Source organism: Pseudomonas sp. BB438 (assembly GCF_057180225.1).
In genome coordinates this window covers 4824250-4878517 of the sequence record NZ_CM170001.1, presented here as the reverse complement: position 1 = coordinate 4878517, position 54268 = coordinate 4824250, and the positions used below count along the sequence as shown (strand labels likewise).

General features: G+C 65.6%; 50 protein-coding genes, 3 tRNA genes and 1 pseudogene (1 of these 54 cut by a window edge). 26 read left to right on the top strand and 28 right to left on the bottom strand.

Features of this window, described 5'->3' with window-relative positions; all coding sequences use genetic code 11:
- Window positions 1–31: 31 nt before the first annotated feature.
- Complete coding sequence (locus AC1ZV1_RS22345; RefSeq protein WP_484293675.1) at window positions 32–1156, top strand: GNAT family N-acetyltransferase; 1125 nt, start codon at window positions 32–34, stop codon at window positions 1154–1156.
- 131 nt (window positions 1157–1287) lie between these two features.
- On the opposite strand, the gene AC1ZV1_RS22340 is transcribed toward AC1ZV1_RS22345, so the two are convergent.
- The 6 genes from AC1ZV1_RS22340 to AC1ZV1_RS22315 all read right to left on the bottom strand — a co-directional run bounded on the left by AC1ZV1_RS22340 (window position 1288) and on the right by AC1ZV1_RS22315 (window position 6523).
- A complete protein-coding gene (locus tag AC1ZV1_RS22340; protein WP_484293674.1) occupies window positions 1288–1851 on the bottom strand; it encodes a cytochrome b in 564 nt (187 codons plus the stop codon).
- Window positions 1852–1991: 140 nt separating this feature from the next.
- Window positions 1992–3266: a virulence factor family protein gene (locus AC1ZV1_RS22335; RefSeq protein WP_484293673.1), complete on the bottom strand. Its 1275-nt coding sequence runs from the start codon at window positions 3264–3266 to the stop codon at window positions 1992–1994.
- Window position 3267: 1 nt separating this feature from the next.
- Window positions 3268–5901, bottom strand: coding sequence for a bifunctional lysylphosphatidylglycerol flippase/synthetase MprF (mprF, locus tag AC1ZV1_RS22330; RefSeq protein WP_484293672.1), 2634 nt, complete (start codon window positions 5899–5901; stop codon window positions 3268–3270).
- 161 nt (window positions 5902–6062) lie between these two features.
- Window positions 6063–6139: transfer RNA gene (locus AC1ZV1_RS22325), tRNA-Met, on the bottom strand.
- A gap of 115 nt (window positions 6140–6254) precedes the next feature.
- Window positions 6255–6331: transfer RNA gene (locus AC1ZV1_RS22320), tRNA-Met, on the bottom strand.
- Window positions 6332–6446: 115 nt separating this feature from the next.
- Window positions 6447–6523, bottom strand: a tRNA-Met gene (locus AC1ZV1_RS22315).
- 279 nt (window positions 6524–6802) lie between these two features.
- On the opposite strand from AC1ZV1_RS22315, the gene dinB reads away from it, so the two are divergent.
- The gene (dinB, locus tag AC1ZV1_RS22310; protein ID WP_484297606.1) at window positions 6803–7801 is read left to right on the top strand and encodes a DNA polymerase IV; all 999 of its coding nucleotides are present in this window, start codon (window positions 6803–6805) and stop codon (window positions 7799–7801) included.
- Window positions 7802–7816: 15 nt separating this feature from the next.
- On the opposite strand, the gene AC1ZV1_RS22305 is transcribed toward dinB, so the two are convergent.
- The 4 genes from AC1ZV1_RS22305 to AC1ZV1_RS22290 form a co-directional block, all read right to left on the bottom strand.
- Window positions 7817–8215, bottom strand: a complete 399-nt coding sequence (locus AC1ZV1_RS22305) for an META domain-containing protein (RefSeq protein ID WP_484293671.1) — start codon at window positions 8213–8215, stop codon at window positions 7817–7819.
- Window positions 8212–8652 (bottom strand): hypothetical protein, encoded by a 441-nt coding sequence (locus AC1ZV1_RS22300; protein ID WP_484293670.1) that lies wholly within the window; start codon window positions 8650–8652, stop codon window positions 8212–8214. Before AC1ZV1_RS22300 ends, AC1ZV1_RS22305 begins: the two co-directional genes overlap by 4 nt.
- Before the next feature lie 62 nt (window positions 8653–8714).
- Entirely contained in the window at window positions 8715–9704 is a 990-nt protein-coding gene (locus tag AC1ZV1_RS22295) for a 2-hydroxyacid dehydrogenase (protein WP_484293669.1), read from the bottom strand.
- A 16-nt stretch (window positions 9705–9720) separates the two neighbouring features.
- Complete coding sequence (locus AC1ZV1_RS22290; protein WP_484293668.1) at window positions 9721–12492, bottom strand: response regulator; 2772 nt, start codon at window positions 12490–12492, stop codon at window positions 9721–9723.
- Between the two features lie 127 nt (window positions 12493–12619).
- Here AC1ZV1_RS22290 and AC1ZV1_RS22285 point away from each other — a divergent pair, with 127 nt between their 5' ends.
- The 6 genes from AC1ZV1_RS22285 to mazG all read left to right on the top strand — a co-directional run bounded on the left by AC1ZV1_RS22285 (window position 12620) and on the right by mazG (window position 20240).
- Entirely contained in the window at window positions 12620–13336 is a 717-nt protein-coding gene (locus AC1ZV1_RS22285) for a response regulator transcription factor (protein WP_484293667.1), read from the top strand.
- A 1-nt stretch (window position 13337) separates the two neighbouring features.
- Window positions 13338–14684 (top strand): HAMP domain-containing sensor histidine kinase, encoded by a 1347-nt coding sequence (locus AC1ZV1_RS22280; RefSeq protein WP_484293666.1) that lies wholly within the window; start codon window positions 13338–13340, stop codon window positions 14682–14684.
- 110 nt (window positions 14685–14794) lie between these two features.
- Window positions 14795–15694: a cysteine synthase CysM gene (cysM, locus tag AC1ZV1_RS22275; RefSeq protein ID WP_484293665.1), complete on the top strand. Its 900-nt coding sequence runs from the start codon at window positions 14795–14797 to the stop codon at window positions 15692–15694.
- 1 nt (window position 15695) lies between these two features.
- Entirely contained in the window at window positions 15696–17066 is a 1371-nt protein-coding gene (gene rlmD, locus AC1ZV1_RS22270) for a 23S rRNA (uracil(1939)-C(5))-methyltransferase RlmD (RefSeq protein ID WP_484293664.1), read from the top strand.
- Window positions 17067–17155: 89 nt separating this feature from the next.
- Window positions 17156–19414, top strand: coding sequence for a GTP diphosphokinase (relA, locus tag AC1ZV1_RS22265; RefSeq protein WP_484293663.1), 2259 nt, complete (start codon window positions 17156–17158; stop codon window positions 19412–19414).
- Window positions 19407–20240, top strand: a complete 834-nt coding sequence (gene mazG, locus AC1ZV1_RS22260; RefSeq protein ID WP_484293662.1) for a nucleoside triphosphate pyrophosphohydrolase — start codon at window positions 19407–19409, stop codon at window positions 20238–20240. Before relA ends, mazG begins: the two co-directional genes overlap by 8 nt.
- A 64-nt stretch (window positions 20241–20304) precedes the next feature.
- Here mazG and AC1ZV1_RS22255 read toward each other — a convergent pair whose 3' ends face one another.
- Complete coding sequence (locus AC1ZV1_RS22255; RefSeq protein ID WP_484293661.1) at window positions 20305–21237, bottom strand: aspartyl/asparaginyl beta-hydroxylase domain-containing protein; 933 nt, start codon at window positions 21235–21237, stop codon at window positions 20305–20307.
- A gap of 161 nt (window positions 21238–21398) precedes the next feature.
- Between AC1ZV1_RS22255 and AC1ZV1_RS22250 the strand changes: the two genes are divergently transcribed.
- Window positions 21399–21938: a DUF2058 domain-containing protein gene (locus AC1ZV1_RS22250; protein WP_484293660.1), complete on the top strand. Its 540-nt coding sequence runs from the start codon at window positions 21399–21401 to the stop codon at window positions 21936–21938.
- Between the two features lie 15 nt (window positions 21939–21953).
- On the opposite strand, the gene AC1ZV1_RS22245 is transcribed toward AC1ZV1_RS22250, so the two are convergent.
- Together AC1ZV1_RS22245 and AC1ZV1_RS22240 are read right to left on the bottom strand one after the other, a co-directional pair.
- Window positions 21954–22235, bottom strand: coding sequence for a Rho-binding antiterminator (locus AC1ZV1_RS22245; RefSeq protein ID WP_484293659.1), 282 nt, complete (start codon window positions 22233–22235; stop codon window positions 21954–21956).
- Window positions 22236–22246: 11 nt separating this feature from the next.
- Window positions 22247–22471, bottom strand: coding sequence for a thioredoxin family protein (locus AC1ZV1_RS22240; RefSeq protein WP_484293658.1), 225 nt, complete (start codon window positions 22469–22471; stop codon window positions 22247–22249).
- Window positions 22472–22584: 113 nt separating this feature from the next.
- Here AC1ZV1_RS22240 and AC1ZV1_RS22235 point away from each other — a divergent pair, with 113 nt between their 5' ends.
- A complete protein-coding gene (locus tag AC1ZV1_RS22235; RefSeq protein ID WP_484293657.1) occupies window positions 22585–23169 on the top strand; it encodes a MarR family winged helix-turn-helix transcriptional regulator in 585 nt (194 codons plus the stop codon).
- Window positions 23170–23229: 60 nt separating this feature from the next.
- Here the strand turns inward: AC1ZV1_RS22235 and AC1ZV1_RS22230 are convergent, their stop codons facing one another.
- The 4 genes from AC1ZV1_RS22230 to AC1ZV1_RS22215 form a co-directional block, all read right to left on the bottom strand.
- Window positions 23230–24519: an outer membrane protein transport protein gene (locus AC1ZV1_RS22230; protein ID WP_484293656.1), complete on the bottom strand. Its 1290-nt coding sequence runs from the start codon at window positions 24517–24519 to the stop codon at window positions 23230–23232.
- Between the two features lie 185 nt (window positions 24520–24704).
- On the bottom strand, window positions 24705–25184 hold the full coding sequence (locus AC1ZV1_RS22225) for a hypothetical protein (RefSeq protein WP_484293655.1): 480 nt from the start codon (window positions 25182–25184) through the stop codon (window positions 24705–24707).
- Window positions 25185–25367: 183 nt separating this feature from the next.
- On the bottom strand, window positions 25368–26021 hold the full coding sequence (locus AC1ZV1_RS22220) for a tetratricopeptide repeat protein (protein WP_484293654.1): 654 nt from the start codon (window positions 26019–26021) through the stop codon (window positions 25368–25370).
- A gap of 115 nt (window positions 26022–26136) precedes the next feature.
- Window positions 26137–26991: a sulfurtransferase gene (locus tag AC1ZV1_RS22215; protein ID WP_484293653.1), complete on the bottom strand. Its 855-nt coding sequence runs from the start codon at window positions 26989–26991 to the stop codon at window positions 26137–26139.
- A 79-nt stretch (window positions 26992–27070) separates the two neighbouring features.
- On the opposite strand from AC1ZV1_RS22215, the gene AC1ZV1_RS22210 reads away from it, so the two are divergent.
- Entirely contained in the window at window positions 27071–27865 is a 795-nt protein-coding gene (locus tag AC1ZV1_RS22210; RefSeq protein WP_484293652.1) for a lysophospholipid acyltransferase family protein, read from the top strand.
- Window positions 27866–27869: 4 nt separating this feature from the next.
- Here the strand turns inward: AC1ZV1_RS22210 and AC1ZV1_RS22205 are convergent, their stop codons facing one another.
- A complete protein-coding gene (locus tag AC1ZV1_RS22205) occupies window positions 27870–28931 on the bottom strand; it encodes an SMP-30/gluconolactonase/LRE family protein (RefSeq protein WP_484293651.1) in 1062 nt (353 codons plus the stop codon).
- Window positions 28932–29056: 125 nt separating this feature from the next.
- Here AC1ZV1_RS22205 and rnd point away from each other — a divergent pair, with 125 nt between their 5' ends.
- The 3 genes from rnd (at window position 29057) to AC1ZV1_RS22190 (ending at window position 31714) form a co-directional block, all read left to right on the top strand.
- A complete protein-coding gene (gene rnd / locus AC1ZV1_RS22200) occupies window positions 29057–30205 on the top strand; it encodes a ribonuclease D (RefSeq protein ID WP_484293650.1) in 1149 nt (382 codons plus the stop codon).
- 33 nt (window positions 30206–30238) lie between these two features.
- Window positions 30239–30532 carry a YcgL domain-containing protein gene (locus tag AC1ZV1_RS22195; RefSeq protein ID WP_484293649.1) on the top strand — a complete coding sequence of 98 codons (294 nt, stop codon included), beginning with the start codon at window positions 30239–30241 and terminating at the stop codon, window positions 30530–30532.
- Between the two features lie 249 nt (window positions 30533–30781).
- Entirely contained in the window at window positions 30782–31714 is a 933-nt protein-coding gene (locus AC1ZV1_RS22190; RefSeq protein ID WP_484293648.1) for a D-2-hydroxyacid dehydrogenase, read from the top strand.
- 148 nt (window positions 31715–31862) lie between these two features.
- Here the strand turns inward: AC1ZV1_RS22190 and AC1ZV1_RS22185 are convergent, their stop codons facing one another.
- A complete protein-coding gene (locus AC1ZV1_RS22185) occupies window positions 31863–32456 on the bottom strand; it encodes a nitroreductase family protein (RefSeq protein ID WP_484293647.1) in 594 nt (197 codons plus the stop codon).
- A gap of 257 nt (window positions 32457–32713) precedes the next feature.
- Here AC1ZV1_RS22185 and AC1ZV1_RS22180 point away from each other — a divergent pair, with 257 nt between their 5' ends.
- Both AC1ZV1_RS22180 and AC1ZV1_RS22175 read left to right on the top strand, forming a co-directional pair.
- Complete coding sequence (locus tag AC1ZV1_RS22180) at window positions 32714–33163, top strand: YcgN family cysteine cluster protein (protein ID WP_484293646.1); 450 nt, start codon at window positions 32714–32716, stop codon at window positions 33161–33163.
- Between the two features lie 60 nt (window positions 33164–33223).
- Window positions 33224–33853 carry a LysE family translocator gene (locus tag AC1ZV1_RS22175; RefSeq protein WP_484293645.1) on the top strand — a complete coding sequence of 210 codons (630 nt, stop codon included), beginning with the start codon at window positions 33224–33226 and terminating at the stop codon, window positions 33851–33853.
- 7 nt (window positions 33854–33860) lie between these two features.
- On the opposite strand, the gene AC1ZV1_RS22170 is transcribed toward AC1ZV1_RS22175, so the two are convergent.
- Window positions 33861–34202 carry a CPCC family cysteine-rich protein gene (locus AC1ZV1_RS22170; protein ID WP_484293644.1) on the bottom strand — a complete coding sequence of 114 codons (342 nt, stop codon included), beginning with the start codon at window positions 34200–34202 and terminating at the stop codon, window positions 33861–33863.
- Window positions 34202–36262 (bottom strand): S9 family peptidase, encoded by a 2061-nt coding sequence (locus AC1ZV1_RS22165; RefSeq protein ID WP_484293643.1) that lies wholly within the window; start codon window positions 36260–36262, stop codon window positions 34202–34204. Before AC1ZV1_RS22165 ends, AC1ZV1_RS22170 begins: the two co-directional genes overlap by 1 nt.
- Window positions 36263–36366: 104 nt before the next feature.
- Between AC1ZV1_RS22165 and AC1ZV1_RS22160 the strand changes: the two genes are divergently transcribed.
- The 4 genes from AC1ZV1_RS22160 (at window position 36367) to AC1ZV1_RS22145 (ending at window position 38741) form a co-directional block, all read left to right on the top strand.
- Complete coding sequence (locus AC1ZV1_RS22160; protein ID WP_484293642.1) at window positions 36367–36837, top strand: MFS transporter; 471 nt, start codon at window positions 36367–36369, stop codon at window positions 36835–36837.
- Between the two features lie 65 nt (window positions 36838–36902).
- Window positions 36903–37349 (top strand): HIT family protein, encoded by a 447-nt coding sequence (locus tag AC1ZV1_RS22155; protein ID WP_484293641.1) that lies wholly within the window; start codon window positions 36903–36905, stop codon window positions 37347–37349.
- Window positions 37350–37352: 3 nt separating this feature from the next.
- Window positions 37353–38126, top strand: a complete 774-nt coding sequence (locus AC1ZV1_RS22150; RefSeq protein WP_484293640.1) for a class II glutamine amidotransferase — start codon at window positions 37353–37355, stop codon at window positions 38124–38126.
- Window positions 38127–38216: 90 nt separating this feature from the next.
- Window positions 38217–38741 (top strand): DUF2937 family protein, encoded by a 525-nt coding sequence (locus AC1ZV1_RS22145; RefSeq protein WP_484293639.1) that lies wholly within the window; start codon window positions 38217–38219, stop codon window positions 38739–38741.
- A gap of 121 nt (window positions 38742–38862) precedes the next feature.
- Here AC1ZV1_RS22145 and aceK read toward each other — a convergent pair whose 3' ends face one another.
- Window positions 38863–40599: a bifunctional isocitrate dehydrogenase kinase/phosphatase gene (gene aceK / locus AC1ZV1_RS22140; RefSeq protein WP_484293638.1), complete on the bottom strand. Its 1737-nt coding sequence runs from the start codon at window positions 40597–40599 to the stop codon at window positions 38863–38865.
- Between the two features lie 178 nt (window positions 40600–40777).
- On the opposite strand from aceK, the gene AC1ZV1_RS22135 reads away from it, so the two are divergent.
- Both AC1ZV1_RS22135 and AC1ZV1_RS22130 read left to right on the top strand, forming a co-directional pair.
- Window positions 40778–41275 carry a GNAT family N-acetyltransferase gene (locus tag AC1ZV1_RS22135; protein ID WP_484293637.1) on the top strand — a complete coding sequence of 166 codons (498 nt, stop codon included), beginning with the start codon at window positions 40778–40780 and terminating at the stop codon, window positions 41273–41275.
- Window positions 41276–41360: 85 nt separating this feature from the next.
- A complete protein-coding gene (locus tag AC1ZV1_RS22130) occupies window positions 41361–42266 on the top strand; it encodes a DMT family transporter (RefSeq protein WP_484293636.1) in 906 nt (301 codons plus the stop codon).
- A 48-nt stretch (window positions 42267–42314) separates the two neighbouring features.
- Here the strand turns inward: AC1ZV1_RS22130 and AC1ZV1_RS22125 are convergent, their stop codons facing one another.
- From AC1ZV1_RS22125 to cysK, 3 genes are all read right to left on the bottom strand, one after another.
- Window positions 42315–43220, bottom strand: coding sequence for a DMT family transporter (locus AC1ZV1_RS22125; protein WP_484293635.1), 906 nt, complete (start codon window positions 43218–43220; stop codon window positions 42315–42317).
- A 429-nt stretch (window positions 43221–43649) separates the two neighbouring features.
- Window positions 43650–44696: a polyamine ABC transporter substrate-binding protein gene (locus AC1ZV1_RS22120; protein WP_484297605.1), complete on the bottom strand. Its 1047-nt coding sequence runs from the start codon at window positions 44694–44696 to the stop codon at window positions 43650–43652.
- A gap of 258 nt (window positions 44697–44954) precedes the next feature.
- Window positions 44955–45929, bottom strand: a complete 975-nt coding sequence (gene cysK, locus AC1ZV1_RS22115; protein WP_484293634.1) for a cysteine synthase A — start codon at window positions 45927–45929, stop codon at window positions 44955–44957.
- A 295-nt stretch (window positions 45930–46224) separates the two neighbouring features.
- On the opposite strand from cysK, the gene AC1ZV1_RS22110 reads away from it, so the two are divergent.
- The 4 genes from AC1ZV1_RS22110 (at window position 46225) to AC1ZV1_RS22095 (ending at window position 50009) form a co-directional block, all read left to right on the top strand.
- Entirely contained in the window at window positions 46225–47070 is an 846-nt protein-coding gene (locus AC1ZV1_RS22110; protein ID WP_015476360.1) for an AAA family ATPase, read from the top strand.
- 179 nt (window positions 47071–47249) lie between these two features.
- Window positions 47250–48431, top strand: a complete 1182-nt coding sequence (locus AC1ZV1_RS22105; RefSeq protein WP_017518512.1) for a vWA domain-containing protein — start codon at window positions 47250–47252, stop codon at window positions 48429–48431.
- Window positions 48432–48655: 224 nt separating this feature from the next.
- Window positions 48656–49675 carry an AraC family transcriptional regulator gene (locus AC1ZV1_RS22100; protein WP_484293633.1) on the top strand — a complete coding sequence of 340 codons (1020 nt, stop codon included), beginning with the start codon at window positions 48656–48658 and terminating at the stop codon, window positions 49673–49675.
- A 118-nt stretch (window positions 49676–49793) separates the two neighbouring features.
- Window positions 49794–50009: a DUF3079 domain-containing protein gene (locus AC1ZV1_RS22095; RefSeq protein WP_484293632.1), complete on the top strand. Its 216-nt coding sequence runs from the start codon at window positions 49794–49796 to the stop codon at window positions 50007–50009.
- 75 nt (window positions 50010–50084) lie between these two features.
- Here the strand turns inward: AC1ZV1_RS22095 and AC1ZV1_RS22090 are convergent, their stop codons facing one another.
- From AC1ZV1_RS22090 to AC1ZV1_RS22080, 3 genes and pseudogenes are all read right to left on the bottom strand, one after another.
- The gene (locus AC1ZV1_RS22090) at window positions 50085–50654 is read right to left on the bottom strand and encodes a hypothetical protein (RefSeq protein ID WP_484293631.1); all 570 of its coding nucleotides are present in this window, start codon (window positions 50652–50654) and stop codon (window positions 50085–50087) included.
- 132 nt (window positions 50655–50786) lie between these two features.
- A pseudogene (locus AC1ZV1_RS22085) lies at window positions 50787–51829 on the bottom strand (class I SAM-dependent methyltransferase).
- Window positions 51830–52028: 199 nt separating this feature from the next.
- Window positions 52029–54268: the 3' portion of a DUF3772 domain-containing protein gene (locus AC1ZV1_RS22080; protein ID WP_484293630.1), read on the bottom strand. It continues 220 nt past the right edge of the window; only the last 2240 of its 2460 coding nucleotides appear in the window; its start codon lies beyond the right edge, outside the window — the gene reads right to left on this strand; it ends in the stop codon at window positions 52029–52031.

The window sequence follows — 54268 nt, the reverse complement described above, 5'->3', positions numbered from 1 at the left end:
AACCTCGGCGCAGCGCGCCAGACTGTCGGCCATGCCAATCCAGACCCTTTTCCGCCTCGCCGAAGTCGACGCCCGCCAGTGGGACGCCCTGCTGCCGGACGACCAGCCGTTCCTGCGTCATGCCTTTCTTTCCGCGTTGGAGGACAGCGGCAGCGTCGGCGGCCGGACCGGCTGGAAGCCGTCCCACCGCGTACTGCTGGACGACGAGGGTCGCCTGCTCGCTGCCGCGCCGGCCTATCTGAAGAGCCATTCGTACGGCGAGTATGTGTTCGACTGGAGCTGGGCGGATGCCTGCCTGCGTGCCGGCATTCCCTACTATCCCAAGCTGCTGGTGGGCATTCCCTTTACCCCGGTCGGCGGCGCCCGCCTGCTGGGCACTGCGGACGCGGCACTGAGTCTGGTCGGCGCACTGGCGGGGGACGTGGACGAGGGGCACTGCTCCGGCGTGCACGTCAACTTCACCGATGCGGCCGCCGATGCTCTGCTGCGCGATGCCGACGGTTGGCTGGAGCGCCTGGGTTGCCAGTATCACTGGAGCAATCGCGGCTACCGTGACTTCCAGGACTTTCTCGACGCGCTCAGTTCGCGCAAGCGCAAGCAACTGCGCAAGGAGCGCGAGCAGGTCGCCGGGCTGGGGCTGGACTTCGTCTGGATGGAAGGACGCGAGCTATCGGAGGCGCACTGGGACTTCGTCTACGCCTGCTACAGCAGCACCTATGAGGTGCGCGGACAGGCGCCTTACCTGAGCCGGGTGTTCTTCAGCCTGATCGGTGAGCGCATGCCCGAGGCGATTCGCGTGGTCTTCGCCCATCAGAACGGTCGGCCCGTGGCCATGGCGTTCAGTCTGCTGGGCGGCGATACGCTATACGGCCGCTACTGGGGCTGCCTGGCGGAGTTCGATCGGTTGCATTTCGAGACTTGTTTCTACCAGGGGCTGGACTTCGCCATCGAGCATGGCCTGAAGCGCTTCGACGCCGGCGCGCAGGGCGAGCACAAGCTGATCCGTGGCTTCGAGCCGGTGATCACGCGCTCCTGGCATCGCCTGGGGCATCCGGGGCTGCGCGATGCCGTGGAGGAATTTCTGGCGGGGGAGCGGGCGGGCATCCTGGCCTATGCCGAAGAGGCCCGCACTGCCTTGCCCTATCGGCAGGATTGACGCCTGTTGGTCGACTTCGGGATTGCCCTGTAGGCGCGGGTCATGCCCGCGATCGCGCGCACGGCACGCTCCTACAGGTCAGCTTCGGTGTTTGCCGGCAACGGTGGATAACGTTCGCGGGATCGCAAACTCTACTCCGGCTTCGCCTCACCCTTGCCGGGCAGCATGCGCACCAGGGTGTTGTCGCGGCTGATGTAGTGGTGGAACAGCGCGGCCAGGGCGTGGAGGCCGATCAGCCAGTAGCCGAGCACCGCAATGGTCTCGTGCCAGTACTTCACCTGCTTGGCCAGGTCCGGGTTCTTGCCGACCAGGTGCGGCAGCTCCAGGCCCCAGAACGGCACCGGCTTGTCGGCGGCGCTGAGGATGACCCAGCCTGCCAGCGGCAGTCCGATCATCAGGCCGTAGAGCGCCAGGTGCGCCAGCTTCGCCAGTGCCATCTGCCAGGCAGGCGGCGCCGGGACGATCGGCGGGGTGGGGTAGATGAAGCGGCCGATCAGTCGCAGCCAGACCAGCACGAACACCGAGAGGCCAAGCATGAAGTGCCACTGGGAGAACAGCGCACGGGTGTCGCTGCCTTTGGGGAAGTTGGTGCGGTACTCCATGCAGAAGTACGTGGCAGCGATCAGCACTAGCATGATCCAGTGCATGGCAATGGACAGGCTGCCATAGCGGGATGGGGTCTTGGACAGGCTCATGACGGTTCCTTGTGTGGCTCTTCTTCGTACGCCGCGTTCTGACGACGGGGCTGTCAGTCTGAGCATAGAGCCTTAAGCGTGTCTGAAAAACCGTTAAACCAACGTGAAAGGGCCGCAATGTGCGGCCCTTTTGATGTCGATCAGCCTTCGTCGTCGGCTGACAGGCGGGATCGGATGGCATTCACCAATCGCTTGGCCAGGGCCGGGTAGTCCTCGTCGAAGTGGTGGCCGCCCGGCAGCTGCAGGTTTTCACCCACCGCCTGCGGTTGGGTGCAGCCGCTTTCGTTCTTTTCCTCTATGCCGTACACGCAGAGCACCTTCGGTCCCGGCAGGCGGGCCATTTCCGGGCCGGTGGCGGCTTCCTGGCCGGCTTTGCCGAGCCAGCCCTGCACCTCGATCTCGAAGCTGCCGCTGCGGGCAAAGGCGAGCAGAATCACCGAGCTGACGTCCTTCTTGGCGTCCGCCGGCAGGCGATTGTAGATCGCCGGCAGTACGTCGGCACCGAAGGAATAGCCGGCCAGCACGAAGTGCTTGGCGCCCCATTTCTCCCGGTAGTGCTGCATCAGCACCGCGAGGTCGGCGGCGCTCTGTTCCGGTGTCTTGTGCTCCCAGAAGTAGCGCAGGGCGTCGACGCCGACCACCGGATAGCCCAGCTCGGCCATCTGTGCGGCGACGTCGCGGTCCAGGTCGCGCCAGCCGCCATCGCCCGAATAGAACAGGGTGACGGTTTCCGAAGGCTTGGCGGCCGGGACTTCGACCACCGGCACGTTGTCACCGCCGCCTTGCAGCAGCTGGCGCAACTGGTCGGCAAGGACCTTGGGCAGCGGAGTGTCGTAGTCGGTGATCACCGTCTCGGCATTCTGCAGGCTACGGGCGAAGCGCGCGCTGGCGTCGTCCGGGTTGTCGTTCCAGGCAGCCAGCCAGTGGCCGTGAGGCGCGGCCTTCGGCAGCGGAGTGGCGTCGCAGTCCGGCTTCTCCAGGGAGAAGCCGACCGACAGGGCCTTGGCCTTGTCGTCGGTCTGCCCGGCGAGCCAGCGGAAGGCCCAGGCACTGCCCGGACCAATGCCGGCGACCAGGGTTGGCTTGCCGTCGAGCAACTCACTGGCTGCCTGGATGCGCGCCTGCTGGGTGGCGCAGTCCTTCTCCGGGAAGACGAATTGCACCACGCGGGCACCGCTGTCGTGGGCCAGGGCGAGCAGTTGACCGTCGTCGAGCTTCTGGTCGGCCTGTACCGCGAGCAGCACGCGGGCGTTGGGCTGCTTGCTGGGGATGGCCAGGGCAACAGCGCTGCCGTCGGCGAGCTGGTGGTGTTCGAGGGAGGCCTGGGAGGCCGGTCGGCTCCACAGCAGCAGGCCGACGGCGATGATGACCAGCAGGAGCAGGGCGAGCAGGTGTCGCCAGCGTCGTTTCAACATATCAGCGTTTTACCAATCCACTCAGGCCGCCCGCGATGAGGGCGGCCGTATCGGCCAGGGCCACCAGCGGATCCAGTCCGGCAGGCACGGCCAGGTAACGGGGTTCCCAGTCGGGCTGGAACTTGTCCTTGAAGCGCCGCAACCCCTGGAAATTGTAGAACTGCTCACCCCGGCGAAATACCAGCGCGCCGAGACGTTGGGTCAGCGGGGCGCCACGACGCGGCTGCAAGCCGGCCAGGGGCACCATGCCGAGGCTGAAGCGGGTGTGCCCGCTCTCCTTGTAATGCAGGATCAGGCCGAGCATGAGGAACTCCATGGTCAGCTTGGGGGCGTCAGGGGCGACGCGCATCAGGTCGATGCTCGCCAGTTCCTTGCCGGAGGTTTCCAGCAGGTTGGCGAAGGCCACGGCGCGGCCCTGGAAACGGACCACGACGACGCGGAAATAGCCCAGGTATTCGGGCGTGAAGCGACCGAGGGAGAAGCCCTTCTCACGGACGTTCTTGCCACCCAGCCAGGCGTCGGAGATGGCGCGCAGCTCGTCCATCGGCGCCTGGCCCGCGTCGTGGAACTCCAGGCTCAGGCCGTCGCGCTGGCCGCGGTTCCAGGTGTAGCGCAGGTCCTTCATCTCCTTGCCCTTGCTCTCCAGGTCGAAGCGGCGCAGGTCGACCCGTGCTTCCTCGCCGAGCTTGAGCGCGGTCAGGCCGATGTCCATGTACAGCGGCAGGTTCTCCGCGCGTACCTGGTAGAACACCGGGCGGGCGTGGTGCAGGTCACACAGGTCGCGGAACTGCCAGATCAACTCGGCGCGGGCCTGGGCCGGGCCGATGGGGTCGAACAGTGCCACCAGGCTGCGGCCGCGGCGGGCATACATGAGGAAGGCATCTTTGCCTTCGTGGAACAGCAGCGCCTTGTCGCCGGACAGGGCCAGGCCGCCGTCGGGCTGTGCGGAATTGGCCAGGATGCCGGCGGCTGTGTCCAGTTCCTCGCGGGTTGGTGCGTGGATCGCCGGTGGAGCGGTGCGCAGCAGCCAGTACAGCGCCAGGGCAGCCAGCAGCAGGCAACTGCCGAGGGCGGCGCGCAGGCCCCGCGGGGCGTCGCCGTCGAGGGCGAACTGCCACCAGAGTTCCTGGCTGTAGGGCACGTCCTGGTAGGCGAACAGCAGCAGCCAGATGGAGGCGGCGATGACGCAGGCGGCGGCACCCAGGTACAGCGGCGAGAAGGGCAGGTCCATCAGGCGGCTGCGGCGATAGAAGGCGCTGCGGAAGATCACCAGCAGGGCGGCGGTGAAACTCAGGATCAGCGCTTCTTCCCAGTCGAAGCCCTTGAGCAGCGACAGTGCGGCACCGGCGATCAGCAGGCCGAGGGTCAGCGCCCAGGCGGCCGACAGGCGGCGGCGCAGGCCGTAGGCAAGCAGCAGACAGAGCACGCCGATCAGGCTGGCGGCCAGGTGCGAGGCGTCGATCAGGCGGTGCGGCACGAGGAAGCCGACTTCGTCCAGGCGGGTATCGATGGACGGTGTGGCGCCGGAGAACAGGAGCACGATGCCGGACATGAACACCAGCAGTGACAGGATCTGTGCGGCGAAACCCGAGGTGATGCGTACCGCCTGCCTGGCCACCAGGATGCGGCGCGCCTCGAGGAACAGCAGCAACAGGCAGGCGACGATCAGCGGCAGCACGACATAGATCAGGCGGTACAGCAGCAGCGCGGCAGCCAGCGGAGCGGCGCCCAGCTGGCCGGCGAAGGCGGCCAGCAGCACGGCCTCGAAGACGCCGACGCCGCCCGGCACATGGCTGAGCACGCCGGCAGCCAGGGCAATCAGGTAGACCAGCAGGAAGGCGCCGAAGGGCGGCGCTTCAGGCAGCAGCAGGTAGAGGACGGTGGCGGCGGCGGCCACGTCCAGCGCGGTGATCAGCAACTGCAGCAACGACAGGCGCAGACCCGGCAGGCGCAGGGTACGGCGGCCGACACGGACCAGATGACTGTCGGGCGAGGGTTGCTCCGGCAGTCGGCGGCGTTCGACCGAGACCACCAGCAGCAGGCAGAGCGCGATGATGGCGAGCGCCAGCACGGCCACCAGCCATTCCGGCAGGTGCAGGGCGAGGGCGGCATCGGACAGGTCGCTCAGTGCGGCCAGTGCGGCCAGTACCGGCAATGCGCAGCCCAGCGAGAGACTGGCGAACAGCGTCATCAACGCGACATCACCGGCGCCCAACCCCTGGCGAGCGTAGAGGCGATAACGCACCGAGCCGCCGGAGAGCATCGACAGGCCGACCGCATTGCCGATGGCAAATGCCGAGAAGCCGCCGGTCAGCAGTGCCGGGACGGGGAGTTTCACGCCGGCGAAGCGGCTGGCCGACCACTCGTAGCCGAGCAGGAAGATGAAGCCGACCACGGTGGCGGCGAAGGCGCCGAGCAACGAACCAGTGGGCACGTCGAGCAATGCGTCGTGCAGGGAGTAGGCGTCGATGTCGCGCAGCAAGTGATAGCAGGCGATCAACGCCAGGCTGAACAGCACCAGAGTCACGCCCAGGCCGAGTGCCTGGCGATTGGCGTTGATCCAATTGAGCCAGGTCGCTCGGGGCGCGGCTTCTTCGGTGGCAGGTGTATCAGGTGTGACGGGGTTGGCGCTCATCGGGCACCTCTAACGATCCTGCGCGACAGAGTAGGGGCACTGTCGCGAATTCCCAAGTCCTTGGAGAGTATTTTCGTCATTCGGCTGGCGCCACCCGTACATGGTTTTTTCTGCGCACAACGAAAAAAGCCACTCCTAAGAGTGGCTTTCTTCTTGATGTCTGGTTGCGGGAGCAGGATTTGAACCTACGACCTTCGGGTTATGAGCCCGACGAGCTACCAGACTGCTCCATCCCGCGGCGGCCATTCTACGGATATGAAGCCTCGTGTCAAACGATATTTCGTTTTCGATCAATCATTTAAATCGCGCGCAAACGAAAAAGGCCACTCCGAAGAGTGACCTTTTTCTGTGTCTGGTTGCGGGAGCAGGATTTGAACCTACGACCTTCGGGTTATGAGCCCGACGAGCTACCAGACTGCTCCATCCCGCGCCGGCTATTCTACGCAGGTGAAAGCTCTTGTCAATCGATATTTCGCTTTCGATCAATAATTTAAATCGAGGGCAAATAAAAAAGGCCACTCCGAAGAGTGGCCTTTTTCTGTGTCTGGTTGCGGGAGCAGGATTTGAACCTACGACCTTCGGGTTATGAGCCCGACGAGCTACCAGACTGCTCCATCCCGCGCCGAGCATTCTACGCAGATCGCCCTGGCTGTCAATGAAAATAGGGAAAAAGTGATTTTCTATCAGATATTTAGCGGGGGAGGCCGGTGGTGGCGCTGCGCCGGGACGATGGGATTTTCCTGCCTGTGGATAACCGGAGCGGCGGTTTTTTGCATTAACATGGACGGGATTTCCGCTGCCTTTCCGGGCGGCTTCCGACGGTGATGCAGGCGCCTTCTTCGTGACTCGGCAGAGAAAGATCATCCACATCGATTGCGACTGCTTCTATGCCGCCATCGAGATGCGAGACGACCCGACACTGGCGGGAAAGCCGCTGGCCGTGGGCGGCTCGCCGGACAAGCGTGGGGTGGTCGCGACCTGCAACTACGAGGCGCGCGCCTACGGGCTGCACTCGGCCATGGCCATGCGCACCGCGGTGAAACTGTGCCCGGACCTCACCATTGTCCGCCCGCGCATGGACGTCTATCGCGAGGCGTCGCGGGATATCCACGCGATCTTCCGTGACTACACCGACCAGATCGAGCCGCTGTCCCTGGACGAGGCCTACCTCGATGTCAGCGACAGCGAGCGTTGCGGTGGCAGCGCCACGCGCATCGCCCGGGAGATTCGCCAGCGCGTCTGGGAAACCCTGCACATCACGGTGTCCGCCGGGGTGGCGCCGAACAAGTTCATCGCCAAGATCGCCAGCGATTGGCGCAAGCCCAATGGCCTGTTCGTGGTCACGCCGGACGAAGTGGACGGTTTCGTCGCCGAACTGCCGGTAAAGAAACTGCATGGCGTGGGCAAGGTCACCGCCGAGAAGCTGGCGCGCCTGGGGATCCGCACCTGTGCGGACCTGCGCGACTGGTCGCGTGTTCAGTTGGCCAAGGAGTTCGGCAGTTTTGGCGAGCGGCTCTGGGGCCTGTCGCGTGGCATCGACGAGCGCCCGGTGCAGGTGGACAGCCGGCGCCAGTCGATCAGCGTGGAGAACACCTTCGACCAGGATTTGCCGGACCTGGCGGCCTGCCAGGACGAGTTACCGTCATTGCTGAGTGAGCTGGAGCGGCGCATGACGCGCCTGGACACCAGCTACCGGCCGGGCAAGCCGTTCATCAAACTGAAGTTTCATGACTTCACCCAGACCACCCTCGAGCAGGCGGGCGCCGCGCGGGACCTGGAAAGCTACCGGTTGCTGCTGGGGCAGGCCTTCCAGCGCGGCAACAAGGCCGTGCGGCTGATTGGCGTGGGCGTGCGCCTGGTCGATCTGCGCGGTGCCCACGAACAGCTCAGCCTGTTCTAGCGCTGGTAGAGAGGCTCAGCCTTCCGGCCACAGGCGCATGGCGCGACCGCTGACAGGCCACAGGCGCAGCTCGCCTTCGTCGGTGATATCCCAGCGCTGCACGTCGCCGAGCATCTTGAGGAACTGCTGTTCCTGCTCCATCACCAGGTCGGCGCACAGCTTGCGGGTGGAGCCGGGCTGGCCGAAGGTCAACTGGTCGCCATCGAGCTTGTAGCTGGCGAACCAGTGATTACAGCCGGCACTGCCATAGGCGCGGCCACTGCCGTCCAGGGTCAGGCTGATGTGGGTGTAGTCGATCAGCGGGCGCTCGCCGATCCATTCCACGCGGTAGGTCTGCTCGGCCTCGGGAACCGGCTTGCTGGCGCAACCGGCGAGGGCCAGCGCGGTGCAGGCGCTGGCGATCAGGGCTTTCATGCGGTCTCCTTGCTCTGGCATTCCGGGCAGAGGTGGCGGTTGCCCACCTTCGCCCAACCGAGTTCGGCAATGCGCGCTTCTGCGGCAGGCTGCTGGGCAGCCTTGCCGAGGGTGGCATCGACGGCGAATTCGAAGTCCAGTGTAGTCCCGCAGCCGTCACAGTTGACGGTCCACTCATGGATACCCAGTTCCCGGAACACCGGGCCCTTGGCCACGGCCATCCACTGTCCCGGCGGGTTGATCAGGTGGCGGACCTTTTCCACGTCCAGGGTCATGCTCAGGCTCTTGCTGCCCTTGAGGCTGACCAGCAGGGTGTCGCCGGCCTTGATCGAGCCACCGATGCCGGTGACCTGGTAGCGGCCCGGAGTCAGCGCGCGGCACTCGTTGAGGGTGAATTGCGGGTTGAGCAGGGTGTAGCGGAAATCGTGCTGGGCCATGGGTCCTCCGGGAAAGCGCGGCATTCTAGGGGGCGTGGCGCGCGGATGCGAGCGCCTTCCGATCAAGCTTCGACCCGATTGACCGGGGTTCCGGCCCGCCAGGCGGCGATGTTGGCCAGGGTGGTCTGGGCGATTCCGGCCAGCGCCTCGCGGGTAAGGAAGGCCTGATGCGCGGTGATGATCACGTTGGGGAAGGTCAGCAGGCGCGCCAGCACATCGTCCTGCAGCGGCTGGTCCGAGCGGTCGGCGAAGAAGATGTCGGCTTCTTCTTCATACACGTCCAGGCCGAGGTAGCCGAGCTGGCCGCTTTTCAGCGCCTCGATCAGCGCCGGCGTATCCACCAGTGCGCCGCGTCCGGTGTTGATCAGCATGGAGCCACGCTTCATGCGCGCAAGGCTGCGGGCGTTGATCAGGTGCTTGGTCGCATCGTTGAGCGGGCAGTGCAGGCTGATGATGTCGGATTGTGCGAGCAGCTCGTCCAGTTCCACGAAGCGCCCGCCCAGGGTCTCGATGGCGCGGTTTGGGTAGGGGTCGTAGGCCAGGATGTGGCAGCCGAAGCCGCTCATGATACGGGCGAAGACCTCGCCGATCTGCCCGCTGCCGATCACCCCGACGGTTCGCCCGTGCAGGTCGAAGCCGGTCAGACCGTGAAGCGAGAAGTCGCCCTCACGGGTACGGTTGTAGGCGCGGTGCAGGTGCCGGCAGAGGGCTAGGACCAATCCCACGCCATGTTCGGCCACCGCGTGGGGCGAATAGGCCGGTACGCGCACGACGGCGAGCCCCAGCGCCTGCGCGGCGGCCAGGTCGACGTGGTTGTAGCCGGCGGAGCGCAGGGCGATCAGCCGGGTTCCGCCGGCGGCCAGGTGCTCCAGCACCGGACGCGACAGATCGTCATTGACGAAGGGGCAGACGACCTCGAAGCCCATGGCCAGGGCGACGGTATCCTCGCGCAGTTGCGCCTGCTGGAAGTGCAGTTCGAAGCCGTGGCCGTGGTTGGCGGCGAGGAAGCTGTCGCGGTCGTAGCTCTGGTTGCTGAACAGGATGATGCGCATCGCGTGGATTCCGTCCTCAGTGCGGTTGGCCGGCTTCGACTTCCAGGTGGCCTTCGGTCGCCTGGGCCAGTTCGGCCATGGCCTTGTCCAGTTCGTCCAGCGCGGCGGGGCCGTCCGGGTCGTTCTGCTTGAGCAGCGTTTCGGCGCGCTGGCAGGCGGCGCGCAGCATCGGCACACCGCAGTAGCGGGTGGCGCCGTGCAGGCGGTGGATGCGTTCGAGCAGGGTGTTGCGATCGTTGCGTTCGCGAGCCTGGCCGATCACCTGGCGGTCGGCCGACAGCGAGGCGAGCAGCATGCCGAGCATGTCGGCAGCCAGTTCCGGCTTGCCGGCGGCCAGGCGCAGGCCTTCTTCCGGGTCCAGCACGCTGAGGCCCTGCAGGCTGGACTCGGCGGGGCGCGGGCGTTCTTCGTGCGGTTCGCCCAGTGCCAGTCCGGTCCACTTGAGGATCACCTGGACCAGTTGGCGTTCGTCGATCGGCTTGGTCAGGTAATCATCCATGCCGCCCTGCAGCAGGGCGCGTTTCTCGTTGGCCAGGGCGTGCGCGGTGAGGGCGATGATCGGTACCGGGCTGACCTCGCGGTCGCCTTCCCACTGGCGGATCGCCTCGGTGGCCTGGCGGCCGTCCATGATTGGCATCTGCACGTCCATGAAGACCAGGTCGAAGCGCTCGCGCTGCACGGCGTCGACAGCGGCCAGGCCGCTGTCCACCGCGACCACCTCGGCGCCCATATCGCTCAACAGGGTCTTCACCAGCAGCAGGTTGGCCGGGTTGTCATCGACGCAGAGCAGGCGCGGCGGGCGTTCCAGTCGACCGTTGACGGATTTTTCCCTGCGCGCGGGACGCAGGTGCAGCAGTTCGTTCATTGCCTGCTGCAGCTTGCGAGTACAGGCGGGTTTGCTTTGCACCTGGGCGTCGGGCAGTACGTCATTGTAGTGCGCCTGTTCGATGGTCGGGCAAAGCACCAGGCTCTTGCAGCCGTGCTGTTCCAGCTCGCGGATGGACTGGCGCAGCGCCTCGGGCGGGTGTTCGGCGGCGGTGACGCCGAGCAGCGCGAGGGTGATCGGCGCCTGGTCCGAGGGCCCGGCCAGCAGAGCCTTTTCCAGGGTGGCGAGGTCGGGGAACTCGGTGACTTCCAGGCCGCAGTCTTCCAGTTGGTGGTGCAGGGCGGTGCGGGTCAGTTCATGGGGCTCGTACAGCGCCACGCGCAGGCCGCCGGCCAGGGCTGCCGGCAGGTCGTCGCCGTCGTCGCGGGCCTTGGGCAGGTTGAGGCTGATCCAGAACTCCGAGCCGTCCCCGGCGCTGCTTTCCACACCGATCTCACCCCCCATCTGTTCGATCAGGCGTTTGGAGATCACCAGCCCCAGCCCGGTGCCGCCCGCCTGGCGCGAGAGCGAGTTGTCGGCCTGGCTGAAGGCCTGGAACAGCGCGCGCAGGTCGGCGTCGGTCAGGCCGACGCCGGTATCCTGCACGCTGATGCGCAATTGTGCGCGGTCGTCGCTCTCGTCTTCGAGCATGGCGCGCACGGCGATGCTGCCGTCGTGGGTGAACTTGATGGCATTGCTCACCAGATTGGTCAGCACCTGCTTCAGTCGCTGCGGGTCACCCACCAGTTGCAGCGGGGTGTCGCGGTAGATCAGGCTGACCAGCTCCAGGTGCTTCTCGTGGGCAGCGGGGGCGAGGATGGTCAGGGTGTCCTGGATCAGCTCGCGCAGGTTGAACGGGATGTTCTCCAGCACCAGCTTGCCGGCCTCGATCTTCGAGAAGTCGAGGATTTCGTTGATGATCCCCAGCAGGCTTTCGGCGGACTTGTGGATGGTGCCGAGGTAGTCCTGCTGGCGGCTGGTCATCTCGCTCTTCTGCAGCAGATTGGTGAAGCCGAGGATGCCGTTGAGCGGGGTGCGGATCTCGTGGCTCATGTTGGCGAGGAACTCGGACTTGATCCGGCTTGCCTCCAGGGCCTCCTTGCGCGCGAGGTCCAGCTCGATGTTCTGGATCTCGATGGTCTCCAGGTTCTGCCGCACGTCCTCGGTGGCCTGGTCGATGTTGTGCTGCATTTCCTCCTGGGCGCTCTGCAACGCCTCGGCCATGCGGTTGATGCCGCCGGCCAGCTCGTCCAGTTCGTGGCTGCCCAGTGCGGGCAGGCGGGTTTCCAGGCGGCCTTCCTTGAGCTGGGCGACACCCTGGGCGATCTGTCCCAGTGGTGCGTTGATCGCGCGGCTCATCCGCAGGGCGAGCAGGGCTGTGACTGCCAGGCCTGCGCCGATCAGCAGCAGACTGGTGAACAGGCTGCGGTAGCCGCGCAGCAGGGTGCCGTGGTGCGAGAGTTCCAGTTCGACCCAGCCGAGCAGCTTCTCGGCGTCTTCGTCGGGGTCGCCGGACAGGCTGCGGTGCTTGCCCAGTACGGGCAGGAGGAAGTGGGTGGTGTCCAGGTTGCTCGCCATGCTCAGGTGCGAGCCATCGCCCGAGGGCATGGGAGTGAGGATGCTGGGGCCGGCGTGGACCAGCTTTTCCCGGTCCGGATTGAGGAAGGTGACGGCGCGCACGTCCGGCTGGTCCAGCGCTTCGTTGGCGATGCGCTCGAGCAGCTCATTATTGTGGTTGGCCATGGCTGGGGCGGACAGCGGAGCCAGTTGCTCCGCGATCAGTTGCCCGCGCTCGATCAACTGGGCGTGCATGTCCGACAGCTGCACCCAGGTGAAATAGCCGCCCAGCACCAGCGCCAGCAGGCTGGTGGGCAGCAGGGTGAGCAGCAGTACCCGTCCCTTGATGCCGAGATCCTTGAACACGCGCTTCCTCCGATGCGTTTATCCCCGGCAGTGTAGCGGTTCAGACCTTCGTCGGAAGCCCTTTGCCTTGCCGAGATCGCGCGGAATCGTGAATACTCCACGCAATTGCTAATCACTCTTATTTGATATGAATGCCATCGCTTCGTCAGGCCTGCGCCTGTTGACCATCGAGGACGACCCGACCCTGGGCGCCCACCTGTCTTCCCATCTGAGCGAGCGTGGCTTCGAGGTCACCTGGTGCCAGGACGGCGACGAAGGCCTGGCCCAGGCGCGCGGCGGCGACTACGACCTGGTGCTGATGGACATCATGCTGCCCGGCACCGGGGGCCTGGATATCCTCCGTACCCTGCGCCGCGAGCGTGCGGTGCCGGTGATCCTGATGTCCGCCCTGGGCGCCGAGCAGGATCGCATCGCCGGCTTTTCCCAGGGCGCCGACGATTACCTGCCCAAGCCCTTCAGCCTCGCCGAGCTGAGCGTGCGCGTGGACGCGGTGCTGCGCCGCGTGGCGCTGGAGCGTGGCAGCCCATCGCTGAGCAGCATGCCGACGCCGACCGGGCTGCAGATGGACCCGCAAAAGGACGACGTCGGGCTGGACGGTCAATGGGCGGGCCTGACCGGCACCGAGTACCGACTGCTGGAGACCTTCCTCGGCAGCCAGGGCGAGACCCTGAGCAAACCCTTCCTTTATCAGCACGTGCTGCACCGCGCCTTCACTGCCCACGACCGCAGTCTGGACATGCACGTCAGCCACCTGCGCCGCAAGCTGCAGGCCATCGGCTACGTTCGCCACCACCTGCACACCGTGTGGGGCAAGGGCTACGTGTTCGCCGAGGCCGAGGACTGACATGCCCGGCCGCCATTCGCTGTTCTGGAAACTCGCCGTCGCCCTCGTGGTGCTGTGCCTGTCGGTGATCTGGCTGTCCTGGAACTGGGGCAAGCAGATGGAGCGCGACAGCTACTTCCTGTCCGAGGCGGCGCGGCAGGTACTTGCCGGCTACGCAGATGAGGCCCAGCAGGCCTGGCATACGGGCGGCCCGGCAGGTGTCGATGCCTGGCTGGCGCAGATGAAGCAGCGCGAGCCGGTGTGGATGGTCGTGGTCGATGCCCGGTTGCAGTCGCTGGGCACGCAGCCTCTACCCATGGAGGATGTGGCGCACCTGACCTTCCAGCGTGGGCTGGACTGGCCGGTGAGCTCGCGCTCAGTGAATCTTCCGTTCATCGGCATTCCCTTCCCGGACGATCCATCAGCTGGCCGGCTGGTCGTGCAACTACCGCAGCGCTACCTGCCCGGTGGCCTGAGCTTCCTGCGCCAGTCCATCAGCCATGCGCTGGTGCCGGCGATCCTCGCCCTGATGCTCTGTGGGCTGATCTATCGCCGACTGGTGCGTCCGCTTGGGCGCCTGCGCGAACACGCCAATGCTCTGCAGGCGGATAACCTCGGCTCGGTCGCCGGTCCGGAACTGATCGCTCGTCGTGACGAACTCGGCGAGCTGGGACGCGCGCTGGACCATATGGCCGAGCGCCTGCGCGGCCACGTTGGCCTGCAGCGCCAGTTGCTGCGCGATCTGTCCCACGAGCTGCGGACGCCGCTCAGCCGCCTGCGGGTGGCCGGCGACAGTCCGATCAGCGAAGCCGCGCTGCGTCAGCGTGTCGAGCGGGAGGTAGAGGTGATGCAGCGCCTGGTTGCCGACACCCTGGAGCTGGCCTGGCTGGATACCGAACGTCCGCGCGTGGCGCTGGAGGAGATCGACCTGCGTTCGCTGTGGGACCTGCTGGTGGACGACGCGCGCTTCGAGGCGGGCTGGAGTACCGAGCGCTTCCTTTATCAGGTGCCGGCAGACTGCCGCGTGCGCGGCCACCTCAACGGACTGGCCCAGGCGCTGGAAAACCTCCTGCGCAATGCCATCCGCCATTCGCCCGAGGATGGCCGCATCCGCCTGAGTGGTCGGCGCGAGCCGGGCGGCTGGCACCTGTGGCTGGAGGACGATGGTCCGGGCGTGGCGGAATCTGACCTGGAGCGCATTTTCCTGCCGTTCACCCGGCTCTCCGATGCACGCACCGGTGAGGGCTTCGGCCTGGGCCTGAGCATTGCCCGCAGCTCGCTGCGCATGCAGGGCGGTGAACTCTGGGCGGACTGCGCCGAGGCGGGGCTTCGCGTGCATCTGCGCCTGCCGGATGCGACGGCGGCCTGAGGGCACCAGGCCCGCTCCACATGGCTTGTTAGGAAGTTTCGTATGGCAGGTCGGTTTTTGCCGGTATCATAGGCGGTCTTCCCCTCTGCGATTCGGAACCGAGTGCCTCCATGACCGTGCAGTACCCGACTATCGCCGATTGCGTCGGCCATACCCCGCTGGTGCGCCTGCAGCGCCTGGCCGGGGAAACTTCCAACACCCTGCTGGTAAAACTCGAGGGTAACAACCCTGCGGGTTCGGTGAAGGATCGCCCGGCACTGTCGATGATCACCCGTGCCGAACTGCGCGGCGACATCACGCCCGGCGACACGCTGATCGAAGCCACCTCCGGCAACACCGGCATCGCCCTGGCGATGGCGGCGGCGATCAAGGGCTACCGCATGATCCTGATCATGCCCGACAACTCCACCGCCGAACGCAAGGCGGCCATGACTGCCTATGGCGCCGAGCTGATCCTGGTGACCAAGGAACAGGGCATGGAAGGCGCCCGCGACCTCGCCGACCAGATGGCACGCGACGGCCAGGGCAAGGTGCTGGACCAGTTCGCCAATGGCGACAACCCGATTGCCCACTACCACTCCACCGGTCCGGAAATCTGGCAGCAGACCGGCGGTGAGATCACTCATTTCGTCAGCTCGATGGGCACCACCGGCACCATCATGGGGGTCTCGCGCTACCTCAAGGAGCAGAACCCCAACGTGCAGATCGTCGGCCTGCAGCCGATGGAAGGCTCGGCCATCCCGGGCATCCGCCGCTGGCCGCAGGAGTATCTGCCGAAGATCTTCGACGCCACTCGCGTCGACCGTGTGGTCGACATGCAGCAGAGCGAAGCCGAAGACGTGATGCGCCGCCTGGCCCGCGAAGAGGGCATCTTCTGTGGCGTATCCTCCGGTGGTGCGGTGGCGGCCATGCTGCGCCTGTCGCGCGAGCTGGAAAACGCGACCCTGGTGGCGATCATCTGCGACCGTGGCGACCGTTACCTGTCCTCGGGCGTGTTCGACTCCAACTGACATGGCCAAGCAGAGATCCGGCCTGCGTTTCCAGCCTAGCGGCGGAGCGCGGAGCCCTGCGGTACCGGTGGGCAAGAAGCAGCGCCTGAACATCGAGCGCCTGGCCCACGATGGCCGTGGCATCGCCTACGCCGACGGGCGCACCTGGTTCGTCGCCAACGCCCTGCCGGGCGAAGTGGTGGAGGCCCGTGTGCTCTCCGCTCGCGCGCAGATCGTCGACGCCCGCAGCGAACGCCTCTTCACCGCTGCCGCCAACCGCCGCACCGAGCCTTGCCCGGTTGCCGGCACCTGTGGCGGTTGCAGCCTGCAGCACCTGCCTCATGCCGATCAGCTGGCGCTCAAGCAGCGCACCCTGGCAGAGCAGCTGGAGCGCTTCTCCGGGCTGACGCCGCAAGAGTGGGCCGCACCGCTGGTCGGGCCGGAGTTCGGCTACCGCCGCCGCGCCCGTCTCGCCGTGCGCTGGGACGTGAAGGCCAAGCGCCTGGACGTCGGCTTCCGTGCTGCCGCCAGCCAGGCCATCGTTGCCTTCGACGACTGCCTGGTGCTGGTGCCCGAGCTGCAGGTTCTCGCCCGCGAGCTGCCGGCGCTGCTGCGCAGCTTCGCCAAGCCGCAGTCCCTGGGGCACGTCGAGCTGTTCCACGGGACCTCCAGTGCATTGCTGCTGCGGCATATCGAACCTTTGTCCGATAGCGACCGCGCGCGACTGCTGGAATTCTGTTCGGCACGGGATGTGCAACTGTGGTTGCAGGGTGACGGCGAACCGACGCGTTGCTCCGACGATGCCGAAAACACCGGGAACCGGGAGCTGGGCTTCCGGCTCGAAGCCTGGGATCTGACCCTGGCCTACCGTCCCGGCGACTTCGTTCAGGTGAACGAGCCGGTGAACGAGGCGATGGTTGCTCAGGCGCTGGGCTGGCTGAAGCCGGGCAGCGACGAGCGCGTGCTGGACCTGTTCTGCGGCCTGGGCAACTTCGCCCTGCCGCTGGCGCGCCAGGTGCGTGAAGTCGTTGGCGTGGAAGGTGTGCAGACCATGGTCGAGCGCGCTGCCGCCAATGCCCGGGCCAATGGCCTGGCTAATACTCGGTTCCATCAGGCGGATCTGACGAAACCGCTTGCCGACGCCCCCTGGGCGGCGGAGGATTTTACCGCCGTGCTGCTCGACCCTCCGCGTGACGGAGCCTTCGAGCCGGCGCGGCAGATGCGTTCACTGGGCGCTGAGCGGGTACTCTATGTGTCCTGCAACCCGGCGACCCTGGCGCGCGACGCCGGCGAACTGGCCCGACAGGGCTACCGCCTGAAACGCGCCGGTATCCTCGACATGTTCCCGCAGACGGCCCATGTCGAGGCCATGGCTTTGTTCGAGGCGGGCTAGGAAGGCCCGCGCAATCCGACCGGCTCAAGCAAGAAAGGCCGGCGCAGTGAGCGGTGTGTTGTGGCGCACCGTGGGGAAGGGTAGACACGATGGTACAGGTGAGAGCGCATCAGCCGGTCAACACCGACGGCAGCATCAATCTCGAGGCCTGGCTGGACCATGTCCAGACCCTGGTCCCGGGACTGGATCGCCAGGTCCTGCTGGAAGCCTGCGAGTTCGCTCGCGAGGTGGAAGACAGGGCTGTCAGCACGGCTGACAACTCCTGGGCGGACGGTACTTCCAGCTTCCAGACGGGCCTGGAGATCGCCGAGATACTCGCGGACCTGAAGCTCGACCAGGAGTCTCTGGTCGCCGCGGTGATCTACCGTGGCGTGCGCGAGGGCAAGGTCAAGCTCGAGGACGTGGCACAGCGTTTCGGCCCCGTCGTCGCCAAGCTGATCGAAGGCGTGCTGCGCATGGCAGCGATCAGCACCAGCCTCAACCCGCGGCAGTCCCTGGTGCTCGGCACCCAGGCGCAGATCGAGAACCTGCGCAAGATGCTGGTGGCCATGGTCGACGACGTGCGCGTCGCGCTGATCAAGCTGGCAGAGCGCACCTGCGCGATCCGTGCGGTGAAGAACGCCGACGAAGAAAAGCGCATGCGCGTTGCCCGCGAGGTGTTCGACATCTACGCCCCGCTGGCCCATCGCCTGGGCATCGGCCATATCAAGTGGGAGCTGGAGGACCTGTCCTTCCGCTACCTGGAACCCGACCAGTACAAGCAGATCGCCAAGCTGCTGCATGAGCGCCGGCTGGACCGCGAGCAGTACATCGCCACCGTGATGCAGCAGCTCAAGGACGCCCTGGCCGATACCGGCATCAAGGCAGACCTGTCCGGTCGCGCCAAGCATATCTATTCCATCTGGCGGAAGATGCAGCGCAAGGGCCTGGACTTCAGCCAGATCTACGACGTGCGCGCCGTGCGCGTGCTGGTGCCGGAAATGCGCGACTGCTACACCGCGCTGGGCATTGTGCACACCCTGTGGCGGCACATCCCCAAGGAATTCGACGACTACATCGCCAACCCCAAGGAGAACGGCTACCGCTCGTTGCACACCGCGGTGATCGGCCCCGAGGGCAAGGTGCTGGAAGTGCAGATCCGCACCCATGCCATGCATGAAGAGGCCGAGCTGGGCGTCTGCGCGCACTGGCGTTACAAGGGCACCGACGTCAAGGCCAGCTCCAACCACTACGAAGAGAAGATTTCCTGGCTGCGTCAGGTCCTCGAGTGGCACGAGGAGCTGGGCGACATCGGCGGCCTCGCCGAACAGCTGCGGGTGGACATCGAACCCGACCGGGTCTACGTCTTCACCCCCGACGGCCACGCCATCGACCTGCCCAAGGGCTCCACGCCGCTGGACTTCGCCTACCGCGTGCACACCGAGGTTGGCCACAACTGCCGTGGTGCCAAGATCAACGGCCGTATCGTGCCGCTGAACTACAGCCTGCAGACCGGCGAGCAGGTGGAGATCATCACCGGCAAGCAGAGCGGGCCAAGCCGTGACTGGCTGAACCAGAACCTGGGCTACGTCACGACGTCGCGGGCCCGGGCGAAGATCGTCCACTGGTTCAAGCTGCAGGCGCGCGACCAGAACGTCGCCGCCGGCAAGGCCATGCTCGAACGCGAGCTGGGCCGCCTGGCACTGCCGCCGGTGGACTTCGAGAAGCTCGCCGAGAAGGCCAACTACAAGACCGGCGAAGACCTGTTCGCCGCCCTGGGCGCCGGCGACCTGCGCCTGGCCCACGTGGTCAACTACGCGCAGCAGCTGGTCGAGCCCGAGCGAGGTACCGAGCAGCTCGAACTCATCCCGCGCAAGCCCAGCAAGATCGGCCACGGCAAGCGTGGCGACATCCAGATCCAGGGCGTCGGCAACCTGCTCACGCAGATGGCCGGTTGCTGCCAGCCGCTGCCGGGCGACCCGATCGTCGGCTACATCACCCTCGGCCGCGGCGTGACCATTCACCGCCAGGACTGCGCCACGGCGCTGCAACTGGCCGGGCGGGAGCCGGAGCGGATCATCCAGGTCAGCTGGGGGCCGGTGCCGGTCAGCACCTATCCGGTGGATATCGTCATCCGCGCCTACGACCGTTCCGGCCTGCTGCGCGACGTTTCGCAGATGCTGCTCAACGAGCGCATCAACGTGCTGGCGGTGAACACCCGCTCGGACAAGGAAGACAACACCGCGGTCATGCGCCTGACCATCGAGATCCCCGGTCTCGACTCGCTGGGCCGCCTGCTGGCGCGCATCTCGCAGCTGCCCAACATCATCGAGGCGCGGCGTGATCGCGCGGGTGCCAAGGATGCATAAGCTCGACGACCTGCTGTACCTGATGGCCCGGCTGCGTGACCCGCAGCACGGTTGCCCCTGGGACCTGAAGCAGAGCTACGCGACCATCGTTCCGTACACCCTCGAAGAGGCCTACGAAGTCGCCGACGCCATCGAGCGCGGCGATTTCGACCACCTGCGTGAAGAGCTGGGCGACCTGCTGTTCCAGGTCGTCTACTACGCGCAGTTGGCGCGCGAAGAGGGGCGCTTCGAGTTCGATGCGGTGGTCGATGGCATCACCCGCAAGTTGATCCGCCGCCATCCCCACGTGTTCCCCGACGGCGACCTGTACGGCGAGCCGGATCCGGCGAAGCTGGAGGAAGCGGCGGTCAAGCAGCGCTGGGAAGAACTGAAAGCCGAGGAACGCGCCGCCAAGGCTACCGAACCCGTGCAACTGTCCCTGCTGGACGACGTGCCCAGTGCCCTGCCGGCACTGAGCCGCGCCGCCAAGCTGCAGAAACGTGCTTCCCAGGTCGGCTTCGACTGGGCTGACGCCCTGCCGGTGGTGGACAAGGTCCGTGAGGAGCTGGACGAAGTGCTGGAAGCCATGGCCGGCGGCGACACCGAAGCGCAGGCCGAGGAAGTGGGCGACCTGCTGTTCGTGGTGGTCAACCTGGCGCGCAAGCTCAAGGTCGATCCGGAAACCGCCTTGCGCGCTGCCAACGCCAAATTCGAGCGTCGCTTCCGTTACATCGAGACGGCCCTGCGCGACCAGGGTCGTACGCTGGAAGACAGCAACCTGGAAGAGATGGACGAGTTGTGGGGCGCTGCCAAGCGCGACGAGAAGAGTCCGCTCAGCTGTGGATAAGTGCTTCTGACCATAAAAAAGCCCCGCGATTGCGGGGCTTTTTTTTGTGACAAGACTTGGGCGTTCAGCCAAACAGCCAGCGCAGGATCAATACCAGCAGCAGCACCGCCAGGACCGGCCGGCCGATGCGATAGGCCTTGGGATAGGCGCGCTTGAACACTTTCACTTTGCTGCCCACGGCATTGCCGAAGCGGATCAGCACCGAGTACGCCTGGTTGATCCCCCCGACGCGTTCGCCTTCGACGTTCTGCGGTGCGGTGGCACGGCCCAGGAAGGCGCTGACGCGGCGGTTGATGCGGGTCAGCAGCGGCGATTTGAGCGGTCGCTCGATATCGCAGAAGAGGATCAGGCGCGATTCGTCCGTCTCGTTCTTCACCCAGTGGACGAAGGTCTCGTCGAACATCACGTCCTGGCCGTCGCGCCAGGCGTAGGGTTGGCCGTCGACGAAGATGCGGCAGTCGTCGGAGTTCGGCGTGGCCAGGCCCAGGTGATAGCGCAGCGAACCGCCGTAGGGGTCGCGGTGCTTGTTCAGGTGGCTGCGCGGCGGCAGGCGGGTGAACATCGCGCCCTTGACGTTGGGGATGCTGCTCACCAGCTCCACAGTCTTGGGGCAAAGTTGTTGCGCAGAGGGCAGGGGGCCGTCGTACCAGGTCAGGTAGAAGCGGGTCCAGCCCTTCTTGAAAAAGGAGCCGAAGCCGGCCTCGTTGTTGTTCAGGGCGTCGCGGATGTAGCCCTCGTCGAACAACTGCTCAGCCTCCTCGCGGATCGTCTGCCAGTTGTCGCGCAGCTTGTCGAGTTCGGGAAAACGTTCGCGGTCCAGGTACGGCTTGGAGGGCACGCTGGAGTTCAGATACATCAGTGAGTTGTACGGGGCGAACCAGGCGGAGTGGTTCACCACCTGGCGCAGGAAGGGTAACCGCACCTTGCCGCGCAGATGCACGTAAAGGATGGCGACGAGGAAGATGGCCAATATCGCGAGAACGATGAGCTTCAGCATGGAGGTAACGAGTCCGCTCCAGATGAGTGAATTCGAGCCAGGCACTTGCACTGCGCTGGCACAGGCCCGAGGATTATACCCCCTGAGGACGTTCCCGCCGCACCTATGCGTTGGTCTGGAGTTGTCCTGCATCACTATGGGCTGTTGGAGAGCCTTGATTCATGAGCATGTCATTGCGTGATCAGTTGCTGAAAGCCGGGCTGGTCAACGAGAAGCAGGCCAAGCAGGCCGGCAAGCAGAAGCAGAAACAGCAGCGCCTGGAGCACAAGAACCAGGTGGCCAAGGACGACAGCCAGCGTCAGGCGGCCCTGCAGGCCCAGGCCGAGAAGCAGGCCCGCGACACCGAGCTGAACCGCCAGCAGCAGGAAAAGGCCGAGAAGAAGGCCAAGGCTGCGCAGATCAAGCAGTTGATCGAGGGCACGCGCCTGCCGAAGCTGGAGTCAGACGATTACTACAATTTCGTCGACAACAAGAAGGTCAAGCGCATCTCGGTGAACGATCTGATCCGCGACAAGCTCAGCCGCGGCAGCCTGGCCATCGTCAGCTACGACGGTCGCTACGAGATCGTGCCGCGTGACGCCGCGCTGCGCATCCAGGAGCGCGACGAGCGCCGCATCATCGTCCTCAGCGAGCCCAGCGGTGAGCCGGACGAAGACGATCCGTACAAGGATTACGTGGTGCCCGACGACCTCATGTGGTGAGGTCGTTCCGGCAGCTCAGGCAGCCGGATGCAGCTCGACCCTCCCGAACAGCGCCTGCGCCGACAACGGTGTAACGGCATGCAGACGGTCCAGCCGGAACTCCCGGCTGGCTTCGTCCACCCGCACCTCCAGATATTCCTCCAGCATCCCGTCCGCGCGTCGCCGCGTGTGCGTGGTGAAGGCCTGGGCGTCGAACGCCAGGCCGTCACGCAGCTCGATACGCAGCCAGTAGCGGTACAGGCAGGCGATCTCCAGGTAATCGTGGAGATCGCAGTGCAGCGGCTGGTAGAGGCTCATGCCGCTGGGCCTTACTTCAGGTCGCTCAGCGCTGCGCCGAAGTTCAAGTGCAGCACCTGTCCATCGACCACCAGCGCCGGGACCGACTTCACTCCGGCTGCCTCGGCTTCGGTGACGCGTGGTGATTGTTCGCCCAGGTGCACCACTTCCACGTCGCGATTCAGCAATGGCAGTAGCGCGCGCTCGGCTTCGACACAGACTGGGCACCCGGCATGGTAGTAAACGGCTTTGCTCATGATCCTTCTCCTGATTGTTTATGTATCGAATCGACACCAAATCAGTCTGCGATTGAAATTGACCTTCTGTCAAATTGGTTTTTGATCGATACTATCTAGTGGAGGATCTGCCCATGACCGATACGACCCTGTACGACTACCTCGAGCGCATCGCCAGTCTGATGCGTGCCTGGGCGCGCGAGCAGCCGCTGATGGCCGATCTGCAGCCGATCCAGCTGAGCGCGCTGAACTACCTGGCGCGCTGCAACCGCTATTCGAATACGCCGCTGGGGGTGACGGATTTCCTCGGGCTGACCAAGGGCACGGTGTCCCAGTCGCTCAAGGCGCTGGAGGCCAAGGGGCTGATCGAGAAGCGTCCGGATGCCCAGGACCGCCGCAGCGTGCACCTGGAGCTGACACAGGAGGGCAGGGGGCTGATCGATGCCCTGGTGCCGCCAGCCTTCCTGCGCCGTGCCGAGACGGCACTGGGCGAGCGCAGCAAATTGCTGGTCGAACTGCTGCGGGAACTGCTGATGACTGTGCAGCGCCAGGAAGACGTGCCGGGCTTCGGACTGTGCCGCACCTGCCGCTTCCACCGAAAACTCGACGACGGCGCGCTCTGTGGTTTGACCGGGGAAAGGCTGGAGGCATGCGAAGGCGAGCTGATCTGTCGCGAGCACGCGGCGCCCAACGAGGCGGCCGGAGCGGCACCCCCGTAGACACATTGCGGGCAAGAAAAAGCCGGGCAGATGCCCGGCTTTTTCATGGCTCAGACGCTATCAGAAGCGATAGGTCATCTGCGCGGTCAGGCCGTGGGCGCTGTTGTCGTACTTGGCGCTGTAAGCCGGCTGCAGTTGGATGCCTGCCAGTTCCTGGCCGTCGGGCTGGTTCACGCTGGCGGTGGATTCCCACAGGTAGGCGTAAGCCACGTCGATGGTCATGTCGGCGTTGGGCGAGTAGCCGGCGCCCAGGGTGAAGATCTTGCGATCGCCCACCGGGATGCGCACGTTGCGATGCTCGTTGCTGGTCGGCGACGGATCGTAGGCAAAGCCGGTACGCAGGACCCATTGGTCATTGACCTGGTAGGAAGTGCCGATCGCGGCGGACCAGGTGTCGTGCCAGCTCAGGTCTTCACCGATGGTGCTGAACTGCGGCAGCGGAGCGCCCTGGTTCTGCACTTCGATGGACTCCAGACGGCTCCAGCGCGTCCAGGTGGTGCCGCCGTAGACGGTCCAGCGGTCGTCCAGCTTCTGGGTGATGGACAGGTCCAGGGATTCGGGCAGGGTGATGTCCAGGTTGGCGTTCATACGCGAATCGAACAGGCCGCCCGGCGAGTTGGAGACGGTGGTGTGGCCCTTCAGCTCGTACTTCACCTTGGAGTGGTAGGTGGCGCCGAGGGAGGTGCTCTCGGTCGGGGTTACCAGGATGCCGACGTTGAAGCCGGCAGCGGTGTCGTCACCCTTGATGCTGATCTTGGTGTCGTCGCCATTGCCGCCCAGTGCGCTGTTCAGCCCGCCGGTGTTCAGGTAGTTCTCCAGCTTGCCGTCGATGCGGTTGATGGTCGGACCGAAGCCGACAGCCACCACGTCGTTGAACTTGTAGCTGATGGTCGGCTGGACGGTGATCACCTGGACCTTGCTGTAGGAGCCGTGGGAACGGCCCTGGAAGCCACTTTCGTAGTCGTTGATGATGCCGTAGGGCACGTAGACGCCCAGGCCGACGCTGACCTTGTCATCCAGCGGGGTGGCGAAGTAGCCGAACGGCACGGCCGCCAGCGGTACGGAGTCGCCCTTGTTGGAGCCGGAGGCAGTGCTGTGGGCGTCGCTGATGTCGTCCTTGGCGGAGACCACGGCCAGACCGCCGCTGACTTCAGTGCGCTTGAGCTTGGAGATGCCGGCAGGGTTGCCGTAGATGGTGCTGGCGTCCAATGCCGAGGAAGCGCGGCCCGCGTAGGCGGTACCGGCGCCGCTGGCGCTCTGCTCGTTGATGGCGATGCCGTTGGCAAGCACCTGAGCGGAGGCAGCGCTAATGGTCAGTGCGAGGGTGGTCTTGAGCCATGTTGTTTTCATTGTTAGAGCAACTCCTGTGTTTATCGGCGCGCAAGCTACCAAGATTCCCAGGTCTTGGGTAGTGGTTGGCAGGCGCTCTACCTTGGGCTTCGGGGCTCAAACGAGCGTTCCATCTGAATGATGTCCGTTCGTCGCTGTATGCAAATGATTTCTGACCGTTTGGTCACGGTTGGAATGAGAAATATTCACGCGACTCGACTGAAATTTCCGACGTAGCTGTGCCAGGCGTCGACAAAGTCGTGGAGGCGCCCGTGGGGATGGAAAACCTGGCGCCAGATGCGGGCCAGTTCCATGGGATCGTCCGCCAGCGGCAGCGGCAGGCGTTCCGCCTCGACCAGCATCCAGGCGATGGCGGTGCTGTAGCGCAGGTTGACCGTAAGTTCCAGGTGCGGCGCGTCGAGGAAAGCGTGCTGGCTGGCCAGCCCCCGCACGCGGCTGGCCAGCTCGGGGTCCAGCGCCAGGAATCCGTCCCACAGCGTCTGGTGTCGTTGCTCACCAATGCGATACAGCCCGTGGCCATGGCTGTCATCGAGGGCGCTCCCCAGCGCCGACTGACAGGCCGCTGCCCCCAGCAGCAGCGATTCGGCCGCGACACTGTGACGCCCCAGGTAGTGCAGGGTGGGGCGGATCACGTACTGGCACAGATCGTTCGCGGCGATTCCCATGACATCCCTCGTCATCAATGACCGGCGGGGCTGGGCGTCTTGGCAGCTTCTGATGATTATCCTCGGCCCCGCCGGAAGCGGACTTAGCCGCTCGATTTGAAGTGTAGTGCGATGAAGGTGATGTAAAGGCCTGTTTTTAAACTGTTTCGTCGGAGCAGCTTTCGTTCATATTACTTCTGGCGATTAGATGCTCGGCGGTAACTCCGGCATCGCAGCAAGCTTTTCCTCGGCCTCTTCGTGTCCCTGATCCGCGGCCTTCTGGTACCAGGCGCGAGCCTGCGCCGGGTTCTTCGCCACACCGCGACCCTTGGCGTAGCTCTCCGCCACCTGGAACTCGGCATCCGCGTCGCCCTGCTCAGCCGACAGCAGGTAGAGGGCGAAGGCCTTCTTGTAGCTGCGAGTTACGCCGGTACCGTTCTCGTACATGATCGCCAGGTTGAACTGTGCATCCTTGTCGCCCTGGTCGACAGCCTTCTGGTACCAGTACACCGCCTTGGCCGAGTCCTGTTCCACGCCGTCGCCATTGTCATAGGCGTTGCCGAGGTTGTACTGGGCGCAGGCATGGCCCTGCCTGGCGGCCTTCTCGTACCAGTAGGCGGCCTTCTCGTAGTCCTGGTCGTACTCATCGCTGCCGGCGTCGTATTCCAGGCCGAGCGTGTACTGGGCGGAGGCGTGGCCGGCCTTGGCGGCGTTCACCAGGTCTTCGCCGTAAAGGTCGGACCACTCGTCCTGGATGGCGCAGGGTGTGGCCTCCAGCTCGGCGGCGTGGACGGGGATGGCGCTGCACAGGCCCAGCAGGAGGCTGGCGAGCAGGGTTTGGCGGATGCACGACGGCATGGGATCACTCCTTTGAAGAATGGGCACGAGTCTGACCGATGCCCTGACACCTATCCATAGGAACAGACGGCGCCGGTGTGAAGCGCCTTCCGTTTTTCCCGCCAGAGCGGGGAGATCAGTCGCCCGTGGCCACCGGACGCCGGCTGTCAGTGATCCATTCGCTCCAGGAACCCGCGTAGAGGCGGCCCAGCGGATAACCCGCGAGGCTCAGGGCGAACAGGTTGTGGCAGGCGGTGACGCCGGAGCCGCAATAGGCCACCAGGTCCTCCGCCGGACGGCCACGGAGCAGGCTGGCGAAGCGCTGGTGCAGGTGTTCCGGACGCAGGAAACGGCCGTCCTGGCCGAGGTTGTCGGTGAAGGCTGCGCACTGTGCGCCGGGGATGTGCCCGGCGACGGGATCGATGGGTTCGACTTCGCCGCGGAAGCGCGGTAGGCCGCGGGCGTCGATCAAGGGCAGCTCGGCGTCGCCGAGTTTCGCGGCCAGCTCCCTCGCGCTGATCAGCAGGCTGTTGTCCGGCTCGCCCTGGAAGTCGCCGGGGCGCAATGGCGTTTCCGCTGTGGTCAGGGGAAGGCCGGCGTTGCGCCAGGCGGTCAGGCCGCCATCGAGCAGATAGACGCCTTCGCTCTTGCCCAACCAGAGCAGCAGCCACCAGGCGCGGGCGGCGAAGGCGCCGGGGCCGTCGTCATACAGCACCACTTCGCTGTCGGCGTTCAGGCCCCAGGCGCGCAGGTGTTCCTGCAGGTGTTGCGGATCGGGCAGCGGATGACGGCCGGTGACACCCGGAATCACCGGGGAGGAGAGTGCCCGGTTGAGGTCGGCGAAATGCGCGCCGGGGATGTGGTTCTCCTGGTAGCTGCGCGCGCCGTAGGTCGGGTCTTCGAGGGCGAAGCGGCAATCGAGCAGGACGAGATTCGGGTCATCGAGGCGGGCGGCCAGTTGCTCGGGCGTGAGCAGTCGGGCTTGGGTCATGGGCGCGTTCCTGTGTCGTGACGGGGCTTGAGCGCATCATAAGGCTTGTACGATGAAAAGTTGGTGGGAGTTGGCAAACATGCACGACCAGCAATCGGCACCGCGCAAGGCGGGCCCGCTGCGCGTCGCCCTGGTGGGACTGGCGACCGTTCTGATCACCCTGGGCTACAGCGTCCGAGTCCTGGCGCTGGGCGCCATCGGCCGGCTGCGCCGCGCCAAGGTCGATGGCTTCACCCGCGACTGGTCCGGGAGCCTGCTGCGCCTGACCGGCGCGCGGCTGAGCCGCCACGGCGAGGTGCCGGACTTCGGCGATGGCCGTCGCTACATGATCCTCTGCACCCACTCGAGCTTCTACGACATCCCGGCCATTTTCGTGACCCTGCCCGGATCGATCCGGATGCTCGCCAAGCGCGAGTTGTTCGCCGTGCCGGTGTGGGGCGCGGCGATGCGTGCGGCGGAGTTCCCGTCCATCGACCGGCACAACCGCCACCAGGCCATGGCCGATCTGGCCAAGGCGCGGGACATGATGGAAAGCGGCATCGTGCTCTGGGCCGCGCCCGAGGGCACGCGTTCGAAGGACGGCAGGCTGCAGCCGTTCAAGAAGGGCTGCTTCCGCCTGGCCCAGCAGACCGACGCGATCATCGTCCCGGTGGCCATCCGCGGCATCCAGCAATTGCTGCCGGCCGGCGGCCTGAAGCTGAATATCGGCACACCGGTGGAAGTGCATGTCGGCGCGCCGATCGACTCTACCCAGTTCACCGAGCACGGCGTCGATGCACTGATGAGTGAGGTGCGCGAGCGCATGCTGGAGCTGCTGGAGCCTGCTGCTGTGCCCGCACCGACGCCTGCCCTGAAGGAGCAGACGCCGGCCTGAGGCGTCAGCGGATGGGCAGCCGGCCGATGCGGTCGTTCTCCAGGCTGCCCAGGTAGAGCACACCGTTCACCGGCTTGGCCGAGGTCACCATGCGCAGGTGTTGGCCGCTGGTGTCATGCAGGCTGCGCACGATCTCGCCGTTCTCGTTCACCTGGATCACCAGGCCGTAGGGCACCGGCTTGGGCAGGACCGCGCGCGGCAATTTGGTGAGCTGGCGTTTCAGCCAGGGCATCTGCTGGATCATGTCAGCGTCGGCCTTGCGCGGCGAGGGCAGGGCGACCCAGAAGGTGCCGCTGCGGTCGCTGGCGAGGTTGTCCGGCAGGCCCGGCAGGTTGTCGACGAACACGTCATGCTGTCCGGCCTTCTCACCCTTCAGCCAGTAGCGGGTGATGCGGTAGCGGTAGGTCTCGTTGACCAGCACGAAGTCCTCGTTCTGCGACAGCGCCACGCCATTGGCGAAGTACAGGTCCTTGAGCAGCGTCTCGGTCTTGCCGGTGGCCGGGTCGTAGCGCAGCAGGCGGCCGTGGGGGCGGGCTTCGAGCAGATCGAGGATGTAGTCGGGCTGATGGAAGCGGCTGGACGCGTCGCTGAAATAGATACGCCCGTCGCTGGCGATGTCCAGGTCATCGGTGAAGGCGAACGGAATGCCTTCGGCCGAATCGGTCAGCACGCGGATCCTGCCCTGCGGATCGACCTCCAGCAGGCCCTTCCAGGCGTCGGCGACGATCAGGTTGCCGGCCTTGTCGAACGCCAGGCCCAGCGGGCGGCCGCCGGTTTCGACAAAGGTTTCGGCCTTGCCATCGGCGCCGATACGGACGATGCGTCCGTCATCGAGACCGGCGAAAACCCGGCCCTGGCTGTCCACGGCGGTGTCTTCCGGGCCGACGATCTGGCCCTGGGCGAGCAGTTCGGCTTTCATCAGCGTGTCGTTGGGTTCCATCACCCCGGTCATCGGCGGCGCCTTGGGCGGCGTCCAGGCCAGCGGGTCGATGGGGCTGGGCGTGAGCGCCAGGTAGACCGCGAGGGCCAGGGCCAGCAGGACGACCAGTCCGAGAAGCTTTTTCATGCGCGAGTTGCCTTCTTGTCGTTGTGGGCGGGGCAAAGCGTAGAAGTTGCCATGCAGTCGGCACAGACCGATGGCCGAGTGGAATGCTCGCACATCATGCATCTCTATATACTGCGCGCACCGAAATGAAGGAGAAGTTCGTGACCATCCTCGACATACAGTGGATTCGCGACGATGCCACCCTGGAGCGCAAGTGCCAGGACTGGAAAGAACTGCCCTACCTCGCGCTCGATACCGAGTTCATGCGTGTCGATACCTTCTATCCGGCCGCCGGGCTGGTGCAGGTGGGCGACGGCAGCGGCGTGTGGCTGATCGACCCGCTGCTGATCCGCGACTGGTCGCCGTTCGCTGCCGTGCTGGAGTCGCCGGTGGTGGTCAAGGTGTTCCATGCCTGCGGCGAGGACCTGGAGGTCTTTCAGCGCCTGACCGGCAGCCTGCCGCAGCCGCTGTTCGATACCCAGCTGGCCGCCGCCTACCTGGGCATGCCGCACTCGATGGGCTACTCCAGGCTGGTGCTGGAAATCCTCGGCCTCGACCTGCCCAAGGACGAAACCCGCTCCGACTGGCTGCAGCGCCCGCTGACCGACATGCAGGTACGCTACGCCGCCGAGGATGTTCAGCACCTGGCCGAGGTCTATGTGAAGCTCGCGCCGCGCCTGAGCGACGAGAAGCTGCAGTGGCTGCTGGCCGACGGCACCGACCTGACCAACAACCAGAGCCGTGTCAGCGACCCGAAGGAGGCCTACCTCGACGTCAAGCTGGCATGGAAGCTGGGTCGCCAGCAACTGGCCGTGCTGCGCGAACTGTGCGTCTGGCGCGAGGAACAGGCGCGGTTGCGCAACAAGCCGCGCAACCACATTCTGCGCGAGCACACCCTGTGGCCGCTGGCACGCTTCCAGCCAGCCGACAAGGTCGCCCTGGCACGCATCGACGACATGCACCCGCGCACCGTGCGCCAGGATGGCGACACTCTGATCGCGCTGATAGCCCATGCAGCGAAGCTGCCTGAAGCCGTCTGGCCGCAGACGCTGCCCGAGCCGCTGCCGCGGGAGATCACCCCAGTGCTGAAGAAACTGCGCGAAGTCGGCCAGAAGGAGGCCGAGCGCCTGGGCATGGCGCCCGAGCTGATGCTGCGCAAGAAGATCCTCGAAGCCCTGCTCAAGACCGGCTGGCCCGATGGTCCCTACCAATTGCCCGATTCGCTGCAAGGCTGGCGCCGTGAGCTGATGGGGCAGGCCCTGCTCGACAGCCTGGCTGCCCAGACCCCCGAATAACGCGGCCCACTCAACAATGCGGAAAGCACCGACATGAAACGCATCTGCTCCATCTACAAGAGTCCGCGCAAGAACGAGATGTACCTGTACGTCGACAAGCGCGAAGCCCTGAGTCGCGTTCCCGAGGCGCTGCTCGCCGTGTTCGGCGCGCCCAAGCACACCTTCGACCTGGTCCTGAGCCCCGAGCGCCAGTTGGCCCGCGAAGACATCAATGTGGTAATGGAAAACATCGAGAAACAAGGTTTCCACCTGCAGATGCCGCCGGCGGAAGAGGACTACATCGAGCACTTGCCCGAGGAATTGCTGCGTCGCAACGATCCAGTCTGATCCGGACTGGCGCGTCACTCCCTTCAGGCCGTGTATCGGCTCGGTGCTGGCACTGTGCAAATACGCGGCCTGGGCGCATTATGCGCGGAGAAATCGGGTTCAACGGAGCGGAACGCTTGGTCTCTGGCTGTGTCTATAGCCGCCTGACTTCCCAAGAACTGACGACGATAGCCCCAGGGAAGCTCCCTTGAAGCGAGTCCAGATGCACCAGCCGGAAATGCTCCACCGTTCGAAGCGAAAGGCCTGACCATGCGCCTGCTCGTACTCGATCGCGAACACGCTCTCTACGCCGCCCTGCTGATGGCGGCCGAACCCCGGTTGACGGTTATCTCCGGCAACGATCCCGACGCGCTCGTCGAAGCGGCGGCGGAATGCCCGGTGTGGCTCGGCGAGCCGATCCTGGCCGCGCAACTGCTGCGCCAGGGCGTGCACCCGGTGTGGATACAGTCGAGCTGGGCGGGCATCACCCCGCTGCTGGCCGACGACCTGCCCAAGGACTACGCCCTGACCCGCGCCGTCGGCATCTTCGGCCAGGTCATGACCGAGTACCTGCTCACCTACATGCTCGCTCACGAACGCCAGTTCCTCGGCCGCCTGGCCAGTCAGGTCGGCGTGCAGTGGGACGACCGCGCGCCGGGCAGCCTCAGTGGTCGGCAGATCCTCATTGTCGGTACTGGCGAGATCGGCCAGGCCGTGGCGCACATGCTGGCGCCCTTTGGCGTCGAACTGGTCGGCGTGGCGAAGAACCCGCGGGCACTGGTGCCCTTCGGCCGCATGGGTGGGCTGGACGACCTGCCGCGTCTGGCCGAGACCGCCGATTATGTGATCAACCTGCTGCCCGATACGCCGGACACCGCGGATATCTATAACCTCGCGCTGTTCCAGCGGATGAAACCCACCGCGCTGTTCCTCAATGCCGGACGCGGCACATCAGTGGTCGACGCGGACCTGGTCGCGGCGCTGGAAGCCAACCAACTGGCTGGCGCGGTGATCGACGTCTGCCGCCAGGAGCCGCTGCCGACCTCGCACCCGTTCTGGCATACGCCGCGCCTGCTGCTGACCGGTCACACGGCTGCGCCGACGCTGCCGAGCCTGCTGATCGACCTGTTCCGCGACAACCTCACGCGCTTCTGGGCTGGCCAGGCCATGCGCGGCGAGGTGGATTTCTCCCGCGGTTACTGACCGCTGCGGACATGAAAAAGGCCCCATCCGGGGCCTTTTTTTGGCTTTTCGCAGAGGCGAGCATGCTCGCGAACCAGGACGCTCCGAAGTCCGCTTGCAGGAGCCGCCAAGCGAGCGATCGTCGGCATGGCCCGCTCCTACAGGGCAGTCAGAGCGAGAAATCGCCCTCGGCCACGATCTCCGCCAGCGGACGGCGGGCGTTCGGCACTTCGCGGGCTTGCAGGCTCTCGGACAGGATCGACTTGTCACCCAGCTTGCCGATGGCGATCACCGCATGGATCTCATGGTCCGCCGGGACCTTCAGTTCGGTGCGCGCCAGCTCGCGGTCGAAGCCAGCCATGCCGTGGGTGTGCCAGCCCGCCAGGCTCGCCTGCAGAGCCAGGAAGCCCCAGGCCGAACCTGTGTCGAAACTGTGCCACAGCGCGGGCTTTTCCTCGCTGGAACCGGGCGGAGCGAAGGTGGTCTTGGACAGCACCACCACCAGCGCCGAGGCGTGCTGCGCCCAGCCGCGGTTGAACTCGCCCAGCAGGTTCAGGTAGCGCTGCCAGTTCGGCGTGTCGCGCAGGGCGAAGAGGAAGCGCCAGGGCTGCGAGTTGAAGGAGGACGGCGCCCAGCGCGCGGCCTCGATGAAGCTCAGCAGGGTCTCCTGGGGAATGGCTTCGCCGCTGAAGGCGCGGGGCGACCAGCGATTGATGAACTGCGGGTCGATGGGGTGCTCGGAAACGCGCGGGTTGGCGCTCATGGTGGCTCCTTGAAGGGCGTGGAATCTGCCGATGGTGCCGTGGTCGGCCGGGCATCGCGGTGGGAACGGGCGGCGCGGCTGCTGGAGCGGCTGGCGGGTCCTGCGGCACAAGGCGGCGGACCGGGCCCGTGGGTCGGTCAAACTAACCAGCGCGGACCGCTCTGGCAAGCGTTGCGCGGTCAATGGTCGCCTGCGCTTGGCCTGAGCGCGCAGCGGGCTTAGACTTTGCGCCCCGTGAAATAGCCCCTGACCTAAAAATGGCCGCCAAAGTCGAACCCTTCTGGAAACGCAAGACCCTCGACCAGCTCGATCAGGACGAGTGGGAGTCGCTGTGCGACGGCTGCGGTCTGTGCTGCCTGCAGAAGCTGGAAGACGAGGACGACGGCGCTGTCTACTACACGCGCATCGCCTGCAAGCTGCTGGACATGAAGACCTGCCGCTGCACCGACTACGCCAATCGCCGCGCCAGCGTGCCCGACTGCATCCAGCTCACCCCGGCCCAGGCCGACGAGTTCCAGTGGCTGCCGCCGACCTGCGGCTACCGCCTGGTGGCCGAGGGCAAGGACCTGCCGTTGTGGCACCACCTGGTCTGCGGTGACCCGGACGCGGTGCACCACGAGCGTATCTCGCAGTCGGGCCGCATGCTCAGCGAGAACTCGGTGGCCGAGGACGACTGGGAAGAGCACCTGATCTTCCGCGCCGGCTGATCCTTCCGCCGGCAGCGCCGCCCGTGGCATGCTGCGCGTCTTCCGCCCCGGAGCCGCGCCATGCCCAGCCTCGAAAGCCTCAGCCTGTTCTTCATCGCCACCCTCGCACTCAACCTCACGCCTGGCCCGGACATGCTCTACGTCGCCTCGCGTTCGGCCGCACAGGGTACGGCGGCAGGCCTGATGTCGACCCTCGGGATCGGCGCCGGCTGCGTGGTGCACATGCTGGCGGCGGCGTTCGGCCTGTCGGCGCTGCTGATGATGTCCAGCGTGGCCTTTGGCGTGCTCAAGTGGCTGGGTGCGATGTATCTGGTCTGGCTTGGCGTACAGCTGATCCGTGGCGCCTGGCGCGAGCAGAAACGCACCGAGCTTGAGCCAGCGCGCCTGAGCCGGGTATTCCTGCAGGGCATGATGGTCAACGTGTTCAACCCCAAGGTGGCGCTGTTCTTCCTCGCCTTCCTGCCTCAGTTCGTACCCGCTGGCAGCCCGAACTTCGTGCTGCAGATCCTCTGCCTCGGCCTGCTGTTCAATCTCGGTGGCTGCCTGGTGAATGCCGTGGTGTCGGTGGTGGCCGGGCGCGTCGGCAACCGCGTGGGCAGCAACCCGACCTGGCGCCGCTGGCAGCAGACGGCATCGGGCGGGCTGATTGTCGCGATGGGCATCGGCCTGACTGTCAGCAGCCGACGCTGAGAGGGGCTCAGGTCGGCGTGCGCAACCAGTAGCAGGCTTCCTCGCCGCTCAGCGGTGCTTCTTCGTCCGGCAGTTCCACGCGCTTCTCCCAGAGCGGAAACCAGCGGTCGTCCTTCACGTCGTCGATGGTCGCCGGGCGCACCTTGGCGCGGAAGCGCCGCTCGCAGGCGCCCCATTGCACGACGTTGACCTGCGCCTCGATCAGGCTCACGGTGTTGGCGCCGCCGCGCGCGTCGGGGAAGCAGAGCTGCAGGTGATCGTCTTCCCAGAAACAGATCTCGCAGATTTCGTACGACCCCGGAGGGTCGCCGAAACTGAAGTAGCCGCAGCAGGGGCAGGTGTAGAGCATCAGCGGTTGCCTTCGATGCCCAGCACCTTGAACAGGAAGGCGTACTCCAGCGCCACGTCCTTCAGGCCCTGGTAGCGGCCGCTCATGCCGCCATGGCCGGCGCCCAGGTCGGTCTTGAGCAGCAGCAGGTGTTCGTCGGTCTTGCTGACGCGCAGCTTGGCCACCCACTTGGCGGCTTCCCAGTACTGCACGCGGCTGTCGTTGTAGCCGGCCACCACCAGCAGGGCAGGGTAGTCCTGGGCACTGACGTTCTCGTACGGCGCGTAGGCGCGGATGCGCGCGTAGACCTCCGGCTCCTGCGGGTTGCCCCACTCGTCGTACTCGGTGACGGTCAGCGGCAGGTCGGGGTTCAGCATGCTGTTGAGCACGTCGACGAAGGGCACTTCGGCGATGGCCGCGGCGAACAGCTGCGGGCGCTGGTTAAGCACCGCACCGATCAGCAGGCCGCCGGCGCTGCCGCCGCTGATCGCCAACTGCGCCGGGGTGCTGTAGCCGTGGTCCAGCAGGTGCTCGGCACAGGCGATGAAGTCGCTGAAGGTGTTCTGCTTGTGCTCGAGCTTGCCGGCACGGTACCAGGCTTCACCCAGTTCGCCGCCGCCGCGCACATGGGCGATGGCGAAGACAAAGCCGCGCTCCAGCAGGCTCAGGCGGGCGTGGGAGAACCAGGGGTCGAGGCTCTCGCCGTAGGCTCCGTAACCGTAGAGGTAGAGCGGCGCCGGCTGGCCGCGCGCGATGTCTTCCAGCACGTCGCGGCGGCCTACCAGGCTGATCGGCACTTGCATGCCGTCGGCGGCGTCGGCCCAGAGGCGGCGGCTTTCGTAGGCGTCGGCATCGAACGGGCCTTCCACCGGGGTCTGCTTGAGTACCGTCTGCTCACCGCTGGCGAGGTCGAGCTGACGGATCTGCGCCGGGCGGTTGAGGGCTTCGTAGCGCAGGCGAATCACCGTGCTGTCGAATTCCAGGCTGTCCTGCACGTAGAGGTTGTAGGCGGCATCCGGCAGGTCGACGCGGTGCGCCGGCTGGTCGTGCGGGTGAACCTCGATGATCGGCAGGCCGCCTTCGCGCAGGCTCAGGGTCAGGGCGCTGGCGCTCAGGGTCAGGCCTTCGAGCATCACGTCGTCGCGATGTGCCAGCAGTTCCTGCCAGTGGTTACGGCTCGGCTGCGATTCGCCGGCGTGGTACAGCGCGAAGTTGATCCCGGTCTGGTTGCTGCGGATCAGCCAGGCCCAGTCGCCATTCAGACGGCCGTGGTCCGGGTAGTACTCGTGGCCTTCCTCGCGCGGTGACAGGCAGGCGAATTCACCCTCGGGCGTATTGGCGTCCAGTACCCAGGCTTCGCTGGTGGTCTTGCTGTTCAGCAACAGCACCAGCTGGCGCTCGGAGCTGGCGCGGTAGCAGTTGAGGAAGAAACGCCCGTCGGGTTCTTCGAAAACCAGCTGTGCGCCGCTTTCGCCCAGGCGATGGCGGTAGAGCTTGTGCGGACGGTGGGTGTCGTCGAGCTCGCCGAAGAACAGCGTGCGGTTGTCGTTGGCCCAGGTCAGGCTGCCATCGCAATCTTCGAAGGGCAGGGCAGTGACGCTGCCGTCAGCCAGTTCCTTCACGTACAGCGTGTAGATCTCGTCGCCGCTGGTATCCAGGCTGTAGGCCAGTTTCGAGTGATCGGGACTGATGCTGAAGGCGCCGACCGACAGGAAGTCTTCCCCGGCGAGGGCATTCGGGTCCAGCAGCAGCTCCTCGGCGCTTTCGTCGACGGTCAGCGAACCGTCTGCCGGACGCGGCGCGCGGTAGTGGCGCGGGTATTCGTCGCCGGCGGTGGTGCGCTGGTAATAGAGCCAGGGGCCCCAGGGCGTTGGGAGCGAGAGATCGGTCTCGCGGATGCGGCCCTTGATCTCCTGGAACAGCGTCTCGCGGAGCTTCGTCTGAGGAAGAAGCTGATCTTCCAGGTAGGCGTTTTCCGCCTTCAGGTAGTCGAGGACGTCCGCGGCGTCGCGGTTTTCCAGCCAGGCATAGGGATCGGCGGCGGCCTCGCGGCGGGCGATGGGGGGCTGACGGTCGGTCATGGCGATTCCTCGGGTGGCGGCATGGATGACGCCCGGCTGCGCACCCATGGGGAAAAGCAGCTATCATACGCACCCCTCTGTCGACACCGCACGTACGCACGCGCATGAACGAACACGATTACACGCTTGCCTGGGGCGCCTATATTGCCGCCGGCCTTGGCCTGACCCTGGTCTGGTTCCTGATGACCGGCTGGATGTGGCGCTGGCTGCGCGAACCCCTGCGGGTGATCGTTATCGTCCTGCTGTTCACCCCGACCCCGGTGGACCCGGCGAACAATATGTACGCCCCGGCGATCGCCATCACCGCGCTGGATGTGGTGTTCAAGGTCGGCAACAACGCCTGGCGCGCCGTCTCCGACCTCGCCCTGGTGCTGCTCGCCGCATTCGGCGTGTACCTGCTGTTCGTGCTGATCCGCTGGCCGCTGGAGCGTTCGCTGAAGAAGCGTCGCCAGGACAAGGAAGCCGACGACGAGCCAACCTTGCGCCAATTGATGCAGCCTGAGTTGGTCGAGGGTGTGGACTCCCACCCGAGTGAGCGGCGTGACAACCGCGCGCGGATCGAGCCGCGCCTGTAGTTCGCGCCTTGCGTCCTGCCCCGCACGCGTCCAGCATGAACTGAACGGCCTTTCGAGGAGTTCCCATGGACTGCGTGTTCTGCGCCATCGCGGCCGGTCGCGTGCCGGCCCGTACCCTCTACGAAGACGACCATTTCATCGTGCTGCTGGACATCTATCCGCTGCGCCCCGCGCACCTGCTGCTGGTGGCCCGCGAGCACGCGACCTTCCTGCACCAGCTGCCGGAAGCGGCGCAGCAGGACCTGATCCCGCTGGCCGAGCGCATGCAGCGCGTCTTGCGCCGCGCCGGCTACGGGCGGATCGGCATCAACCTGCTGGTCAATGACGGCCCCGCGGCCAACCAGCACGTAGCACATTTTCATCTGCACCTTATCCCGCGTGAGTTGAACGATCTGCCGGCCCTGCTGCTGCGCGCGCTCACGCGGTTCCTGCCGCTGGGGCGGAAAAGGATGCAGAATCGCCTGGAACGCGAGCTGCATCAGCTGCGCGAGGCACTGATGGAGGAGAACTGATTCATGTGCGAGTTGCTCGGCATGAGCGCCAACGTCCCGACGGACATCGTCTTCAGTTTCACCGGGCTGATGCAGCGCGGCGGCGGTACCGGCCCGCACCGCGACGGCTGGGGCATCGCCTTCTATGAAGGGCGTGGCGTGCGGCTGTTCCAGGACCCGTCCGCGAGCGTCGATTCGGAAGTCGCGCGGCTGGTGCAGCGCTATCCGATCAAGAGCGAAGCGGTGATCGGCCACATTCGCCAGGCCAACGTCGGCAAGGTCTGCCTGTCCAACACCCACCCCTTCGTGCGGGAAATGGGTGGACGCTACTGGACCTTCGCCCACAACGGCCAACTCGCCGACTTCCATCCCGAGCCCGGCATGTACCGCGCAGTGGGGGACACGGACAGCGAGGCGGCCTTCTGCGACCTGCTCAATCGCGTGCGCCGTGCTTTCCCCGAACCGGTTCCGGTGGAGGTGCTGCTGCCGACGCTGGTCAACGCCTGTGCCTCCTACCGCGAGAAGGGTGTGTTCAACTGCCTGCTCAGCGATGGCGACTGGTTGTTCACCTTCTGCAGCACCAAGCTGGCCTGGATCACCCGCCGGGCGCCGTTCGGCCCGGCGCGCCTGCGTGATGCCGATGTGACCGTGGACTTCCAGTCGGAAACCACGCCCAACGACGTGGTCACCGTGATTGCCACGGAGCCGCTGACCGACAACGAGAACTGGACCCTGATGCAGGGCGGCGAATGGATGCTCTGGTGGCGCGGCGAGATCGTCACCCAGGGCCGCATCTGAACGGGACGTGAAGCATTCCCGGAATGCCGGCGCGGCAAACGGGAGAATCCCGCGTCGCCTAGCAGACCATAAGAACGAGAGGGGGAGAGAATGCTGCGCAGCTATGTACGCATGGTGTTGTTCGCACTGGGCCTGATGGTCGCGGTCCAGGTGCCGGGCTTCATCAAGGATTACGCACAACGCGTCGATGCCCACCGCCTCGAGGCGACCCAGGCGTTGCAGGGCTTCAAGGACACGTCCGGACAGTTCTTCCAGGGCGACCTGAATGCACTGGTGGCGCACTACCGCGGCAGCCCCGACCCGGTGTTCCAGCGGGATGCCGATAACATCGAGCGCCTGATTCGCCGCGCCCGGCTGTTCGAGAGCGAATGGCAGGCCCTGCAGGGCAACTGGTACCAGCGCGCGCTGCACATGGTGACGGCGCCGAACCATGAGTTGCTGCAGGAAACCTACGAGAACTACCGCTACCAGGTGGTGCTGGAGCCCGAGGCCATCGGCTGGGCGCTGGCCGGCGGCCTGGTGCTGGCATGGATTGCCGAGGTGCTGATGGCTTCGGTGGCGGCGCTGGTGGGGTTGGGGGATAACCGTCGCGCTTCGCGGCGGCACTGGAACTGAGTATCAACCTGTAGGCGCGCGCCTCGGGGCCTCCGTTAGGCGCGGCTTCCTCCGCAGGGGATTTTTCCGGCAACGGCCGCTCCTGCGTCAGAGTCTCCCTGCTGGCCTCGTCCTGCCTGGCTCAGTGCGCCAGCGCCTCCTCGGGTGACTCGTGGCGGCGGTAGGGGAAGACGTCGATGACTTTCCCTGCACGGATCTGCTCCTGCAGGCTTTTCCAGTAGTCCGCGTCGAACAGGTTGCCGTGCAGCTTGGCGAATTGCCGGCGCAGCTTCAGGTCGACGAACAGGAAGCGCGGGAACTCCTCCGGGAACACGTCCATCGGCCCCACCGAGTACCAGGGCTCGGAGGACATTTCGTCCTCCTCGTAGCGCGCCGGCGGGATGTGGCGGAAATTCACCTCGGTCAGGTAGCAGATCTCGTCGTAGTCGTAGAACACCACGCGGCCGTGGCGGGTGACACCGAAGTTCTTCAACAGCATGTCGCCGGGGAAGATGTTCGCTGCGGCCAGTTGCTTGATCGCCAGCCCGTAGTCCTTCAGTGCCTCGTCTACCTGCGCCTGCGTGGCGTGTTCGAGGTAGATGTTCAGCGGGGTCATGCGGCGCTCGGTCCAGCAGTGGCGGATCAGTACCACGTCGCCTTCGAGCACTACGGTGGAGGGCGCGACGTCCAGCAACTCGGCGAGGCAGTCCGGGTCGAACTTGCGCACCGGGAAGCGGAAGTCGGCGAACTGCTGGGTGTCGGCCAGGCGCCCGACGCGGTCGTGGTTCTTCACCAACTGGTACTTCTGGATCACCGTGGCGTGGTCGACGGTCTTGGCCGGGTTGAAGTTGTCCTTGATGATCTTGAACACGGTGTTGAAGCCCGGCAGCGTGAACACGCTCATGACCATGCCGCGCACCCCGGGGGCCATGACGAAGCGGTCATCGGTGGTCGCCAGGTGGTTGATCAGCGCACGGTAGAACTCGCTCTTGCCTTGCTTGTAGAAGCCGATGGACGTGTACAGCTCGGCGATGTGCTTGCCCGGCAGCAGGCGCTTGAGGAAGGCGACCATCTCCGCCGGCACCGGCGCGTCGACCATGAAGTACGAGCGGGTGAAGGAGAAGATGATCGAGACTTCCGCCTCGTCGGTGATCACCGTGTCGAACTGGATGCCGCGCCCTTCGTGGTGCACCAGCGGGAACACCAGCGGCCATTGTTCGTCCGGGGTGAACAGGCGGCCGACCAGGTAGGCGCCCTTGTTGCGGTAGAACACCGAGCCGATCAGTTCGATGGTCAGGGTCGGATCCTTGCACACCCAGTCCGGCAGGTTGGCGTGCAGCAGGCTGTCCATGCGCGCCAGGTCGCGCTCGCGGTCGTCGTAGTCCACCGTGAATCGGTAGTCGTCGAAGATGTTCTCCAGCGCTTCGCGCAGCTTGCCGCCGGGGCGGTAGATGCGGGTGTGCGGGTCGCGGGAGTGAGCGCGCAGCGATGGGCGGGTGGTGTGCACGAACATCGTGCCGTCGCTGATGTTGTCGTGGCTGAACAGGCCGCAGAAGATCGAGTTGAACCAGGTTTCCGCCAGCTCGTCGTCCAGCCGTGGGTCGATCAGGGTGATGTAGGCGCTCTTGGCGATGGGCCAGCGCTCCACGTCGACCAGGTCGATGCCGACCATGGTGCGGGTCAGACGGCCCACCGTCGCGGCGACCATTTCCTCGTACAGGTCGATGCGCTCGGCGGAAGCGCGCTGGGCTTCCTGCCACTGTGCCTGTTCGAAGCGCGCAGGCGCCCCGGCGGTGATCTGGTGGAACTTCGCGCGGTAGTCGTCGAAGCCTTCGAGGATCAGGGTCGCGATCTCGGTTGCCGGCCAGTGCTGAGCCATGGGAACGCCTCTGCTGAGTGCTGGTGCAGCGAGCTTAGCCATGGGCAACGGTCAGGGAAAGACTGATTTCGCCGGAGGGTCGTGCAGATTTCCGACGAATCTAACGCGTATGCTGGTCGACCGAGCGCGTGGACGACGCGCACAGGAAACAGACTCTTCGGCAAGGAGCCGGTACGCAATGGACGACTTTCGCATCGAGCGCTGCACCGAGCAGCACATCCATGGTCTTGCAGCCCTCTACAACGATCCGGCGGTCGCCCGTCAGGTCCTGCAGATGCCGTTCCAGGCACCGGATCTGTGGCGCAAGCGTCTGGTGCTGGACGACGAGCGCCGGATCACCCTGATGGCGATGCATCAGGGAGACGTGATCGGCAGCGCCAGCCTGGAACAGTACCCGCGCGTGCGCCGCAGCCAATGCGGCAGCATCGGCATGGGTGTCGCCGTGGCCTGGCAGGGGCGCGGTGTCGGTACGCGGCTGCTGGCCGAGTTGATGGAGGTGGCGGACAACTGGATGGGCCTGCGCCGCGTCGAACTGACCGTCTACACCGACAATGCACCGGCCATCGCGTTGTACCGCAAGTTCGGTTTCGACGTGGAGGGAACGCTGCGCGAGTTCGCCCTGCGCGACGGGGTCTACGCCGACGTGCTGAGCATGGCGCGCCTGCGCCGCTCCTGACGATGGACTTTGAAAGTCAGCTATGGATGGATGGTGTTCACCGTCGGCGTAGGCTGGCGGCTTACCTGCGCTGGAGCGTTTCGCGATGAATCCCGCTGCTCTGCTTAATATGTTCGGGCTGGCCGCCATCTGGGGCGCCAGCTTCCTGTTCATGCGCCAACTGGTGCCGGCCATCGGCGTGATGCCGACGGCGTTCTTCCGTGTCGTGCTGTCGGCGCTGGGGTTGGTGGTGATCATGCTGCTCCTGCGCACGCGCTGGGATTTTCGCGGCAAGCTCGCGCGCATCCTGCTGATCGGCGTGATTGCCTCCGGCATCCCGGTGCTGATGTACAGCCTGGCGGCGCAGTTTCTGCCGGCGGGGTACTCGGCGATCTTCAACGCCACCACGCCGCTGATGGGCGTGCTGATCGGTTCGCTGTTCTTCGGCGAGGCGCTCACCGGCGGCAAGGCTCTCGGCGTGCTGCTGGGGTTGGCGGGCGTCGCAGTGCTGACCCGCGCCGGGCCCGTGCCCTTCGATGCGCAGGTGCTCTGGGGCGCCGGGGCCTGCCTGGTGGCGACAACCTGCTACGGCTTTGCCGGCTATTTCACCCAGCGCTGGATCAACGACCAGGGCGGGCTGGATTTCGCCGTCTCGGCGCTGGGCAGCCAGACCGGTGCGACCCTCTGCCTGCTGCCGTTTTTCCTCGGTACCAGCTTGAACATGCCGTTGGCGCCGCTGGCCGAACCGAAGATTCTGCTGGCGCTGGCCGGACTGGGCTTCCTCTGTACGTCCTTTGCGTACGTCCTGTACTTCCGCCTGCTGGCCAGCATCGGCCCGCTGAAGACCATGACGGTGACCTTCCTGATTCCGCCGTTCGGCGTGTTCTGGGGTGTGTTGTTGCTGGATGAGTCGCTGTCCTGGGCGCACCTGCAGGGCGGCGTGCTGATCGCCCTGGCGTTGTGGCTGGTGCTGCGCCCGGCGCCGCAGCCGAAGGTGGAAGCGGCGAACTGAGAGAAGCGCAGGCGAGGAGCGATCCTCGCCTGCGTGCGTCAGAAGCGGCTAGCGGTTATCCACAGCCTGACTGGTCTCGGCATCCCGTGCCGGGGCGGCCTGGCGAAACACCAGCATCAGGCCCAGCACGATCAGGCCCATGCCCAGCAGACCGAGGGCGGACAGGCGATTGCCGAACACCCCGTAATCCATCAGCGCCGTGACCGCCGGCACCAGGTAGAACAGGCTGGTGACGTTGACCAGGTTGCCCGCCGCGATCATGCGGTAGAGCAGCACGGTGGCCAGCACCGAGACCATCAGGCCCATCCACAGCGCGCTGAGGATGAACGCGGCGTTCCATTCCACGTGCAGCGGCTGGAAGGGCGCGACGCCGATGCACAGCGCGAGCCCGGCCATGTACTGCAGGGGCAGGGTGCCCAGCGGGTTCTCGCGGATGTTCTTCTGCAGGATCGAACCGCCGGTGATCGACAGCAGCGCCAGCAGACAGCAGGCCAGCCCGGCGAAGGTCAGGCCCGACAACCCGATGCTCTGATAGACCACCATCACCAGCCCGATCAGTCCCAGCGCGAGGCCGGCCAGGCGCGGCGTCGAATGCCGGCGTTCGAGCAGGAAGCTGGTCAGCATCGGCTGCACGCCGAGCACCGTGGCGATCACGCCGGGGGTGACGTGCAGGTCCAGCGCCATCAGGTAGAAGATCGGGTAGATGCCCAGCATCACCAGTCCGGTGAGCACGGCCTGGCGCACCTGCCTGCGCTCGCGCGGCCAGCGTAGGCCGATCAGCGGGGAAAGGATCAGCAATGCCACCAGCGCGGTGCCGAAGCGGGCGATGAGGAAGGCCATCGGCGACGCATGGGCCAGGCCCCATTTGCTGATGATGGCGGCGCTGCTCCACAGCAGCACGAACAGGGAGGTACTGGCCAGGGCCGCCAGGGAGGAACGGTTGAGCGAAATCATGCAATGCACCTGTCGTCAGGCAGATCACGACCGGCCTTCGATGGCCGGACACAGGCCGGGAATTGCGTCAGTGAGGCGCAGGAAACCGGGCGGTGGGAAACGCGTGTGGCGTCAGACGCTCACACCGGGTGGCGGGTAGGCCGCACCGGGTGGCGGAGGCGACGCGACAGCGACGACAGGGGGCGGAGGAGGGCAGGCCGCACCCGCACCCGCGCCGCGTGCCGGGGAGGCTGCAGCGATGATTGCCGGATCGGGCAATGGGTATCGGGACATGGAAGGCGAACCTGTTCAGTGGGGCAGCATCTGCGCTGCGTAGGCGGACTATAGCGGCCTGGATCGGTGTGTGCGAGTCACGCGGCAAAGTGCGACTCCTGCGACGAAAACGACAACGCGCGGCCAAGGCCGCGCGCTGTCAGGCAAGGGTGACGCTTACTTGCCGGTCTTGATGGTGTTCCAGGTGCGGGTACGCACGCGGTCGATCTTCATCGGCATGGATTCGAGGGCGAACAGCTTGGCCATCTTGTCCTGCGGCGGGTAGATCGCCGGGTCCGCCTTGATCGCCTTGTCCACCAGCGGGTCGGCAGCCAGGTTGCCGTTGGCGTAGTGCACGTAGTTGCTCACGCCGGCCATCACGTCGGGGCGCAGCAGGTAGTTCATGAAGGCGTAGGCGGCTTTCTCATCCGGCGCGTCGTTGGGCATGGCGACCATGTCGAACCACAGCGGCGAGCCTTCTTTCGGCGTGGAGTACTGGATTTCCACGCCGTTCTTGGCTTCCTTGGCGCGGGTAGCGGCCTGCAGGATGTCGCCGGAGAAGCCGACGGCTACGCAGATCTCGCCGTTGGCCAGGTCGCTGACGTACTTGGAGGAGTGGAAGTAGCGGATGTACGGACGCACCTTCAGCAGCGCTTCCTCGGCCTTCTTGTAGTCATCCAGCTTCTGGCTGTGATGCGGCAGACCCAGGTAGTTCAGGGTGATCGGCAGCAGCTCCGGGCCGTTGTCCAGCACCGCGACGCCACACTTGGCCAGCTTCTCCATGTACTCGGGCTTGAAGAAGATGTCCCAGGAGTCGATCGGCGCGTTGTCGCCCAGCACTTCCTTGATCTTCGCCGGGTTGTAGCCGATGCCGGTGGTGCCCCAGAGGTAGGGGAAGCCGTGCTCGTTGCCCGGGTCGTTCACTTCCAGCGCCTTCATCAGCACCGGGTTGAGGTTCTTCCAGTTCGGCAGCTGGCTCTTGTCCAGCTTCTTCAGCGCGCCGGCCTGGATCTGCTTGGCCATGAAGTGGTTCGACGGCACCACGATGTCGTAACCGGATTTGCCGGTCATCAGCTTGCCATCGAGGGTTTCGTTGCTGTCGTAGACGTCGTAGGTCGCCTGGATGCCGGTTTCCTTGGTGAAGGTCGGCACGGTGTCCGGGGCGATGTAGTCGGACCAGTTGTAGATCTTCACGCTGTCGGCCTGGGCGGCGCCGGCGGCCATGGTGAGCGAGAGTGCGAGGGTGGAGAGCAACGGGGCGGAAATTTTCATTCTTGTGTTCCTGACAACGGTGCGGAAAACCCGGCCATCCCCTAGAGATGGGCGACGCGGTGTCGCGGGGCTGGGCAAGAATTAACCATTTTGCCGGAACATGGCGAGGGGCCATGGCTGCCTGCGGGTCCGCAGACAGCGCACATGGTCCGAGCCGCACCCGAGAGGTGCGGCGGCAGGAAGTCCGCCCGCAAAGGGCCGGAGTAGAGCTTACTGGACCAGTTCCTGGTCCTCGAACAGGCCGTCGAACAGCATGGTGGAGAGGTAGCGCTCGCCCGAGTCCGGCAGTACGACCACGATGGTCTTGCCCTGCATGTTCGGCTCTTCGGCCAGCTTCACCGCGGCAGCCATGGCGGCGCCGCTGGAGATGCCGCAAAGGATGCCTTCTTCCTGCATCAGGCGCAGGGCCATGTTCTTGGCGTCCTCGTCGGCGATGGTGGCGACGCGGTCGACCAGGGACAGGTCGAGGTTCTTTGGCACGAAGCCGGCGCCGATGCCCTGGATCTTGTGCGGGCTGGGCTTGATCTCTTCGCCGGCCAGCGCCTGGCTGATCACCGGCGAGGTCACCGGCTCCACGGCCACCGAGAGGATCGGCTTGCCCTTGGTGTTCTTGATGTAGCGCGATACACCGGTGATGGTGCCGCCGGTGCCGACGCCGGCCACCAGCACGTCCACCGCGCCATCGGTGTCGTTCCAGATTTCCGGGCCGGTGGTCTTCTCGTGGATCGCCGGGTTGGCCGGGTTGTCGAACTGTGCCGGCATGAAGTACTTGGCCGGGTCGCTGGCGAGGATTTCCTCGGCCTTGGCGATGGCGCCCTTCATGCCCTTGGCCGGCTCGGTCAGGACGATCTCGGCGCCCAGCGCCTTGAGCACCTTGCGGCGCTCCAGGCTCATGGAGGAGGGCATGGTGAGGATCAGCTTGTAGCCACGAGCGGCGGCGACGAAGGCCAGGCCAATGCCGGTGTTGCCGGAGGTCGGCTCGACGATCGTCATGCCCGACTTCAGGCGACCGTTGGATTCGGCATCCCAGATCATGTTGGCGCCGATCCGGCACTTCACCGAGTAACCCGGGTTGCGCCCTTCGATCTTGGCCAGGATGGTGACGCCGCGCGGGGCGATGCGGTTGATCTGGACCAGCGGCGTGTTGCCGATGGACTGCGCGTTGTCTGCGTAGATGCGGCTCATGATGAGAGTCCTTGTCGCTCGAAGGTGATCAGAAAGCCTATTCCCAGCCCGCCTTCCAGTCCAGACGCAGAACCGGCATAAGGATGGGCGCAGGAGCGCCGGTGTCGGGCTCCACTGGGAACTGCAAGCTCTCGCAAGAGACTGCGCGTGGCTGGGTGAAGGGTGACCGGGCATTCAGTGACTGAATGCCCGTCCTGCGTTCACAGTCGAGCGCCATGCGCGTTATAGTCGCAGTCTCCCAAACGCACATTTCCGCCCGGGCCTTCCCCGGCCGCTACCGTTCGAGGATTCACCGATGAAGTTCGAAGGCACCCAGTCCTACGTCGCCACCGACGACCTCAAGCTGGCGGTCAACGCCGCCATCACCCTGCAGCGCCCGCTGCTGGTGAAAGGTGAGCCGGGCACCGGCAAGACCATGCTCGCCGAGCAGTTGGCGGAGTCCTTCGGCGCCAAGCTGATCACCTGGCACATCAAGTCCACCACCAAGGCCCACCAGGGCCTCTACGAGTACGACGCGGTCAGCCGCCTGCGCGACTCGCAGCTGGGCGTGGACAAGGTCCACGACGTGCGCAACTACATCAAGAAGGGCAAGCTCTGGGAGGCCTTCGAGGCCGAAGAGCGCGTGATCCTGCTGATCGACGAGATCGACAAGGCCGACATCGAGTTCCCCAACGACCTGCTGCAGGAACTCGACAAGATGGAGTTCTTCGTTTACGAGACCAACGAGACCATCAAGGCCAAGCAGCGCCCGATCATCATCATCACCTCCAACAACGAGAAGGAGCTGCCGGACGCCTTCCTGCGCCGCTGCTTCTTCCACTACATCGCCTTCCCCGACCGCGAGACCCTGCAGAAGATCGTCGACGTGCACTACCCGAAGATCAGCGGCACGCTGGTCAGCGAGGCGCTGGACATCTTCTTCGATGTGCGCAAGGTGCCGGGCCTGAAGAAGAAGCCTTCCACCTCCGAACTGGTGGACTGGCTGAAGCTGCTGATGGCCGACAACATCGGCGAAGCCGTGCTGCGCGAGCGCGATCCTACCAAGGCCATCCCGCCGCTGGCTGGCGCCCTGGTGAAGAACGAGCAGGATGTGCAGTTGCTCGAACGCCTGGCTTTCATGAGCCGCCGCGCCAGCCGTTAACTATCGGGCTGCTGCGCGTCGGCCAGGCTGCGTTGGAATCAGACTCGGAATGCTCATTTACAATCGTAAACTCCGCTTCCTCGTCTGATTCCGCCTTGCCTGGCTCCAGCTCGCAAGCCCTTGCACCGAGTGCAGAAGGAGCATCGCTCCTGCATCAATGAATCAACGAGGGTGCAGCCATGCTGCTCAACCTGTTCAACGAAATGCGCGCGGCCAAGGTGCCGGTATCGGTGCGCGAGCTGCTCGACCTGATCGATGCGCTCAAGCACCGCGTCGTGTTCGCCGACATGGACGAGTTCTATTACCTCGCCCGCACCATCATGGTGAAGGACGAGCGCCATTTCGATAAGTTCGACCGGGCCTTCGGCGCCTACTTCAAGGGCCTGGAAAAGCTCGACGACCACCTCAAGGCGCTGATCCCCGAAGAGTGGCTGCGCAAGGAATTCGAGCGCCTACTGACCGACGAGGAGCGCGCGCAGATCCAGTCCCTCGGTGGCCTGGACAAGCTCATCGAGGAGTTCAAGAAACGCCTGGAAGAGCAGAAGGAGCGCCACGCCGGCGGCAACAAGTGGATCGGCACCGGCGGCACCAGTCCCTTCGGCTCCGGCGGCTTCAACCCCGAGGGCATCCGCGTCGGCGACGCCGGCAAGCGCCAGGGCAAGGCCGCCAAGGTGTGGGATCAGCGCGAGTACAAGAACCTCGACGACCAGGTCGAATTGGGCACGCGCAACATCAAGATCGCCCTGCGCCGCCTGCGCAAGTTCGCCCGTGAAGGCGCGGCGGAAGAGCTGGACATCGACGGCACCATCGACCACACCGCCAAGGATGCCGGGCTGCTCAACATCCAGATGCGTCCCGAGCGCCGCAACACCGTGAAGCTCCTGCTGCTGCTGGATATCGGGGGCTCCATGGACGCCCACGTGAAGGTCTGCGAGGAACTCTTCTCGGCCTGCAAGACCGAGTTCAAGCACCTGGAGTACTTCTACTTCCACAACTTCATCTACGAATCGGTGTGGAAGAACAACCTGCGTCGCTCCAGCGAGCGCACCGCGACCTTCGACCTGCTGCACAAGTACGGGCCGGACTACAAGGTGGTGTTCGTCGGTGATGCCGCCATGGCGCCCTACGAGATCACCCAGGCCGGCGGCAGCGTCGAGCACTGGAACGAGGAGGCCGGCTACGTCTGGATGCAGCGCTTCATGGAGAAGTACAAGAAGCTCATCTGGATCAACCCGTACCCGAAGGACACTTGGAACTACACCGCTTCCACGGGCCTCGTGCGCGAGCTGGTGAAGGAACAGATGTACCCGCTGACCTTGAGTGGCCTGGAAGAGGGGATGCGGTTCCTCTCTCGTGGGTGAGCGCTCCCGCGGTTGAGCGCCAGGGCGGTGCAGTCGCACCGTCCTGGTGTCCGCAAAGGTAACCCTGCAGCCAGGCAGAAATGACCGGCCTGGCGACGAAAGCCCCGGCGCGCGGGGATCGATACGGCCACGTCTGGTGGCCGGCACGCAACTTGCCTCACCCAGACCTGCGCCTGTCGCGGTAACATCGGGCGGCGCGCCGTAGCGTCTACGATGGGCATCGAATGAATCCTCTGACCTTCTCCCGCTCCACCTGGCTCAACTCCCTGCACATGACCTCGCTGACTGTCGCGCTGATGGAGTCCGAGGGGCACAGCCGCGAGTCCATCCTCGAGGGCAGCGGCATCACCGGCGACGACCTGCTCGACCTGCGCCGGCTGGTCAGCCCCTGGCAGGAGCAGCAGGTCTTCAGCAACGTGCAGAACCTCGCGGGTGAACCGGCCCTCGGTTTGCGTCTGGGCGTGCGCACACGGATCACCGCCTATGGCCTGCTGGGCTATGCGCTGATCTCCGCGCCGACCCTGGGCGAGGCGCTGCGTATCGGCCTGAGCTACCCGGTGCTGCTGGGTACCTACTTCCACCTCGCGCTGGAAGTGGACGGCGACATGGCCTGGCTGGTCGCTACCGGCTACGGCGAAGAGGAAGAGATGCGCCCGTTCAACACCGAACTGTGCCTGGGCTCGCTGAAGGTCGCCTGTGCCGACCTGCTCGGCCAGCCTTTGCCGCTGGTGCGCGCGGAGTTCGACTACGCCGGCCCGGCCGAACGCCGCGCCGCCTATGCCACGCTGTTCGGCTGCCAGCTGAGCTTCGATTGCGCGCGCAGCGCCATCGGCTTTCCCGCGAGCTGGCTGGACATGCGCCTGCCGCTGGCCGACGCAGTAACCCACCGCGAAATGCTGGAGCAGTGCCGCCGGCAGAACATCGATCTGGCCGCGCGCCGCGCCTGGCTGGACAAGGTCCGGGCGATCCTTGGCGAGCGCCTGCAGGAACCGCCGGGCCTGGAAGAACTGGCGCGGCGCCTCAACTGCTCCTCGCGCAGCCTGCGCCGCCATCTGCAGCAACAGCAGACCAGCTACCAGCAATTGCTCGACGAATTGCGCTTCGCCCGCGCCAAGGAACTGCTGCAGGATGGCGACATGCCGATCTACCGCATCGCCGAGGAACTGGGCTTCAGCGAGACCGCCAGTCTGCGCCACGCCTTCCAGCGCTGGAGCGGCCAGCCGCCGAGCCATTTCCGGGCCTAGAGCGCGTGTACAAAGGTGCGCATGAAATCCGCGCGACATTGTCGCGGATCAAGGAGCAGGCCGGTCTGACAGGCATAGCCTTCAGGAATCCCACAAGGAAACCTCCGAGGGCCTGACCATGGCCAAGAAATTCCCGCTCAACCCGCCGCATCCCGAGCGCATCTGCTGGGGCTGCGACCGTTATTGCCCGTCGACCAACCTGGCCTGTGGCAACGGTGCGGACCGCACCATGCACCCGGCCGAGATGCTCGGCGATGACTGGTATCAGTTCGGTGACTGGGGCATCGAGGCGCCGAAAACCATTCCCGCGGTGCAGCTGGAGCCTTCCCGCTAACTTTCGCTCGCGCCCTTGCGGCGCCGGAAAGAGGAAAGCGCGCACTCCCTCCCCGGAGTGCGCGCTTTCGCGTCATCAGCCCTTGTTCGGGGTGATGCCGTAGATCTTCTGGAAGCGGGCGATCAGGGCGTCCGGCTTCTTCTCTTCCTTCTGCATCAGGTACACCACGCGCTCGCCGTTGGGGCCGCTGGCGATTTCGGTGTGGTGGAAGATCGGTTCGCCCAGGCCGTTCATGTCGACCATGTCGCCGTAGCGCTGGGCCACGTAGATCACGCCGTCCTTGCGGATTTCGCCGTAGAAGCCGGCGGCCGGCGGCAGGCTCTGCTTGAGGAACTGGTAGCCGGCGATCTTCTTCACGTCCTTGCCCTGGTCTTCGGCGCGAACCACCAGCACGACGTCCTGGCCGAACTTGTCTTTCTCGCCGACTTCCTTGGTGTAGGTGGTCTTGCCGGTGACGAGGTAGTCGCGGTAGACGTTGGCGTCATCGAACACGTACAGGGTCGATTCGGTGCGCACGAGGTACCAGTCGTCGTTGTTCGGCGTGGCTTCCTTGCTGGCGACCTGCTGTTGGCCGGCGCAGCCCGCGAGGGCGGCGACGAGCAGGGCGAGAGATGCAACGGTGTTGGCAGTCTTTTTATTGAACATCGTGGAGGCTTCCCTGGGTTGAAAGCCTGCGAGTTTCAATGGACCACATAACGGATTGATGACGGCAAAATGACGAATTGTTTCCGCGCTACAGCGCCCGGATTCCGGGCACTGTAGTCGATCGGGGAGGGCTTACGGACGCGCTTCGAGGATCAGGTTGAACGGCGTTTCGGCGGCGCGGCGAAAGCGGCTGAAACCGGCCTCCTCGAACACCTGGCGCAGGCGTGCTTCGCCCGCTTGCGCGCCCAGCCCCAGCCCGACCTCCTGGGACAAGGAGTTGGGTGTGCAGATGAAGGTCGAGGCGGCGTAGAACAGTCGGCCGACCGGGTTCTGGTTGTCGTCCAGATGGTCGTTGGCGAAGGGCTCTACCAGCAGCACCGTACCCTCCGGCTTGAGCGCCTGACGTGCGTGCTGCGCTGCGCCCACCGGGTCGCCCATGTCGTGCAGGCAATCGAAGAAGCAGATCAGGTCGTAGTCGTTGCCGGGGTAGTCCTTGGCGCTGGCGCGCTGGAAGCTGGCGCGCCCGGCTACGTCGGCCTGGGCGGCGCGCTGGTTGGCCACGTCTATCGACGGCTGGTGGTAGTCGAAGCCGATGAAGCTGGAGGCCGGGAAGGACTGCGCCATGACGATGGTGGAAGCACCGTGGCCGCATCCTACGTCGGCAACCCGCGCGCCGCTTTCGAGCTTGCCGACCACGTCGTCCAGGGCCGGCAGCCACTCGGCCACCAGGTGTGCGCGGTAGCCGGGGCGGAAGAACTTCTCGGTGCCGGAGAACATGCAGGGGTGGTGATCGCCCCAGGCCAGACCGCCGTCACCGCGCATGGCGGCGACCAGCTTGTCCTTGTCGTGGTAGAGCGCGGCAACCACGGATGCGCCTCCAGCGACATAGACCGGCGAGTCCTCGATGGCCAAAGCCATGGCCTGTTCCTCGGGCAGGCGGAAGGTGCCGTCCTGGTGTTCCATGTAGCCCGAGGCGGCATGAGCGCTGAGCCATTCGCGCAGCAGGCGGACGTTGCAGCCGCTGCGCTCGGCCAGTTGCGCCGGGCTCACTGGCTGTCGGCCATGGCTTTGTAGAGGCCGAGTTCTTCGCCCAGGATGATGTTGGCGAGCATCGCCGCGCCACCCATGTCGGTGACCAGCTTGCCCATGAATTCGTTGAGTCTGGCTTCGTCCATTGCGCGATCTCCCGTGCGAAGCCGCGGGGAGGCCCGGCGGCAACCGAGGAAGGAAGGCGGCAGGCGGCGGTGCCGGATGCCGCGACGGGCGCCGGCCAACGGCGGGCACGGGACGCTGCGGGCGCAACGCTGTCTCCCGCGCGGGACTGTTGCGCGAAGGCCGGCGGGGCGGCTGCCCGACCGGCGTAACCCTTACATTCTACGGCGCTGGATTCGGCCCGGTGGTGTCGCCGACTTGCGGTGCTGCCGCGTCGTCGGCAGCCTCCGCGCGCGCGAACTGCGGCCGTTGCAGGATCAGGTTCTGCGGCGTGCTGAGGCTGATGCCGGCCTCGCGCAGGCCGCTGAAGATGGCGAACAGCAGGTCGCTTTTGGTCGAGTACACCGCGCGCGGACTGCTGACGTTGCCCGAGGCGGACAGGGTCAGGCCGGTGGCGCTGAGGTCCTTGAACGTCACGGACGGGGCCGGCGTATCGACGATGTTTTCGTGCTCGGTATAGGCCTTGAGCATCAGCTCGCGGACCTGCTGCACGTCGGTGTCCAGCGGCAGGGTGAGGTTGATGCCGACCACGCCCAGCGCACTGCCCATGGTCACGTTGCGCACGTTCTGCGAGATGAACTGGGAGTTGGGCACGATGACCGTGGACTGGTCGGACATCTGGATTTCCGTGGCGCGCACGTTGATCCGCCGGATGTCGCCTTCCACCCCGCCGGTCAGGCTGACCCAGTCGCCCACCTTCACCGGACGCTCGGTGAGCAGGATGAGGCCGGAGATGAAGTTCTGCACGATGGCCTGCAGGCCGAAACCGATGCCCACCGACAGGGCACTGACCACCCAGGTCAGGCTGGTGAGGTTGATGCGCAGCGCCGAGAGCACCAGCAGCACCAGAATGACCATGCCGATGTAACCCACCAGGGTCACGAGTGAGGCGCGCATGCCGGCGTCCATGCGCGTTTCCGGCAGCAGTTCGTCGGCCAGCCAGCGCTTGAGCAGGCGCAGGCCCAACAGCCCGGCGGCCAGGGTGCCCAGGGCCAGCAGGATGTCCTGGGGGACGATGTTCAGGCGCCCCAGGGACTGGCCGCTCTCCACCAGTTGCACCAGGCCCTGGAGCAGCTCGCCAGGGCTGGTTCCGGAAGTGGAGAAGGCGATCAGCAGGGTGGACAGCACCAGCAACGTGCGCCCGGCGCCGGTCAGCAGGGTGGCGAACTGCGCCTGGTGGCGTGGGTCGACGCCGAGGTTTTCCGCCAGTCGTTCGCCGATCGGCTGGCGGGGCGACAGCAGGACTTCGCAGAGATCGACGAACAGCGTCGTCAGCAGGTAGCCGGTGGCGCAGACCACGCTGGCCCAGAGCAGCTTGCCAGCGAAGAAGTAGGCCAGTGACAGGTAGCCGGTGACCAGCGCCAGGATGATCAGCAGCACGGTGATCAGCATCGCCAGCACGAGGATGCCGGCGAGCGCGGAGGTCTCATGGCCCTCGGCTTCGCGTCGGGCACGACGGTAGCGATAGAGCGCGATACCGTACAGCACGGCGGTGGCCAGGGCGGTGATGCCGTTGACGGCCACGGTCAGGGCGAGGCTCGCGCCGCTGGAGCTGTTGATGCGGTCCACCGTGCCCAGCACCAGCAGCATCCAGGCCATCAGCCAGGGGAAGGGAGAGAGGGCGGTAGCGACCGGATCGGGCAGGTCGGGCAGCCGCCAGGAGGGTCTCTGCACGGCCAGTAGCGCGCGGCCGAGGCCAGCGGTGAAGGTGCAGAAGATCACCAGGGAGAGCATCTGGTCGCCGAGGTTCTCCATGTTGCCGCTGAGCTGGCCGTGCCAGTTCATGCCTTCATGGATCACCGTAGCGCCACCGCCGAGGGTCAGGATGGTCGCCAGGCTGACCGATACGGCCAGGGCGCTGCGGCGCAGGCGGCCCACCGGAATCCAGCGGATCATCGCCTTGGTCAGCAGTTGCTCCAGCAGGCGCCGGCCAGGAATCCACAGCAGCACGGCGACGAGCAGGCTGGCAATGAAGGGCGAGCGGTGCTCGGGCTTCCAGGTCGTGGCGAAGGCGTCGGCGATTTGCGCGCGCATGGATTGCAGGCGGGTCAGGTCATCGTCGGTGGGGCGGATCAGGTTCGACCAGAAGCTGGGGCTCAGCGGCGGCGGGTAGCGCGTGGCGATCTGCGAGTTGAACTGGCTGCGGCGCAGGTTGACGATCTGCGCGGCAAGGTCCTGGGCATTGCGATCGATCTGGTTGGCGCGTTCCAGCTGCTTCTGCAGGTCCTTCTGGGCATCCGTCAGGTCGTTGCGCTGCTGGGTGAGACTCTCGGCCTCGTTGGGCGTGACCGGGCCGAGCACCTTGAGCTGGTCCTCGGTGCGCGACAGGGCGGTGCCGATGTCGGTGGCGTTCTGTTCCGCGCGCGCCTGCACGGCCAGCGCGGACTGCCGCAGGTTCGACA

Excerpts from the sequence above, each read along its gene's own strand:
- AC1ZV1_RS22205 (WP_484293651.1), bottom strand. The coding sequence starts at position 28,931 with ATGAAAAAGCTTCTCGGACTGGTCGTCCTGCTGGCCCTGGCCCTCGCG.
- AC1ZV1_RS22240 (WP_484293658.1), bottom strand. The coding sequence starts at position 22,471 with ATGAGCAAAGCCGTTTACTACCATGCCGGGTGCCCAGTCTGTGTCGAA.
- AC1ZV1_RS22150 (WP_484293640.1), top strand. The coding sequence starts at position 37,353 with ATGTGCGAGTTGCTCGGCATGAGCGCCAACGTCCCGACGGACATCGTC.
- AC1ZV1_RS22345 (WP_484293675.1), top strand. The coding sequence starts at position 32 with ATGCCAATCCAGACCCTTTTCCGCCTCGCCGAAGTCGACGCCCGCCAG.
- AC1ZV1_RS22215 (WP_484293653.1), bottom strand. The coding sequence starts at position 26,991 with ATGACCCAAGCCCGACTGCTCACGCCCGAGCAACTGGCCGCCCGCCTC.
- AC1ZV1_RS22170 (WP_484293644.1), bottom strand. The coding sequence starts at position 34,202 with ATGCTCTACACCTGCCCCTGCTGCGGCTACTTCAGTTTCGGCGACCCT.
- AC1ZV1_RS22300 (WP_484293670.1), bottom strand. The coding sequence starts at position 8,652 with ATGGCCCAGCACGATTTCCGCTACACCCTGCTCAACCCGCAATTCACC.
- AC1ZV1_RS22190 (WP_484293648.1), top strand. The coding sequence starts at position 30,782 with ATGCGCCTGCTCGTACTCGATCGCGAACACGCTCTCTACGCCGCCCTG.
- AC1ZV1_RS22285 (WP_484293667.1), top strand. The coding sequence starts at position 12,620 with ATGAATGCCATCGCTTCGTCAGGCCTGCGCCTGTTGACCATCGAGGAC.
- relA (WP_484293663.1), top strand. The coding sequence starts at position 17,156 with ATGGTACAGGTGAGAGCGCATCAGCCGGTCAACACCGACGGCAGCATC.
- dinB (WP_484297606.1), top strand. The coding sequence starts at position 6,803 with ATGCGAGACGACCCGACACTGGCGGGAAAGCCGCTGGCCGTGGGCGGC.
- AC1ZV1_RS22130 (WP_484293636.1), top strand. The coding sequence starts at position 41,361 with ATGAATCCCGCTGCTCTGCTTAATATGTTCGGGCTGGCCGCCATCTGG.
- AC1ZV1_RS22335 (WP_484293673.1), bottom strand. The coding sequence starts at position 3,266 with ATGTTGAAACGACGCTGGCGACACCTGCTCGCCCTGCTCCTGCTGGTC.
- AC1ZV1_RS22250 (WP_484293660.1), top strand. The coding sequence starts at position 21,399 with ATGAGCATGTCATTGCGTGATCAGTTGCTGAAAGCCGGGCTGGTCAAC.
- AC1ZV1_RS22295 (WP_484293669.1), bottom strand. The coding sequence starts at position 9,704 with ATGCGCATCATCCTGTTCAGCAACCAGAGCTACGACCGCGACAGCTTC.
- aceK (WP_484293638.1), bottom strand. The coding sequence starts at position 40,599 with ATGGCTCAGCACTGGCCGGCAACCGAGATCGCGACCCTGATCCTCGAA.
- AC1ZV1_RS22090 (WP_484293631.1), bottom strand. The coding sequence starts at position 50,654 with ATGTTCAATAAAAAGACTGCCAACACCGTTGCATCTCTCGCCCTGCTC.
- cysM (WP_484293665.1), top strand. The coding sequence starts at position 14,795 with ATGACCGTGCAGTACCCGACTATCGCCGATTGCGTCGGCCATACCCCG.
- AC1ZV1_RS22280 (WP_484293666.1), top strand. The coding sequence starts at position 13,338 with ATGCCCGGCCGCCATTCGCTGTTCTGGAAACTCGCCGTCGCCCTCGTG.
- AC1ZV1_RS22125 (WP_484293635.1), bottom strand. The coding sequence starts at position 43,220 with ATGATTTCGCTCAACCGTTCCTCCCTGGCGGCCCTGGCCAGTACCTCC.
- AC1ZV1_RS22135 (WP_484293637.1), top strand. The coding sequence starts at position 40,778 with ATGGACGACTTTCGCATCGAGCGCTGCACCGAGCAGCACATCCATGGT.
- AC1ZV1_RS22100 (WP_484293633.1), top strand. The coding sequence starts at position 48,656 with ATGAATCCTCTGACCTTCTCCCGCTCCACCTGGCTCAACTCCCTGCAC.
- AC1ZV1_RS22160 (WP_484293642.1), top strand. The coding sequence starts at position 36,367 with ATGAACGAACACGATTACACGCTTGCCTGGGGCGCCTATATTGCCGCC.
- AC1ZV1_RS22235 (WP_484293657.1), top strand. The coding sequence starts at position 22,585 with ATGACCGATACGACCCTGTACGACTACCTCGAGCGCATCGCCAGTCTG.
- AC1ZV1_RS22145 (WP_484293639.1), top strand. The coding sequence starts at position 38,217 with ATGCTGCGCAGCTATGTACGCATGGTGTTGTTCGCACTGGGCCTGATG.
- AC1ZV1_RS22195 (WP_484293649.1), top strand. The coding sequence starts at position 30,239 with ATGAAACGCATCTGCTCCATCTACAAGAGTCCGCGCAAGAACGAGATG.
- AC1ZV1_RS22225 (WP_484293655.1), bottom strand. The coding sequence starts at position 25,184 with ATGGGAATCGCCGCGAACGATCTGTGCCAGTACGTGATCCGCCCCACC.
- AC1ZV1_RS22185 (WP_484293647.1), bottom strand. The coding sequence starts at position 32,456 with ATGAGCGCCAACCCGCGCGTTTCCGAGCACCCCATCGACCCGCAGTTC.
- mprF (WP_484293672.1), bottom strand. The coding sequence starts at position 5,901 with ATGAGCGCCAACCCCGTCACACCTGATACACCTGCCACCGAAGAAGCC.
- AC1ZV1_RS22220 (WP_484293654.1), bottom strand. The coding sequence starts at position 26,021 with ATGCCGTCGTGCATCCGCCAAACCCTGCTCGCCAGCCTCCTGCTGGGC.
- rlmD (WP_484293664.1), top strand. The coding sequence starts at position 15,696 with ATGGCCAAGCAGAGATCCGGCCTGCGTTTCCAGCCTAGCGGCGGAGCG.
- AC1ZV1_RS22120 (WP_484297605.1), bottom strand. The coding sequence starts at position 44,696 with ATGGCCGCCGGCGCCGCCCAGGCCGACAGCGTGAAGATCTACAACTGG.
- AC1ZV1_RS22095 (WP_484293632.1), top strand. The coding sequence starts at position 49,794 with ATGGCCAAGAAATTCCCGCTCAACCCGCCGCATCCCGAGCGCATCTGC.
- AC1ZV1_RS22340 (WP_484293674.1), bottom strand. The coding sequence starts at position 1,851 with ATGAGCCTGTCCAAGACCCCATCCCGCTATGGCAGCCTGTCCATTGCC.
- AC1ZV1_RS22110 (WP_015476360.1), top strand. The coding sequence starts at position 46,225 with ATGAAGTTCGAAGGCACCCAGTCCTACGTCGCCACCGACGACCTCAAG.
- AC1ZV1_RS22230 (WP_484293656.1), bottom strand. The coding sequence starts at position 24,519 with ATGAAAACAACATGGCTCAAGACCACCCTCGCACTGACCATTAGCGCT.
- AC1ZV1_RS22165 (WP_484293643.1), bottom strand. The coding sequence starts at position 36,262 with ATGACCGACCGTCAGCCCCCCATCGCCCGCCGCGAGGCCGCCGCCGAT.
- AC1ZV1_RS22255 (WP_484293661.1), bottom strand. The coding sequence starts at position 21,237 with ATGCTGAAGCTCATCGTTCTCGCGATATTGGCCATCTTCCTCGTCGCC.
- AC1ZV1_RS22180 (WP_484293646.1), top strand. The coding sequence starts at position 32,714 with ATGGCCGCCAAAGTCGAACCCTTCTGGAAACGCAAGACCCTCGACCAG.
- AC1ZV1_RS22245 (WP_484293659.1), bottom strand. The coding sequence starts at position 22,235 with ATGAGCCTCTACCAGCCGCTGCACTGCGATCTCCACGATTACCTGGAG.
- AC1ZV1_RS22210 (WP_484293652.1), top strand. The coding sequence starts at position 27,071 with ATGCACGACCAGCAATCGGCACCGCGCAAGGCGGGCCCGCTGCGCGTC.
- AC1ZV1_RS22155 (WP_484293641.1), top strand. The coding sequence starts at position 36,903 with ATGGACTGCGTGTTCTGCGCCATCGCGGCCGGTCGCGTGCCGGCCCGT.
- cysK (WP_484293634.1), bottom strand. The coding sequence starts at position 45,929 with ATGAGCCGCATCTACGCAGACAACGCGCAGTCCATCGGCAACACGCCG.
- AC1ZV1_RS22305 (WP_484293671.1), bottom strand. The coding sequence starts at position 8,215 with ATGAAAGCCCTGATCGCCAGCGCCTGCACCGCGCTGGCCCTCGCCGGT.
- rnd (WP_484293650.1), top strand. The coding sequence starts at position 29,057 with ATGAAGGAGAAGTTCGTGACCATCCTCGACATACAGTGGATTCGCGAC.
- AC1ZV1_RS22105 (WP_017518512.1), top strand. The coding sequence starts at position 47,250 with ATGCTGCTCAACCTGTTCAACGAAATGCGCGCGGCCAAGGTGCCGGTA.
- AC1ZV1_RS22175 (WP_484293645.1), top strand. The coding sequence starts at position 33,224 with ATGCCCAGCCTCGAAAGCCTCAGCCTGTTCTTCATCGCCACCCTCGCA.
- mazG (WP_484293662.1), top strand. The coding sequence starts at position 19,407 with ATGCATAAGCTCGACGACCTGCTGTACCTGATGGCCCGGCTGCGTGAC.